Genomic DNA, 57,671 nt, shown 5'->3' with positions numbered 1-57,671 from the left:
CGCGGCCCCGACCATAGGCAAGCCGGGCAAACCGGAGCAGGTACAGGAAAACCGGGTGGAAGTTATTTTCCCCGCCTTCAAACAGCAGCGCATCATGCAGGCCCTGCTGGAGGCGCATCCCTACGAAGAGGTTGCGCACTACCTGACCCTGCTCGAAAACGGCAACCAGGAAGTCGGCATCGGGATGATCGGGGAATTGGAGACACCTATGACAGAGCAGGATTTCCTGACCTACCTGAAGCAGCACATGCAACTGTCGGTAATTCGCTATACTCCCGTGGGAGACAAAAAAATCAAGCGGGTGGCGGTTTGCGGCGGATCGGGCAGCTTCCTGATCAAGGACGCGATCCGGCAGGGAGCAGACGCCTATGTGACGGCCGACGTGAAGTACCACGAGTTCTTCGACGCGGAAGGCAAGCTGCTCATTGCCGACATCGGGCACTATGAAAGTGAGGTATTCACAAAGGAGATTTTTTATGATACAATTTCCAAAAACTTTGCTAATTTTGCAGTCTATTTATCAGAAGTAAACACAAACCCTATCAGATACACCTAATTAACTACATGGAAAGTACGGTAGCCAGCAAATTAGAAGCACTGCTAAAGCTTCAGAGTATCGATTCGCAGCTTGACGAGATCAGACGAGTAAGAGGCGATTTGCCAGAAGAGGTTCAGGACCTCGAAGATGAAATTGAGGGCTATGAGGTAAGGGTTCGTAAGTTTGACGATGAAGTGGCCGCACTCAACGACAGCATTGCACAACGCAAGCAGTCCATCAAAGACGCCGAAGGTCTGATCCGCAAATACGAAGACCAGCAAACGAACGTCCGCAACAACCGCGAGTACGACGCCATCACCAAAGAAATCGAGCTACAGAAACTGGAGATCCAGATCGCAGAGAAAAAAATCAAAGAAGCCCACTACCAGATCGAGCAGAAGATCAATGAGATCGAAGGCACGAAAAACCGCCTGGAAGAGCGCCGCAAAGACCTTGACACCAAGAAGCACGAGCTTGACCAGATCGTAGCCGAGAGCGAAGAAGAGGAAAAGAACCTGGAGAAAGACCGCGAGTCAGCCGCCAGCCAAATCGAGGAGCGCCTTCTGACTGCTTATAACCGTATCCGCAAGAACGTACGCAACGGCCTGGCCGTGGTACTGGTGAAGCGTGATGCCTGCGGTGGTTGCTTTAACACAGTGCCTCCTCAGCGCCAGGCGGACATTGCCGCCCAGAAGAAAGTGATCGTATGCGAGCACTGTGGCCGTGTGATGGCGGGTGTTGAGCAGCGTATCTATTAAATAGTCACGTGTTGAGCGTTATGCGCTTGCATACATACTTGAAAAGGATGGCGTTCGCCCATCCTTTTTTTTTATGTCTATACCTGTTCTCCCCTATACCTGGAGTGGCCGCGTCCGTCTACAATCCCGCCGTGCGCCAGGCCTATGATGCCACGATCAGTTTGCGCATACCCGAAGGTCGCCGCCTGATCCAGCAGGAGCTCCTCATCAACCCTGACAATGCCGCCGCCCTCCTGGTCGCCAACCAGCAGGATTTTCTTACATGGGCGATTCAGCAGAACCCGGAGGTATATACAGGTATAATTGCGCGGCAGGAAAAACGACTGCAACAACTTAGCAGCCTGAAAGAAAATAATGTTTGGGTCAGTTACGCCCTGGCAGAGGTCCGACTGCAGATCGCTTTAAGTAAACTGCTGCAGGGCAATAAACTGAGCGCCGCCTGGGATCTGCGGCAAGCCTACCTACAGTACAGTGCCAATGCCCGTCTATACCCCGACTTTCTGCCGAACCGCAAAACGCTGGGCGCCCTGCAGGTACTCATCGGCTCGGTGCCCGACTCCTATCGCGTGCTGCTCAACATCATCGGGATGCAGGGCAGCATCGAGACAGGTATGGCCAACTTAAAAGCGGCTGCTACCAAAAGCAATCCCTTCCGAGACGAAGCGCAGCTACTGCAGGCGCTGCTGCAACACCTGGTTGATCCGGAGGCAAACGACGAAGCTGCCGAATCTGTCCTGAAGCTGAGCAGGCAGTCACCCGACAACCTCCTGTTCAGCTTTGCTGCGATTCATGTGCTTAAGAAGACCCGACAAAGTGAAGCCGCCTTACAGGTATACCAGCACAGGCCACAGCAGGCCGGCTACCTGGCCTTCCCCTATTTGCACCACATGGCGGCCGACCTATACCTGTACAAAGGGGACTTTGGCAACTCCGTCAAATCAAACCAGTTGTTTCTGGCACAGAACAAAGGTGATAACTACCTCAAAGCAGCCAATTACAAGCTATACCTGGCGCATTGGTTGGGTGGCCAGGCTCAACAGGCAGAGAAGCATCTGGCGCAAATTTCACTACTGGGCAGAACTGAAATGGAAGAGGACGCCTATGCCGCCCGTTTTGCGAAAGAACAGTCGCACCCAAACCGCTACCTGATGCTGGCCCGCTTACAATATGATGGTGGTTATTATGAGGATGCCATGAAAGCTATCTCGCAAATGCCGCTGAAACCGGAAACCAAAACTGCCGAGCGAGCCGAGTACTTTTACCGAAAGGCCCGCATCTACCATGGCATGCACAACCCGCCACAGGCTAAGCGCTATTATGTACAGGCCATTGAGGCAAGCCAGCACACGAACCTGTATTTTGCACCCTACGCAGCCCTGCAGTTAGGCTACATTTACCAGGACGAGCAGAAACCCGACACTGCCAGGCAATGGTATACCAAAGCCCTGGCTTACAAGGGGCATACCTATAAGAACAGCATAGACGGCAAAGCCAAGCTGGCACTCCAGACGCTTAAGAATCAGTAATCCCATGGCCTATACCTTCCACATACCTATACCTGATCTGCAGGATGACTTTCGCCTAAAGGCGCTGGCCTGGGCGCAGCAGTTTCCGCTGGTGGCCAGCTATACTTCTAATGATATACCTTATCCCTATGGCGGCTTTGATGAATTGATCGCCGTGTCGGGTGGGGAGCCTGTTAAATGGGAACAGGAAAATGCGTTTCAGGAAATTCAACACAAACTGGCCACACAACAGCAGCAACCCTGGTGCGGCTACCTGGGCTATGACCTCAAAAACCAAGTCGAGAAACTAAGCAGTCAGAATCGTGACGAAGTAGGATTCCCGGACATTTTCTTTTTTGAACCGGAGCTATACCTACACTTTCAGGAAAGCAGGGTAAGTATCTGCAGCAAAGAGGATAACATTCACAGCGTCCTATCCCAAATCCAGAAGACACCTATACCTGAAAACTTCAGCACACCGCCAATTCAACTTAAGCAAAGGGTAGGAAAAGAGGCTTACATCCGGAATGTGGAGCGGGTGCGGGACTACATCCGTGATGGGGAGGTATACGAACTGAACTACTGCATGGAGTTTTATGCCGAGGAGGTAAAGCTATCCCCTTTACCGCTATACCTGCAGCTCAACGCGCTTTCCCCCACTCCGTTCTCAGGCTTTCTGAAATATGGTGATCTATACCTGCTCTGCGCCTCACCGGAGCGTTTTCTCAAGAAAGAAGACCGAAAACTGATCTCCCAACCCATCAAGGGTACGATCCGACGCGGCGTAACGCCGGAGGAGGACCAACAGCTACGGCACCAACTGCGCCATGACGAGAAAGAGCTGGCCGAGAATATGATGATCGTGGACCTGGTGCGCAACGACCTGCGCCGCTCCTGCGCCACGGGCACCATTCAAGTCGAGGAAATGTTCGGCATTTACGGCTTCCGGCAGGTTTCACAGATGATCTCGACCATCACCGGAGAGCTGCGGCCTGAATGTGGTATAGCCGATGCGCTGAAGGGCGCTTTCCCGATGGGCAGCATGACGGGTGCCCCCAAGATCCGGGCGATGGAACTGATCGAGGAGCTTGAAGTAACCAAAAGAGGGCTTTACTCCGGCGCCTTCGGCTACCTGAAGCCGAACCAGGATTTTGATTTCAATGTTGTGATCCGAAGCCTGCAGTACAATGCGTCCACGGGCTACCTGTCCTTTATGGTGGGCAGCGCCATCACTTATGACTCTATACCTGAGCAGGAATACGAAGAGTGTCTGCTCAAAGCGCAAGGTATACGCAAAGCCCTGGGGCTGGAATAAGGCTTATATTTTGAGAATTCCTCTGCCATTCTGTCACGTTTTACAGCGGATTATAGTATATTTGCACCTCCTAAGAGATTTTTTGAAGCATGGATCCAATCGTTGATTTAGATTTTATAGATAACCGCACCCCTGAGCAGGCAACTGCCACGGCCTCCTGCGATACCAAAGTGACAGCGGAAACCAACACCGGCAAGTCCCGCAAACTCTACATCGAGAGCTACGGCTGCCAGATGAACTTTTCGGACAGCGAAATCGTGTCGTCGATCATGTTCGAGCAGGGCTTTGACACCACGGCGCATATCGAGCAGGCGGACGTGGTATTTCTGAATACCTGCTCTATACGAGAGAAGGCCGAAACTACTGTGCGTAACCGCCTGGGCCAGATCAACTACTTTAAGAAGAAGAAGCCCGAGATGGTGATCGGTATACTCGGCTGCATGGCCGAGCGCCTGAAAAAATCGCTTCTGGAAGAGGAAAAGATCGTGGACCTGGTGGTGGGCCCAGATGCTTACCGCGACCTGCCCAACCTGATCAGCGAAGTGGATGGCGGACAGAAAGCCGTGAACGTGCTGCTTTCCCGCGAGGAAACGTATGCCGACATCAACCCGATCCGCCTTAACAGCAACGGGGTGAGCGCCTTTATCTCGATCATGCGCGGCTGTGACAACATGTGCTCTTTCTGCGTGGTGCCCTTCACGCGCGGCCGTGAGCGTTCGCGCGATGCACACTCCATCGTGCGCGAAGCTGAGGCCCTGGTAGCACAGGGATACAAAGAAGTAACGCTATTGGGTCAGAACGTGGACTCCTACAATTGGGCTTCAGAAGACGGAACTGAAAGCGTGAACTTCGCCCAGCTGCTGGAAATGGTAGCGAAGCTCAGCCCGAACATGCGGGTGCGCTTCTCTACCTCACACCCCAAAGACATTACAGACGAGGTGTTGTACACGATGAAAAAGTACGACAACATCTGCAAATACATTCACCTGCCAGCGCAGAGTGGCAACTCCCGCGTGCTGGAACTGATGAACCGTACCTACGACCGCGCTTGGTACCTCAACCGCGTAGACGCCATCCGCTCCATTCTGGGCGAAGACTGCGGCATTTCTTCCGACATGATCGCAGGCTTCTGCTCCGAGACGGAGGAAGAGCACCAGGATACGCTTTCGCTCATGGACTACGTGCAGTACGACTACTCCTACATGTTCTTCTATTCGGAGCGCCCAGGCACCCTGGCCGCCCGCAAACTAGAGGACGATGTGCCCCTGGAAGTGAAGAAACGTCGTCTGGCCGAGATCATCGAAAAGCAGCGCGAATGCTCGCTTAACCGCAACAAGCGCGACGTGGGCCGCATGCACCGCGTGCTGGTAGAAGGCTTTTCCAAGAAATCGGATCAGCAGCTGAGCGGACGCAACGACCAGAACAAAGTGGTGATTTTCGATAAGAAGCATTACAAGAAAGGCGACTACGTGAACGTATTTGTCAACGACTGCTCCGTCGGCACCCTTTTCGGCGAAGCGGTGGATTAGATTTGGAAATTTGAAGATGTGAAAATCAATTTCGGATCATCTTCAAATCTCCACATTTCCAAATCTTCAAATCTTAAAATATGCGCAATATCGATATACAGAGCATAAAACAGCGCTTTGGCATTATTGGCAACTCACCCTTGCTTAACTACGCCATACAGGTGGCTGCCCAAGTGGCCCCGACCGAAATGACCGTGCTGATTACGGGTGAGAGCGGCAGCGGTAAGGAGTCATTTTCCAAGATCATACACCAACTCAGTCCGCGCAAGCACGGACAGTTCATCGCCATTAACTGCGGCGCTATACCGGAAGGCACTATCGACTCGGAGTTGTTCGGTCACGAAAAGGGTTCCTTTACAGGCGCCACGGACACCCGAAAAGGCTATTTTGAGGTGACGGACGGCGGCACGATCTTTCTTGATGAGATTGGTGAAATGCCACTCGCCACACAGGCCCGCCTGCTTCGCGTACTCGAAAACGGGGAGTTTATCAAAGTCGGCTCTTCCAAAGTGCAGAAGACGGATGTCCGGGTAGTGGCTGCCACCAACGTGAACCTGATCAATGCCGTGGAGAGAGGCCGTTTCCGGGAAGACCTGTATTACCGCCTGAACACGGTGCCGATCACGGTTCCACCTTTGCGTGAACGTGGCGAGGATATTTACCTGCTGTTCAGGAAGTTCGCCTCTGATTTTGCAGAGCGTTACCGCGTGAAGTCCATCACGCTGACGCCGGATGCGGTGGAGGAGCTTTTGAGTTTCCGTTTCCCGGGTAACATCCGTCAGTTGAAAAATATAGTGGAACAGATCTCGGTTCTGGAGTATGATCGTGAGCTCGACGCCAACAGGCTACGACATTACCTCCCGCGTGAGCAGGGTGGCAGTCAGGTGCCGGCACTGCTGGCTCGGGAGCATGGCGCGGACAACTCTTTCTCGGAGCGTGATCTGTTGTACAAAGTGCTCTTTGATATGCGGCGCGATGTTTCGGAGCTCAAAAAGCTGGTATTTGAACTGATGACACGGCAGCCCGGTGACAACGAATTGCTGAAGGAACACAGTCATTTGTTTGAGAACATTGAACAGGTGAATCATGCACGTCCTTATAAGAGTGCGGAGAAGCCGGAGCCTTACTACCTGCCTGTGCAGCAACCACGCGACGAAGAAGAGTATGAGGAGCGTGTAGAGGACATCTCGCATGAAACCGAGGAGGAAGGACTGTCGCTGGAGTCGATGGAGAAGGAGATGATCCTGAAAGCGCTTAAAAAGCACAACAACAAACGGAAATACGCGGCCAATGACCTGGGTATTTCGGAAAGAACGCTGTACCGCAAACTGAAGCAATATGATATCGAGAACTAAAAGCATATTTCCGAGCCTAACTGTGCTGGTAGCCCTGTGCTGCAACGCCTGCGGGGTCTATTCTTTTACAGGCACCTCCATCTCACCTGACATCAAGACCATCTCTATTCAGACGATCGAGAACACTGCTGGCGAAGGACCTTCTAACCTGTCGCAGGTGGTTACCAACAGTTTCAAAAACTATTACCAGCGCAACACCAACCTGACTGTTTTGCAGCGCGACGGCGATTTGCAATTAGAGGGACAGATCATTACTTTTACGCTGACGCCAAACGCGGTACAGCGTGACGGGAATATTGATCAGGCCACGCTTAACCGCCTCACCATGGGTATCCAGATTCGCTTCACGAATGCAAAGGACCCGGAAAAGGACTTTGATCAGCAGTTCACGATCACGGAGGAGTTCCCTCCGACCGTGGACATCACAAGCATTCCACCAGCGGCCATCGACCGCATGACAGATCGACTTGTGGCCGATGTGTTTAACAAGACGGTTGCCGACTGGTAGTCATTACATAGCACCATTACCCTTAACCCTTACATGAACAAATCTGCCTTTCTTAAACTGATCAAGCAGGTGTCCGACATTTCTGACCAGCAGCAAAGTGAGCTGGAGCAGGTGGCGGCGACCTTCCCTTATTGCCAGACGGCCCATCTGCTGCTGGCAAAGTCAGCTTATGACAGAGGCAGCATGCTCTCCACGCAGCGTCTGCGCCGGGCCTCGGCTTACGCCACAGACCGGCAACTGCTAAAACGCATCATTTACGCCGCTCCCGTACTGGAGCCGGTTTATGCCGAGGAACAGGAGGAGCTCATTTCGGAGGAAACAGCGACCACTCTGTTGGAAGCTGTCATCACTGAAGCTGAAACCACAGTGGATACGGAGCAATCCGTTACTAGGGATGCTGAATCAACAGTTGCCGTATCTGATCCGGAAGAGGCTGTCCAGGAGGAAACGTTGGAGCAGGTATACAGCCCTGCCCCTTTCGATCAAAGTGCATACCTAGTCGAAGACACAACAGAATTCGACACAAAAACTCCTGATGCAGAGATAGATTCAGAACTTGCCTTGTTGTTTACCTTTAACAGCATCAGCTCTTCTTCTACTGACTTGCTGAGTCAACGGGAAGATGAAAGCCTGGATGAAGTAGTTGAACAGGCTCACTTCACAGAAGCAGCCGAAGCACTGCACGACCTGGAGCAAGAGCAGCAGCCCCAACTTCATACCTTTGCAGAAGAGCCGCTTGATGAACCAGACGCTGAGGCGCAGGTTATACCTGATCTGCCATCTGAGTCGAATCCGGAAAATGTACTTGCTGATGGAACACCGCTAGCTGAAGCTTCGGAATCCAATGTTGAGCTGTTTGATGAAGATGCTGAAGAACCGGCACAGGCAAATGCGGAGGATGCCGAGATCAACTATTCGTTTGACGAAATTGACCGCCTGTACGCCGAAGATGCCCTGGGATATTGGATGGGCTCCAGCCGCCTGGGCGAAGTACTGCAGCTGAAGGACGATTATACCCGGACACGCCCCCTTGGCTTCCACCCGGAACTGATTTTAGAGTATAGCAAAACCCACGAGCTCGAAAAAGCAATCCAGCCAACGGCGCATGTGCTCAGCAAACAGCTTGATATTATCGACCAGTTTCTTAAGCTCAACCCGAGGCTCAAGACCATGGCCAGCCTGAAGCTAAAGCCTGAGCCACAGGAAGATTTATCGCTCAAAAGCTCTAAAATAAAGAAAGGGATGGCGACGGAAAGCCTGGCCAACATCTTTATAAAACAAGGAAAGCCCAAAAAAGCTGCTAAAATTTATGAACAGCTTATTTTGAAATATCCGGAAAAAAAGTCTTACTTTGCCGAACAGATCGAGAAATTACAAAACATAACATAAAATGTATATCGCCCTAATCAGTATCATTCTTTTCATTTGCGTACTTCTTATATTAGTAGTACTTGCTCAAAACCCTAAAGGCGGCGGACTATCAAGCCAGTTCGGTGGCGGTGGTGCCAGCCAGTTGATGGGTGTAAAGCGCACAGGCGACCTGCTTGAGAAACTGACCTGGGGTTTTGCCATCGCGTTGGTAGTACTGACACTTGGTACGCACATGATGATCGACAGCAGCACGGATACAACTATCCGCAGCGTAAACGAAGAGCGTGCCCGCCAGATGGGTACTCCGGCAGCTCCAGCTCTGCCAGGAGCCGAGTCTGAAGGCGACATGTCGATCCCTGACGCAGCTGAGATCCCTACCATGACAGACACTGCCCAGTAGCATTAAATATACCTGAGAAAGCCGGCCTCTAAAGCCGGCTTTTTTGTTTTGGCCCCTCACCTACTGACACACCCTCCTGCCTGTTCTCGCTTACCTGACACAGCCTGACAAAAATGTCAGTCAACGGGTGGCCGAAAGCTGCTAAAATGGCTCGAATTGGCAGAGAAACGGCCTTGGCACAGGAAATGATAGGGACAGTATGGTTTCAACGTTATATCATTAACCACAAAAACTAAAAACATAACAAACTATGTCAATCAGCATTAAACCATTAGCAGACAGAGTGATTGTAGCTCCTGCTGCAGCAGAAGAAAAAACGAAGTCTGGCATCATCATTCCGGACACTGCTAAAGAGAAGCCACAGCGCGGCGAGATCGTGGCTGTAGGCGAGGGCAAAGTATCTGAGCAAGGTGCTCTGATGAAGCCACAGGTTGCCGTTGGCGACCAGGTGTTGTATGGCAAGTATGCAGGTACTGAGATTTCAATCGACGGCAGCGATTACCTGATCATGCGTGAGTCAGATATCCTGGCTATCCTTTAATCCATTCCATTTAATTAAAAACTAAGCAATATAACTATGGCTAAGAACATCACATTTGATGCTGAAGCGCGCCACAAGATTAAGTCTGGCGTTGACAAACTGGCAAATGCTGTAAAAGTTACCCTCGGTCCGAAAGGCCGCAACGTAATCATCGATAAGAAATTTGGTGCCCCTACCATCACGAAGGACGGTGTTTCAGTAGCGAAAGAAATCGAGCTGAAAGACGCGATCGAGAACATGGGCGCTCAACTGGTAAAAGAAGTTGCCTCTAAAACTGCTGACCAGGCTGGTGACGGTACTACTACTGCCACTGTACTGGCCCAGGCTATCTACACAGCCGGTATCAAAAACGTAGCGGCAGGTGCCAACCCAATGGACCTGAAGCGCGGTATCGACAAGGCGGTTCACGCTGTAGTTGAAAACCTGCGTTCGCAGTCTAAGAAAATAGAAAACTCTTCTGAAATCGCTCAGGTGGGTACTATCTCTGCCAACAACGACTCTGAGATCGGTAAAATGATCGCTGATGCGATGGACAAAGTTGGTAAAGACGGTGTGATCACGGTTGAAGAAGCAAAAGGTACTGAGACTGAGGTGAAGACTGTGGAAGGTATGCAGTTTGACCGCGGTTACCTGTCTCCTTACTTCGTAACCAACCCGGAGAAGATGGAAGCCGAGTTCGACAACCCGTTCATCCTGATCTACGACAAGAAAGTTTCTACCATGAAGGAGCTGCTTCCAGTATTGGAGCAGGTTGTGCAGACTGGTAAAGGCCTTGTTATTGTGGCTGAGGACGTGGACGGTGAGGCGCTTGCTACCCTGGTAGTAAACAAACTGCGTGGTTCCCTGAAGATCGCTGCTGTAAAGGCTCCTGGCTTCGGCGATCGCAGAAAAGCTATGCTTGAAGACATCGCCATCCTGACTGGTGGTACTGTGATCTCTGAAGAGCGCGGCTACAAGTTAGAGAACGCGACACTGGAATACCTGGGTAAGGCTGAGAAAATCATCATCGACAAGGATAACACGACCGTGGTGAACGGTGCTGGTCAGAAAGATGATATCGTAGCCCGTATCAACCAGATCAAGTCTCAGATGGAATCTACTACATCTGACTATGACAAAGAAAAACTGCAGGAGCGTCTTGCGAAGCTTTCTGGTGGCGTTGCCATCCTTTACATCGGTGCTTCTACTGAAGTAGAAATGAAAGAGAAGAAAGACCGTGTGGACGATGCGCTGCATGCGACTAGAGCTGCTGTGGAAGAAGGTATCGTAGCCGGTGGTGGCGTAGCCCTGATCCGTGCGCTGGATGCCCTGAACAACATTGACGTTTACAATGCAGACGAGCAGACAGGTGTAAGCATCATCAAAACTGCCCTTGAGTCTCCACTCCGCACGATCGTAGCCAACGCCGGTGGCGAAGGTTCTGTAGTAGTACAGGCTGTTCGTGAAGGCAAAGCTGACTACGGTTACAATGCCCGTGACGACAGATACGAAAACATGTTTGCGGCCGGTATCATCGACCCAACCAAAGTAACGCGTCTGGCACTTGAGAACGCTGCTTCTATCGCTGGTCTGCTGCTCACTACTGAATGTGTAGTATCAGAAGAGCCAGCTGAGGAAGGTGGCGCTCCAGCCGGTATGCCAGGTGGCATGGGCGGAATGGGCGGCATGATGTAATCGACTCCCATAGTCTGTATATAACAAAGCCCCGGGCCTGCTGGTCCGGGGCTTTGTGTTTTATAATTCCTCAAACTAAACTTATTCTATTGCTAACATTCAATAAACCTAGTAGCATTGTAGGTCTAGGCAGACTCTGTCATATTTTACAAATCCCGAATACGGATCGTGATATCATGTGGTGCTGTTTCATCACCACCAAAATAAGGGTAGAGCATATACCCGCTCCCATATCCGCTGCAATTCCTAGGCAAACTAACTTTCACACCATTAACGCTAAACAAATAGCTCTGACTCAGCAAACTGATTTCGTAAGTGTAAGGTTTGTCGAGATCGACAGATGTAATATATTTATAAGACCATTTTCCACTATTATAGACATAGCCTAGAATCTCCAATCTGTTGTTATACCAGCGCCAACCATAGCGGGCGCTGTTGTTTTGGTGAAGGCTCCCGCAATCAGACATACCATATAATTTATTAATATCAGCCTGATTGGTTACCAGTACAGTAGTATAAATAGCTGATTTATCAAATACAGCCTCAAATCGAAGTAAGTTTGTTTTAATGCTTTTATAGGGACTAGTTGTAGAATGTTGCCCTTTTCGTATAAGGTATGTAGAATATGATGTAGGTTTGCCTTTTTTCGCATTAACTGTTTCTACGGAGATTGACGTATCCGCATTCTGTTTCGGTATAGGATGATCAACGTTATCACAGGAAATGATTATGAAAATAACCAAGTAGGATATAAAGTTTCTTGATAATGCTGTTTTTACAATCATACTCTACCAACCTTAAGTGTAACATGATAATGCTAGTTTATACGCACATTATCTGAATAGAAACATAATTTATTGTTATATTATTATTTAATATACCTAATCCAGATCGTGATATCATGCGGGGCCGTCTCATCTCCGCCGAAGTATGGGTATAGTTGGTAATGGCTGCCCGCCGTGCTACAGTGACGCGGCAATACAACCTTCGTGTCATTTACCTGAAAGGTATACGCCTTCTCTCCCAGCACGAGTTCATATCTGTTTGTCTGGCCAGGCTGCACTGAGGTAATGTAGGCTGTGTTACGTTTCTTGTTACTGTAGGTATAGGCGTGAATTTCCAAACGCCCTTCGTACCAGCGCCAACCAAAGCGCGCGCTGTTGGTATGGTGGTCTGTCTGACAGTCAGAGAGGCCGTACAGCTTGTTGATATCAGCCTGATTGCTCGGCAAAAGAGTCGTGTAAATGGCTGTACTGTCGAAAGTCGCCTCAAAGCGGATGGCAGAAGTTTCGACAAACTTCAATGGGCTCTGAGTCGTGTGTCCACCTTTTTTGATGGTATAAGTAGCGCTCGCCGGCTCTGGTACAGGAGTATCAGTTTTAGTAGTCGTAGTTGTCTCTACCTCGCAGGAGAGAGCTACAAACATAATAGAGGCGGCTACAAAAAAGCGCCAGGTCAATGAATGCATGTAAATAGTAATGTGGCTAAAAGTTGAAATTTTAGATTAACACAACGCCACAAGCTTACAGGCAGTTCAGCATCAATCCAAAATTTTTCGCAATAGCACGAATAGCACTTTAAAAACAAAGAGCCCGCACCTGTTAAAGTGTGGGCTCTTTTTATAAGAGAATATTCAGATTAGTGAATACCGTGCATCCACTTGCGCATGATCGGAGTCAGCAACAGCGCCAGCACGGCAAAGCCGAAGGCTACATAAGCGATCTGCTCAAATACGCCTGTGTAAACCAACAGGGAAGCCATACCTGTAGCAGCCTCGCCTTCGGTACCGCTCACGGCAGTCAGCTTAGCGATAAGGCCAGCAATGTAGTGCGCGAAAGAAGATGACAGGAACCAGATACCCATGATAAAGGCCACGATCTTCTTCGGAGAAAGCTCCGTTACTTTAGAAAGACCCACCGGCGAAACAAACAGTTCACCTGTTGTGATGAACATATAACCAAGGATCAGGAACCAGATAGATACTCTGCCTTCAGCGTCGGCGTAGTTGGCACTCCAGGCAAAGATCAGGAAGCCCAGGCCGAGCTGTGCTATACCCAGCGCAAACTTAACCGGCGTGAATGGGTTGACACGACGCTTGGACAAGAACACCCACATGGCCGAGAATGGCAGGGCAAACAGAATGATGAAGAAAGGGTTGATCGAGTTGGTCTGAGCCGCATTCATGAACGTAAGGTTCACGTTACGCTCAGCAAACAGCGTGAGTGAAGAACCCGCCTGCTCGAAGAATGACCAGAAAACCGTGATGAAAAAGGTAAGTAAAATTACCACAAACAGGCGCTGGCGCTCCATGCTGTCCACTTTCACCAGGTTATAAATCAAAACAAGCGCAATAACCGGAAGCAGGATGTAGTTCATCACGATGTGCATGATAGAACCATCAAAGATCGTTTCGCCAAAACCTGGCAGATCAAGCGTGCCATTAAACAGCAGCAGACCGAAAACCGGGAGTGACAGGAAGCTCAGGATAGAGATCCAGGCCTCTTTAGTGATGCCTGCCACACGCTCCTTGATAACTGCCGGCTCCGGAGGAAGACCGTTGTTACCAAAAACACCGCTACGGCCACCCTGCCAGAACATGATCAGGCCGAGCACCATACCTACGCCGGCAGCGCCGAAGCCGTAATGCCAGCCATAGGTCATGCCTAACCAACCGCAGATGAGCGGTGCCACCATCGCGCCAATGTTGATACCCATGTAGAAGATAGTGAAACCCGCATCGCGACGCGTATCACCCTCTTTGTAAAGCGTACCTACCATTGTTGAAATATTCGGCTTGAAAAAACCGTTACCTACAATCAAAAGGGCAAGAGAACCGTAGAAGAAAACAGGATGCTCAATGGCAAGGGCAAAGTGGCCCAGCGCCATCAGAACGGCACCCAGCATGATGGCTTTGCGGTAACCCAACAACCTATCGGCAATCATGCCGCCAATTACAGGAGTGGCATAAACTAAGGCCCCATAAGCTGCGTAGATACCAATTGCGATCTCGTCGCGGTTGGCAAAAGACTGAAACAGGTTATTTACCATGTATAGCACCAACAGGGCGCGCATGCCGTAGAAGCTAAAACGCTCCCATAGTTCGGCGAAGAAAAGGTAGAAAAGTCCCTTCGGATGCCCGAACATCTCCGGTCCGGTAGGGTCAGCGCCAATCGGTGCGTTTTGCTCACTTACCTGGTCAGTAAGCGTATGATCTTGATAAGACATAGGGTTTGTTAGTTGATTGTTTAGTTAGTTTAGCATACAAAGAAGGTAAATATATCGGTTTAAACACTTACTGACAAATTTTTTTGGTGGAACGCCACTTGCAGACCTCTTTTTTAATTATAGCGACTAATCTTATTTTAATATCTAATATTTTATATTTTTGTAGCACCGTTGTGAAACAAACAGTTCACTTAAAAACCCCTTTATTTTCAAATGAAAGAATCTGGTAATAAATCAGGCAAAGTAGGTCTGGAGAGCCTGGGCATCAAAGAAGCGAAAGAAGTGCTCTGGAACCTCACTCCTGCCGAGCTAGTGGAAGAGGCTCTGAAAAATGGCGAAGGCGTACTCACTGACACTGGCGCCCTGATGTGTGACACAGGCAAATTTACAGGTCGTTCTCCGAAGGACCGCTTTGTGGTGAAGGACGCCAAAACCGAAAACACCGTTTGGTGGGGCGACATCAACATCGCGTTTGATCCTGAGAAGTTCGACAGACTCTACGACAAAATGGTTGATTTCCTCAAGGATCGTCGTCTGTACGTACGCGACGCCTATGCAGGTGCTCACCCCGACTACCGTCTTGATCTGCGCATCGTCAACACACAGGCCTGGCACAACCTCTTCTGCAACAATATGTTCCTGCGTCTAGAGAAAGAAGAGCTTAAAGACCATAACCCTGCTTTCACCATCATCTGCGCCCCTGAGTTTGAAGCTGATCCCGAAGTTGACGGCACGCGTCAGGCTAACTTCGCGATCATCAACTTTACCCGCAACATCATCCTGATCGGTGGCACTGGCTACGCAGGTGAAATGAAGAAAGGGATCTTCGGCGTGTTGAACTACATCCTGCCTGAGGAGAAAAACACCCTGTCTATGCACTGCTCTGCCAACGTAGGCAAAGACGGCGACACGGCTATTTTCTTCGGATTGTCAGGCACGGGCAAGACGACCTTGTCTGCTGACCCAAACCGTGGTCTGATCGGTGACGACGAGCACGGCTGGACCTCTGACAGCGTGTTTAACTTCGAAGGAGGTTGCTACGCCAAAGTAATTGACCTGACACGCGAAAAAGAACCACAAATCTGGGATGCCATCAAGTTTGGCGCCATTGTGGAGAACACGCGCTTTATTGAGGGTACTCGCACCGTTGACTATGAGAATAAGTCTGTAACAGAGAACACGCGCACAGCTTATCCGATCAACCACATCGACAACGCGGTAGAGCCATCCAGAGCTGACATTCCAAAAAACATTTTCTTCCTGACGGCCGATGCGTTTGGTGTACTGCCTCCAATCTCTAAGCTGAACACAAGCCAGGCCATGTACCACTTTATTTCTGGTTATACTGCAAAGGTTGCCGGTACGGAGGTAGGTGTAACAGAGCCACAGACAACGTTCTCTGCTTGTTTCGGAGCTGCTTTCCTGCCATTGCACCCTACCAAGTATGCGGAGATGCTCGGACAGAAGATGAACGAGAACAACGTAAACGTTTGGCTGGTAAACACAGGCTGGACAGGTGGTGCCTACGGTGTAGGCTCTCGAATGAAGCTACCTTATACCCGCGCCATGATTACGGCTGCCCTGAATGGTGAGCTTGACAACGTGGAGTACACGAAGCATCCTGTCTTCGGGGTTGAAATGCCTAACACATGCCCAAATGTTCCGGCAGAAATCCTGAACCCACGCAACACCTGGTCAAACAAGGAAGAGTACGATGCGAAGGCCACTGACCTGGCTGCTAAGTTTGTAAAGAACTTCAGCAAGTATGCAGATGGTGCCAGCGAAGACATCCTGGCAGGTGCGCCACAGGTAGAAGTTTCGATCGACTAACTTAAAGTTATCGACTAAGAAAGCCTTCCTGCATAAGTAGGAAGGCTTTTTTTATGGAAGTCCGTCTGTTTCCTTGTTACAAAAATGACTACATTCGTATACCTGTAGCAGGCTTTATACATCAACCAATCATACCGTGCACTTATTCTATACCCCCGACATCAGTTCTGAAATCTACACCCTGGCCGAAGATGAATCAAAGCACTGTACCCGTGTACTGCGCCTGCAGCAGGGGGACACGGTATACCTGGTGGATGGCCGGGGCACAAGGTATACGGCCATTATTCAGGATGCGCACCAGAAGCGCTGCCAACTGCAGATAATTGACAAGCAGCTGGAATATGGCAAGCTCCCCTACTACGTGCACATCGCCGTAGCCCCAACCAAAAACATGGATCGTATTGAGTGGTTTGTAGAAAAAGCCGTTGAGATTGGCGTCAGTGCGATCACCTTTCTGGATTGTGAGCACTCCGAACGCAAGCACTTGCGCCTCGACCGGATTGAAAAAATTGCGGTGAGCGCCATGAAGCAATCACAGAAGGGCTACCTGCCACAACTGAATGAAATGACGCCTTATGAGCGGTTCATCAAAACCTGTATACCGGAAGATACTTTTATCGCACACCTGGAGGACGATGCCACCAAATCGATCCGGGATTATTATAAACCAAACCGCCAGCATTGCATTCTTATTGGTCCGGAAGGTGACTTTTCTACGGCTGAAATTGCTGCGGCCTACAAGCTAGGTATAAAGCCTGTCACGCTGGGCCAGAGTCGACTGCGTACCGAAACGGCGGCCTTGGTCGCCTGCCACACTTTGCACGTACTACACGATATCTACTCCCCGTTATAAACTTACAATGTCCAGCCTATGAAGCGCTCACTCCTGTTCCTATACCTGATCCTGTTTTGCGGTGTACTGGCTGCACAGCAGAAGTATAGCTTTAAAATAGCCAAGCTAAAGTATAACGGAGGGGGCGACTGGTATGCAAACAAAACTTCGCTGCCTAACCTGATCAAGTTTTGTAACCAGAATCTCAATATGAACATCGCGTCCGAAGAAAGTGTGGTAGAGGTTGGGAGCCCGGAACTCTTTACGTATCCCTTTGTACACATGACGGGGCATGGCAACGTGGTGTTCTCAGACGCGGAAGCGCAGAACCTGCGCAATTACCTCATCAGCGGCGGTTTCCTGCACATCGACGACAACTACGGGATGGACCAGTACATCCGGAAAGAGATGAAAAAGGTGTTCCCGGAGTACGAGTTCGTAGAGCTGCCCTTCGACCACCCGATCTACAGCCAGAAGTATACCTTTAAAAATGGCCTGCCCAAGATACATGAGCATGACAACAAACCGCCTCAGGGTTTTGGGATCATCCACAAAGGCAGACTCATTTGCTTCTACAGCTACGAAACAGATTTAGGAAACGGTTGGGAGGACGCAGAAGTGCACAACGACCCCGAAAACAAAAGACAGGAAGCGCTACAGATGGGTGCTAATATCCTAGCTTTTGCCCTCACGCAGTATTTATAGCATAACTATATCACTTCACCCAGCGCAATCAGCCAGTTGCACTTCACCAGTCAGTAGGAAATTATTTCTTCATTCAGATTTGACTTATCCATTTAGGGAGAGATTATAAGAGGAGCCTTACAACGGTATCAAGGTATAGCTAGTACTGTTTCCTATTAAAAATCTCTGAGAGGATAAACGCCTGACGAACAGACTGCGGATTGTGCAACAGCTCACCGTAAATGTTCGGAACTACTTTTCGTTCTTGTTTCTTAATTTCGTAAAGGGCATCCGCAGCAGCAATGCGCTCTTTCCTTTGCTGGTTATAAAGACGGGCTTGTTCCGGATTTTCCAAGGAAAGGGCCCGGTTAGGTGTCCGCTCTTTGGCGACGGTGACAGGCTGCAAAACAGGTTTCGGCTTCTCTACAGGTGCTCTGTTCTGCTCGTTGGCGCGCTCCATCTTGCTTTGCATCTCACGCAAAATATCCTCAAAAGAAGTTGCCGGGGCTGCAGGTCTTTGCTGACGGGGCTGAGTTGGGGCGGCAGGCATTGGATGGGGTCTGGGGCGGTCCTCCAATGGCCGCTCCTTCGGTGCTGGTGGTCTCCCATCGTCATCCGGCGTCTTGAAGGCTTTGCGCCAGGCGCTGTAGATGAAATAGGCTACGATGGCCAGTATGTACAGGATCAGTTTAAAATCTTCCATGCTCTTGGTCTCCTATCAAATATAGTAGAATTAATGTGTTTCACCCCCATACTTCCTGCATATTTATACTGCGCCCTAGTGATATGGTAAACAAATTAGTCTTATTTTTGAGTTTGGTTTGAATAGATTCCGCTGACGCGAATGCAAGTATCAAGATTAGAGATTAAAGGATTCAAGAGTTTTGGCGACCGTGTTGTCATTAATTTTGATGAAGGTATAACAGGTATAGTAGGCCCTAACGGCTGTGGTAAGTCCAACATCGTGGATGCCATCCGCTGGGTGCTGGGCGAGCAGAAAACCCGCAACCTGCGCTCCGACAAAATGGAGAATGTGATCTTCAACGGCTCCAAAACCCGCAAGCCGGTGCAGATGGCCGAGGTGTCCATCACCTTCGACAACAACAAAGGCATCCTTCCCACTGAGTACTCCCAGGTGACTGTTACCCGCAAGTACTACCGCAACGGCGATAGCGAGTACATGCTCAATGGCGTCACCTGCCGCCTAAAAGATATCAACGAACTGTTCCTTGACACAGGTATAGGCTCTGACAGCTACGCCATCATCGAGTTGAAGATGGTGGACGAGATTCTGAACGATAAGGAAAACTCACGTCGTCTCCTCTTCGAAGAGGCCGCCGGTATCTCTAAATTCCGTGTTCGCAAAAAGCAGACGCTGAAGAAACTCGAAGAAACGGATGCGGACCTCGAGCGTGTGGAAGACGTGCTCTTTGAGATCGGCAAGAATATGAAGACGCTGGAACGTCAGGCAAAACAGGCCATTAAGTACTTCCAGCTAAAGGATGACTACAAAAAATTCAGCCTGGAGTATGCCCGCCGCAACATTAAACAGTACCAGCAAACCCTGGAACGACTGGATCAGGATGTGCAGCGCGAAACTGAGCTGAAAGAGGGCTACGTACTGGCCGTAACAGAAGCTGAAGACGCTATAGCCGACCAGAAAGCGGAGCTGAACCTGACACAGGAGCAGCTGTCGGAAATGCAGAAAACCATGCAGGTGCAGACCGCCAAACTGCGTCAGCTGGAAAACGATATCAAACTAAAATCCGAACGCAGCAATTTCCTGAAAGAGCGAATGACGCAGCTACGGCAGCAGATCAGTCAGGATACCGCTAACCTGGAGCATACCCAGGAGAGCATTGTGGAGTTGCGCGACGAGCTGATGCAGGTACAGGACAGCTTTGCAGGAGCTGAAGAGCAGGTGAATGCTTTGAAAGAGCAGCTGCAGGAGGCCAACGAGCAGAAGCTTAGTCTGCAGGAAGCCTTTCAGGAGTTGTCGCAGGAGCAGCGCAGCAAGCAGAATGCTGTATTCCAACTGAACAAATCGCTTGAGATCAGCCAAGTTCAGATCCACAACCTGACCCAGGACCTGGAGCAGCTTCGAAATCAGCAATTGACAGCCGACGAAGACGCCGTGGTACTGCAGGAGCAACTACAAGAGGCTCAGGCCGAACTCGAGGAAAAAACTTCTACCCTGGTGAGTCTGCAAGCCCGAGAGGAATCCCTGCTGCAGAACATTGAGAAAACAGAAACCGATATTGAAGGGCTGAAAGAGCAGTTGGTAGCGCTGAACAGGAAGCGTGATGCCCGACAGAACCAATACAACCTGACCAAATCGCTGGTGGAGAACATGGAAGGTTTTCCGGAAGCGATCAAGTACCTGGCGCAATCAGACGATTGGAAGAAACCGGCTCCTCTCCTATCAGACATCATCGTATGCGAGCCTGATTATAAATCGCTTATAGAAAGTTACCTCGAGCCCTACATGAACTTCTTCGTGGTGGAGGAACTGCAGGATGCCGTGGAAGCGATTGCCTTGCTGAAGCAACACAACAAAGGTCGCGCTAACTTCATTATCTTGTCAGAGATCGAAGAACTGGAGCCTACCGCTACCTTCAGCGAGGGTAATCTGAAGGCGGCCTTTGAGGTTACAAAAGCCGACAAGAAGTACAGCAGCCTGCTGAAGTATATGCTGCGCAACGTGTATATCAGCGACGAAACCGAGGACGACTTTTCGATAGAAGATTACCGCACGATCATCCTGAAAGACGGCTCTGCCATTAAGAAACCACTAAGCCTTTCCGGAGGCTCGGTAGGCCTGTTTGATGGCAGCCGCCTGGGTCGTAAGCAAAACCTGGAGCAGCTGGCCGAAGAGTTGGAGCAGCTACAGCAGGAAGTGGAACTGATGCAAAGCCGAATCAACGCCCAGCAGCAGATCTTGCTCAACTACCGCAGCGAGTCTCAGAAAGACGCTATAAAGCAACTAGAAAAGGAAGTTGCCAAACTCCAGCAGGACCTGCTCACAGTCCGCATCCGAAATGAGCAGCACCAGCAGAACCGTCAGAATTTTGTTCAGAAGCAGCAGGAACTGCAGCAGCGCCTTGATGATTTGTATGTGCAGAGCCAGCAGGTATCCCCTCAGGCCGAGGAGGACATGCAGGAACTGAAGCAGTTGGAGGAACAGTTAGCTGTGCTCACTTCACAGATCAATCAGCAGCAGGAACAGATCACGGTCATCTCCGGGATGTATAACCAGGAGAACATCCAGTTTCACCAACTCAAAAACCGCTTTGGCTCCCTGCAGCAGGAGATCAGCTACAAACAAAAGACGGTTGAGACGAACCAGGAGCGTATTGCCGGTCTGCGCCAGGAGATGCAGAAATCTGAGGAGGAAACGGTTGAGGCGACGGATTTCATTGAAGAAAATGAGGCGCTGGTACAGGCCATGGTCGAAGCCCGCCGGGAGTTTGGCTATGAGTTGGAGGAAGTAGAGAAGAAATACTTCAGCCTGCGAGGTGAACTCGACGAAAAAGACAAGACCATCCGAGAGTTACAGCGTAAGCGCCAGAATGCCGATGAACTTCTGATGCGCATGCAGCAGACCATCAATGATACGCGCCTTAAGCTTGTGGCTGTACAGGAGCGCCTGGGTGCTGAGTTCAACATCGCGACCGAGGAACTGGAGCAACCTATACCTGAGATGGCGCACGACGGGCTGTTTGAGCTAAGCAATGAGGAGCTGAACAAGAATATTTCTGAGATCAGGGTATCGCTGGACAGAATGGGCCCGGTGAATGCCATGGCCGCCGAGGCGTATACCGAGATTGAAGAGCGAAACAGGTTCATTACCGAGCAGCGTGACGACTTGGTGAATGCCAAGAACGCCCTGATCGATACTATCAACGAGATCGACACGGTGGCCAAAGAGAAGTTCCTGTCTTCCTTTAATGAGATCAAGCAGAACTTTATACGCGTATTCCGCAGCCTGTTTACCGAAGAGGACAACTGCGACCTGGTGCTGACTGATCCGAAGAACCCGCTCGAGTCGCGCATCGAGATCATGGCCCAGCCAAAAGGCAAACGACCCCTGACGATCAACCAACTGTCGGGTGGTGAGAAGACGCTGACGGCCATCTCCCTCCTCTTCGCGATCTACCTGCTTAAGCCGGCACCGTTCTGTATTTTCGACGAGGTGGACGCGCCGTTGGATGATGCCAACATCGACAAGTTCAACAACATCATACGCACCTTCTCAAACGAGTCGCAGTTCATTGTGGTAACGCACAACAAGCGCACGATGGCCTCTACGGACGTGATGTACGGCATCACCATGATCGAGGCAGGTATATCACGGGTTATACCTGTAGATCTGAGGCAGATCGCTTAGTTTATAGCTATACCTTTAACACAAAAGGAGCCGCTCTTAATAAGCGGCTCCTTTTGTGTTTTTAGCCTGGTTCTGAATGAAACAGCTATACCTGCTGTACCTGCTTTGTCTACTACATGTCTGCACACAGGATAAATGGCTATACCTAAACCTAGGCTTCTTCTATCTCCTTTTGCAGCTTCTTTGTGAGTTTGGATTTAATGAGCTCATACGACTGCTTAACATAAGTTTCCCACTCCTTCTCTGTGAGTCTATCCCAGGACTGTACCTGCACCCATTTGTTGCGCGCCATGTACGGAGCCGGGATTATACTTTGTGAAACTGAAAGCTCGTCAAACTCAGAATCGGAAACCTTGAAAGACACACTTGGGTCGCCTTCCAGATTTGTCACGCAGAACATTTTGCCTCCGATCAGGAAGCACAGGTCATGTCCCCACTTCACATCTTCCGTCACCCCTTTCAGGCTCAGGCAGTAGGCTCTTAGGTTTTCTATGTTCATTTGAAGATCGATATCTTAATAGGGAGTACATTAAAGCACCCCATTCTCCGGGAACTTGCCTTTCTTGGTGCGATAGAAAGCCTTTATCTTTTCCAGGTCTGCTTCTACATCGCCAGTAGGGTAAATAGAAGGTCCTATACCTGCTTCCTTCTTTGCATAGTCGACATAGCCAAGCACAATGGGCACGCCGGCACCAATCGCCACATGATAAAAACCCAGTCGCCAGCGCGGCTGATACTTGCGTGTGCCTTCTGGTGTTACGAGCACACACATGTCGCCTGGCGTTTCCTTAATGATCTTGATCATGGCGTCCACCATGCGGGTGTTTTTAGAGCGGTCCACAGGCAGGGCGCCCATTGCTTTGAGAAGTCCGCCAAACGGAAACCGCATGAATTCCTTTTTGATCGTAAACCGAATGGGGGCTTCCATCATATAGAAGGCGGCACGGGCGAATATAAAATCCCAGTTGCTGGTATGCGGTGCGGCCACCATCACACAGCGCCGCTGATCAGGCGCCAGGTTACCATTCAACTTCCAGCCTGCAAGTTTGAAGATAAGTTTGGAGATTGCTTTTGCTAACATAAAAAGGCTATAAAAAAATGCTAATCCACGACTCGATCAGAGCGACTGGATTAGCATTTCAAATATAGTGTATTCTCTGTTAAAACAGAACCCTATAGGGCACGTTTGATGACATGGGATTTCTGACGCAGTAAATAAGCCTGCAAACCGAAGCCAATCATAGGGCCAAATTCGCTGTAGGCTCTTCCGTCTCTGTCAACTTTCCGGAAGTAACGCATGGAGAGAACCGGCTCCAGGGAGAACTGCCTGTTGAGGAAGAACGCATAGCCCAGACCTACGCCACCTTCCAGGGCTTTGTACTTCTGGCCAACATCATTGAAGTTATGAAGTCCGGCCAGCATGGTCAGCTCGCCAAAGACGCCATTGAGCATATAGTAGCGGATGAAAGGGCCAGCCATGACAAACGTCTCCCTTCGCGGCTCGCTCACTCTATCTGACACAGCGGTTAGTTTGTTGCTTTGGTGTAGCACACTCAGGTCGAGTCCTACTGCTAAATCTTCGAGCACGAAATAGCCGTTCTTGCTGCGCAAATTAAAGTCGATGCGGCGCCCATCTACTTTCTGACCCGTGCTGTTTAATTCGCTGTACGTGACCTGGTAACTCCCCTGGAGGTTACCGCCTAACAGCAGAGAGCCATGCTTGATTTTAGCTCTGATGAGAGAACTCTCATTTTCCTGGGCCCTAAGAGAACAGATGCTAATAAAAAATAGGGCTACAATAAGGGTAAAGGTGCGTTGTAGCATAGTGGTTGGGTTGTATATGCAGGTTTTACGATGGATATTAAAATAGGATCAAAATATATCTTCTAATTTTAATAAAACAATATGAGAAAAGGAATTTATTTTTGTCTTTTCCTTTTATCCCTGGTTAATCGCCTGCAATAGCTCCGGTTTGATACTCATGGTGTAATGGTAGCCAATCTCAAAAAGTTCATCTGCCTTACTAAAACTCATGAGTCTGTAATGCTTTAGCTCGGGTGGTTCAATGAAAAAGTCAGCGAGATGACGGCGGAGTTGCACGTTGTTATTGATGGCCAGGTGCGCCGTTCGCTCGATCATGCTTCGTAGGCTAGTGATGCGCGCCTCATGATTGATCGGGTTGCTATGTACGCCAATCTTAACATCACACTTTCCTGACAGCGCTTCAATCGGGAGATTGTCGAGCAGACCACCGTCATTCAACAACATACCCTGATAATGCACGGGCCTGTACAGAATGGGAACGGCAGAAGAAGCGATCAGTGGTTTGATGAGTTCACCGCTCGAAAAGTTGACAGTGGCTCCCGCATGCATATCAGTCGCTCCGATGATGACAGGTATATCCAAGCCTTCGAAAGTGGCCTGCTCGCCCAGATAGCGGTAATACAGTTTCTCTACCGCATCAAGATGCAGAATACCCACCTGCCCGATAGCCAGCCGCATGACGCGGTAGATGCGCAATTCCTTGATGAGGCGCAGGATATCATCCGGCTTATAGCCTGCCGCGTAGAACACAGCCACAATAGCACCGGAACTTACCCCGGAAAGTACGGCCGGCTTTATACCCAGTTCGTTAAAGGCCTTCAGTACCCCCAAATGGGCGATCCCCCTGGCGGCGCCTCCTGACAGAGCCAACCCGATTTTCTTCATTAAAGCTCGCTGAGTGAGAAGGTTGAGCCCAGCCTGATCCCCTTTTCGGTGTGTTGCACGGTGCAGCACTCATTCACGGCATCATGCTCCAAGTATAGCACAAAATCCTCGTCAGCTGCCATCTTCAGAAACCTGGCTTTTTCATCCATTGTCAGGAGAGGCCGCGTGTCGTAGCCCATTACATAGGGCAACGGAATATGTCCCGTGGAAGGCAGCAGGTCAGCCATGAAGGCCACTTTGCGGTCCTTGTAGGAAATGATTGGAACCATCATTTTATCCGTATGCCCGTCAGCGTAAAAGATGTCGAATTGCGGGAAAGGGGATGGCTTAGAGGGATCAACAAAAGCCAGGTGACCGCTCTCCTGCATGGGCAGTATGTTCTCTTTCAGGAATGAAGCTTTTTCACGAGCGTTAGGCTCGGTGGCCCATTTCCAGTGATCGGGATTCGACCAGTAAGTGGCGTTCGGGAAAACCAGCTCCAGGGCACCGTCGCTGTTCTTATACTTCACGCCTCCTCCACAATGGTCGAAATGGAGGTGAGACAGAAAAACATCCGTGACATCCTGGTGCGAGAAGCCTGCTGCGTGCAGGGATTTCTCCAGCGTGGCTTCGCCGTGCAAGTAGTAGTGACTGTAAAACTTGGCATCCTGCTTATCGCCGATACCGTTGTCGATCAGAATGAGACGATCACCGTCTTCGATCAGCAGACAGCGCATGGCCCAGGTACACAAATTATTTTCATCGGCCGGGTTCGTTCGCTGCCAAAGTGATTTGGGAACCACCCCAAACATGGCGCCTCCATCTAGTTTAAAGAACCCTGTATCAATTACGTGCAGTTTCATTTGAGTTAGAAAATTTGAGAGTTAGAAAGGCAGAAAGTTAAGGAAAGTAGTTTACTCGTGCTTGTATACGAACATAACCTCGTCTCCATTTACCTAATTCACTTAAGGACTAAAGGTAGTAAAACGATAAGAGGTGGTCAAGCAAAACGCCTAACCACCTCTTATATGTCTGAAGAAATAAAACTCGAAAAAGTAGTCTGCCAAAGCATTACTACTCTAACTTTATACCTTTCTAACTTTTTAACTTTCTAATTTATTAGCTTTCCTGTACCACGCCCATGGCAGAGAATTTTTCGATGCGCTGCATGATGCGGTCTTCCGGTGCTATACCTTCCAGTTCATCCAGCATTTTACAGATCTCTTTCTTGAGCGTGCGCATCATTTTATCTGGTTCCGTGTGCGCTCCGCCCAGTGGTTCTTTGATAATTCCGTCAATCAACTTATGCTGCAGCATGTCGGTAGCGGTCAGCTTCAAGGCTTCGGCTGCCTGCTCTTTGTAGTTCCAGCTGCGCCATAGGATAGACGAGCATGATTCAGGCGAAATAACCGAGTACCACGTATTTTCGAGCATCATCACACGGTCACCGATCGCTATACCCAGGGCACCGCCAGAGGCCCCCTCTCCTATGATGATGCAGATCACCGGCACTTTCAGCATGAACATCTCCTTCAGGTTGCGGGCAATCGCCTCACCCTGTCCACGCTCTTCTGCCTCCAGACCCGGAAAAGCGCCCGGCGTATCAATGAAGGTCACAATGGGACGACCAAACTTCTCGGCCATTTTCATCAGTCTGAGTGCTTTGCGGTAACCTTCCGGGTTGGCCATGCCGAAGTTGCGCATCTGGCGCTGCTTGGTGTTGCGGCCTTTCTGCTGCCCGATAAACATGATGCTGCGGCCATCCACATCGCCAAAACCACCTACCATTGCCTTGTCATCACTTACGGTACGGTCGCCGTGCAGCTCCACGAACTTCGAAGTGATACCTGCAATGTAGTCTAAGGTATAGGGTCTGTCGGGGTGGCGTGAAAGCTGCACACGCTGCCAGCGGGTCAGGTTGGCGTAAGTCTCTTTCTTAAGCGTCTTTATTTTTTCTTCAAGCGCTTTCACTGCTTCCGAAACGTCGACCTGGCTCTCGCTGGCCAGCTTTTTCATTTCCTGCAGTTTGCCCTCCAGGGCCGCTATAGGTTGTTCAAAATCCAAAAGCATAAATCCTCATTGCTGATTGAATCACAAATTTAACAGTTTCAGAATATGGAATAGCGATTATTCGAAATTTATCGCGCATTGCAAAAAAAGAATATTTGGTTTTGAGCGACTTACGGTTTCAGGCTAAAAATATAGCGCCAAAATATAGCATTGCTCTTGCAGAATCGAAATTTACCGTCTACATTTGTGACACTTTAACGGACAGCGTTAAGGAAACACAGTTTGGTCTGGTAGTTCAGTTGGTTAGAATGCCGCCCTGTCACGGCGGAGGTCGCGGGTTCGAGTCCCGTCCGGACCGCAGCAATAAACTGCGGTTTATTTTTAGAGCAGATGGCTCTTGTTTCAAAGTATTGGTCTGGTAGTTCAGTTGGTTAGAATGCCGCCCTGTCACGGCGGAGGTCGCGGGTTCGAGTCCCGTCCAGACCGCAGCTTAAACCCCTGCGGTAATTAAAAGTAAAGCAAGAGGCTTTACAAATCTCAAAATTTTGGTCCGGTAGTTCAGTTGGTTAGAATGCCGCCCTGTCACGGCGGAGGTCGCGGGTTCGAGTCCCGTCCAGACCGCTTAAAAGCTCTTGCGAAAGCAAGGGCTTTTTGCGTTTATAGACCTCCCCACCTGCGCTATACCTATACCTATACCTATACCTATACCTATACCTATACCTATACCTATACCTTGTTCAGGGGCCCCATTATAACAGACACGAGCGAGGACGCTCGCGCCATTAGTTGTCCCTAAGTTATATCCAGGAAGCCTATATCTGAGCCAGAGCCCCTGCCTCTCTTAACTCTTTATTTCCAAAATTATCAGCCGAGTCATACTTATCAGCGGGTGCCCTATACCTAATATTAACAGAATCCCCACTTTTAATTACCAACCTAGCTTACTCAGATAAAGAAAAAACGGCAGCCCCACCAAGGTGAGGCTGCCGTTTTCTATCTGAACTATACCTTAAATAAGGTATATGCGATTATTCGTGGTAGTTGAGGATGCGGTGACCGCCTTCCATCAGGTAGGTGTCGCGCTTGAAGAGTTCAATGTCGTGCTGCATCATGTCGGTCACAAGCGCCTGCAGGTCGTACTTCGGTACCCAGCCCAGCTTTTCCTTCGACTTGGTCGCGTCGCCGATCAAGAGCTCCACCTCCGTCGGACGGAAGTAGTTCGGATCCACGCACACCACTTCTTTTCCAATTTCCAGTTGGTATTCCGGGTTGTTGCAGGCCACAATATAGCCTTTCTCGTCCACGCCCTCGCCCTTAAACTCCAGCTCGATGCCCACGTGGCCAAAAGCCATGCGGATGAAGTCACGAACCGTCGTCGTCACGCCTGTGGCGATCACGAAGTCCTCCGGCTCGTCCTGCTGCAGGATGCGCCACATGGCCTCCACATAGTCCTTAGCGTGACCCCAGTCGCGCTTGGCGTCCAGGTTACCCAGGTACAGGCCGTCCTGCAGGCCCATGGCGATGCGGGCGGCGGCGCGGGTGATCTTGCGCGTCACGAAGGTCTCGCCTCTGAGCGGTGACTCGTGGTTGAAGAGGATGCCGTTGCAGGCGAACATGCCGTAGGCTTCGCGGTAGTTGACCGTGATCCAGTAGGCGTAGAGTTTCGCTACGGCGTATGGGGAGCGTGGGTAGAACGGCGTCGTTTCAGACTGCGGAACAGCCTGTACCAGGCCATATAGTTCTGAAGTAGAGGCCTGGTATACCTTTGTCTTTTTCGTCAGCCCCAGGATGCGGATGGCCTCCAGGATGCGGAGCGTGCCCAGTCCGTCGGCGTTGGCCGTGTACTCGGGCGTGTCGAAGCTCACCTTCACGTGGCTCATGGCGGCCAGGTTGTAGATCTCGTCGGGCTGCGTTTCCTGGATGATGCGGATCAGGTTCGTGGAATCGGTCAGGTCGCCGTAGTGCAGCTTGAAGTTGATGTTCTTCTCGTGCGGGTCCTGGTAGAGGTGGTCAATGCGCTCGGTGTTGAACATCGAGCTACGACGCTTCACGCCGTGTACTTTATATCCTTTGCTCAGTAAAAGCTCCGCTAAGTATGCGCCGTCCTGTCCGGTTACGCCTGTGATAAGGGCTGTCTTCATGTGATATACTTCTTTAATGTAATTTCCTTTTTATGGTTGTATAGAATGTATGACTATGCAGTCACGTATTTTTCTTTGAAATCGGCATAGGCGAGTGCTATACCTTCACGCAGTTCAATCTTGTGCTTAAAGCCAAGGCTGTGCAGTTTGCTCACGTCCATCAGCTTGCGTGGCGTTCCATCCGGCTTGGTGGTGTCGAACTCCAGTTCACCTTCATAACCAATCACGTCTTTGATGAGCAGGGCCAGTTCTTTGATGGAGACATCCTCCCCCGTGCCGATATTCACCAGTTCACGGCCGTCATATGTTTCCATCAGGTATAAGCAGGCGGCTGCCAGGTCATCCGCGAACAGGAACTCGCGCTTCGGACTGCCCGTACCCCATACGGTAACAGTGGGTGCGCCGTTGTCTTTGGCCTCATGTATTTTTCTGATCAGGGCCGGCAGTACGTGCGAGTTCTGCAGGTCGTAGTTGTCGTTATACCCGTAGAGATTGGTCGGCATTACGCTGATGAAATTGCTGCCGTACTGATCACGGTAAGATTCGCAAAGCTTGATACCGGCAATTTTGGCGATGGCATAAGGCTCGTTTGTCGGCTCCAACGGACCGGTTAGCAAATATTCCTCCTTGAGCGGCTGTGGCGCCATCTTCGGGTAGATGCAGGAAGAACCCAGGAACATCAACTTCTTCACCCCACTCAGGTGGGCGGCGTGGATGATGTTGGCCTCGATCATCAGGTTGTCATACAGGAACTCGGCGCGGAAGGTGTTGTTGGCGTGGATTCCCCCTACTTTGGCGGCGGCCAGGAAAACATAGTCGGGCTTCTCGGCATCGAAGAACTCAAAAACAGCCTGCTGGTTGCGCAGGTCCAGTTCCGAAGAAGTTCTGGTGATGATGTTGGTGTGACCGTTGGCCTCGAGTTGGCGCAGAATGGCAGAGCCTACCATGCCCCGGTGGCCAGCAATGTAAATTTTAGAAGTTTTTTCCATCGATAAAAAAGTACAAATATGCGCCCTGTGAGCGCGCTGGGCTTACCAGTTATTTAATTAAACGTTATTGACCGGGATTGAGCGTTCCGGATTCTGGATAATTACGCAAATGCAGGCCAGGTACGTGTCTGCAACATAATCCTATGACGCAGCTTACGCCAAAGTTGACTCCATTGTTCGGTTCAGTGCAAATTATATTAAAAAAATTTGATATAAATCCATTATCAGGCGGTGCAAATACTGCATTTGTTGTTACGGACAATCGTCCCGGCTAAAAATCCACCTGCAACCCGTTGGTAATGGCATAGATAAAGCGCGTAACGGGAACGATCGGTCTGTCCTCGTATGTGAAGTTAAAATTCGTGCGCATGGACACGCGGCCTATCAATTTCACGGTCAGGCCCAGGTCGCCGCTGATGCGGTTCCGAAACCTGCTGATGTTCCGATCATAACCTGTCTGGAAATAGGCGATGTTATTCGTCTCTACATGCTCCGACAATTTTGAGCGCAGACTGACATAGTTGGAAGACTTCAGCAGATCCGATACACGGGTCACCCCCTCCTGCTCCGGGTCTTTCCAAGTCTCGTGCTCGTGCATCAGGCCAGTTCCCGCAAACCAGGAAGTGTTGTCTGTGCGGTAGAGCAACCAGCGCACGCCGCTTCCCGTCAGGATGCGCCGCTCCAGACCGCGGGCCATGTCGGCCTGGTACTGCGTGAAAAGTTCGTAAGATACCTTGCGTCGGCTCAAGAGATTTACCCGGAAATGGGAATAGCCATTGCTGGCCACCGTGTTGCGCAACTCGCGAGAATCGTAGTTCACCAGCAGGTAGTTATAGTAGTTAAGGAACAGGTAGGTGTGCTGTTTTGAAATGTAAGCCAGGTCGCCGTTAAAAGTCAGCTGCAGAAAATTATTGGGATTGTTTCGCCCTGCATTGCGGTTGAACATCGAAAAGTTAAGCCCGGCCTTGCCTGTCAAAAAATTGGCCGTGTCACGCTCGATCCTGGACCTTTCGATATTGAGTATCTGGGCATCTGCGTTTGGGGCAGCAGCTAAAATTAATAACAACAGAAAAATAATCCGTACAGGTTTGGTACGCATGATCGTGAACTTCACTTCGAGCAGGTATACCTGCAAAGGTATAAAGCTTAGGGGAGGTATGAAAATCAGGCCGCTTTTCATAACATTCGGCGTCTTTGCCGTTTTATAGAAAGAGGAGTTTATACCTCCGCTAATACATTCACCTTTAAGGAGCAAGCATATGGCAAGAAGTTCAGCACAGCTGGTGGCGGCTATACGCCAGACGGCCGACAGACTGGCACAAGGCGCCAACTACCAATGGGGACACATGGGGAGTTGCAACTGCGGCCACCTGGCCCAAACCATTACCCGACTTGACAAAGGGCACATCCACGGGGCGGCCATGTGGCGGCACGGCGACTGGAGCGAGCAATTGCGCGATTACTGTCCCCAAAGCGGGCTGCTGATGGACGAGATCATCGACCAGATGCTTGCCTGGGGCCTTACCCGGGATGACCTGGCACACCTGGAGCGGCTCTCTGATAGAAAAGTAATCGACGCACTCCCACCCAACAGACGCTATTTGAAGCACAACCTGCGGGATGATGTGGTCCTATACCTGCATACCTGGGCCGATCTGCTCGAACTGGAATTAGTCCGGTTGCCATCACTGCAAGGTATAGGTGCTGCACTTGAAACAGGTATAAAGGTATAGACAGAACGTTGCGGCTTAGCGGGATATTTCGCAGTTTTGGAGCTTATACCTGTTACCATGCAGCAACAAGCTATAATTGACGAAACCGCTCGCTATGTCAGAGAGCAACTGGAGGGCGAGGGCTCCGGTCACGACTGGTGGCATATTTTCCGGGTCTGGAAAAACGCTCGCTACATTGCCTCACAGGAGAAGGGCGCGGACCTGTTCACTGTTGAACTGGCGGCGCTGCTGCACGACATTGGGGATCACAAGTTTCATAACGGAGACGAAACCGTGGGACCGCGCATGGTGCGGGAGTGGCTGGGAAAACAACCACTAGATGAAGTGTTCATTGCCACAGTGTGTGACATCGTCAGCGGTCTGTCTTATAAAGGAGCCGGTACCTCCTCTGCCATGCCTACTCTCGAAGGCCGCATTGTGCAGGACGCAGACCGACTGGATGCCATCGGCGCGATCGGCATTGCCCGCACCTTCGCCTACGGCGGCCACAAGGGACGCGAACTGTACAACCCGGCTGTAGCGCCTGTGCTTCACGACAATTTTGAGGATTACAAATCAAGCACCGCGCCCACCATCAACCATTTTTATGAAAAGCTGCTGCTTCTGAAAGACCGGATGCACACCCCCACCGCCCGCGCTATGGCAGAAAAACGCCATCAGTACATGGAGGACTTTCTAAGCCAGTTTTATGCAGAGTGGAATGCGACCGACCATCTTGAAGGTTTCTAAAAACTAAAAAGGTTAGCATCTGGTTTGAAATGCTAAAAAAACATACCTTTACTGTATGGAGATAATGGTAGGTATAGCGGCATTTCTGGCGGGGCTCGTGATAGCCTATCTGGCTATGAAGGGTAAAGTAAGCGCACTGCAGGAGAAATTCAATCAGGCAGTTGTAGCGCAGGGCGTTCTGGAAGGCCAGGCCCGGCACCAGGCGCAGGAAGCCGAAGCTCTGAAAAGCCAACTGCGGGATGCCCAGGCGGAAACCATGGAACTGACCAATGCCCTGACCAAGACCGAATCCGATTACGAGCACCTGCGCGAGCGCATGCACGAGCAGGCGAAGGAACTGGAGCAACTCCGCGAAAAATTCCTGAAGCAATTTCAGCACATCTCCAACCAGGTGCTGATGACGAATGCGGAGCACTTCAACAAAGCCTCCTCTGAAAACCTGGAACGCATCCTGTCTCCCCTCAAAGAACGCATTCGCGAGTTTGAGGCCAAAGTAGACCAGACCTACGAGAAAACACTCAAGGATAGCATTTCACTGAAAGAGCAGATCACGCAGTTATCGGCGCTGAACCAGCAAATGAGCCAGGATGCACTTAACCTGACCAAGGCCCTGAAAGGGGAAAGCAAAACACAGGGCAACTGGGGTGAATACCTGCTGGAGAGCCTGCTCGAAAAGTCAGGTCTGCGGAAGGGCGTGCATTACGAGCGCGAAGAGGTACGCCAGAACGATGAGAAACAGGTATACCGCCCCGATGTGATCATACGCCTGCCAGACTCCAAGCACCTGGTGATCGACTCTAAACTATCACTCGTCGCCTACGAAGCTTATTGCAGCTGTGAAGACGACTCACAGCTGGAGACCTACCTGCGCAGCCACATCACTTCCATCCGGACGCACTACACCGATCTGGGACGCAAGAACTACCACCGTCTGAGCGGCATCAACTCCCCGGACTTTGTCCTGATGTACATTCCCATTGAGCCGGCCTTCAACCTGGCGCTGCAGCATGACCAGAACATCTTTACGGATGCCTTTGACAAGAACATTGTGCTCGTGACCACCTCTACTCTTCTGGCTACATTACGCACAGTGGCCGGTGTGTGGCGACAGGAAGACCAGAAAAGAAACGTACTGCGAATTGCAGAGGAAAGCGGCAAACTCTACGATAAGTTTGTTGGCTTTGTCGAGGACCTCAAAACGGTTGGTCGCCATCTGGAGCAGAGCCAGACGGCCTATAACGGTGCCATGAACAAACTCACTGACGGAAAGGGCAACCTGATACGCAAAGTGGAGATACTGCGTGAACTTGGCGCTAAAACAAGCAAGCAACTGGATGAGCACCTCCTGCAGGAAGCCATCGCTACGCCGGGGGATGATATTGACTGAGAAATAGAAAAGCAGTGGGCAGACCTTTAGAACCTGCCCACTGCTTTATTAATAGAAGTATCGCTTAGTAATTAGCCTCAACGGCCGGAACGTCTACCAGGATGAAGGTGGCATCGGCTGTTGCTTTTATCCCAATAACCTCCTGATCATCGAGCCTGATCTGGTCATGGCGATCGGCTTCCAAATTGTTGACCAGCAAACTGCCCGTCAGCACATAAATCAGCGTTCTACGAAGCTTAAAGGTTCTGAAAGGCACTTCTTCGCCCTGCGTCACGCTTCCATAATATACTGAAGAGTTTGAATTGATGTAAGCCACGTCTTCTAACACCTTCTGCCCTGTCACCAAAGGTATAAGCTCATTTTTAGCTTTCAGGAACCCAACATCCATCATTTCATAAGAAGGTGCCAGTCCCCGCTTGTTTGGCAGAAACCATAGCTGGAGCAAGTGGATTTCCTCGTCCGTTTCGTTCGTTTCGGAGTGGGTTAAGCCCGTACCTGCGGTCATGCGCTGCACCTGGCCTGGCGTAAGGGTTGTTTCGTTCCCGATGTTATCCTTGTGAGTGAGCTCACCTGACAGCACCATGGTCACGATCTCCATTTCAGAGTGCGGGTGCGAGGGAAAGCCGGAGCGTGGGGCGATATAGTCATCGTTGAAGACACGCAAAGGGCCGAATTCCATGTTTTCAGGATCGTAATAATCTGCAAAAGAGAAAAGGTAGTGAGAACGGACCCCTCCTCCTACCTGTGCCTCATATCTTTGGGAATCGGTAATTAATCGTATCATATCGCGCTTTTGTTTTATGCTATGCCTTTACGGATAATGCCGTTTGTAGTTAACGGACCAGTTAAAACAGCACTAAAACAGCGCATCCTGCCCCATTGGAGGCAGGATGCGCTGTTGATCCTATACCTTAAGATGAAAGTTATTCCGCTTTCTTCAGTTTAAGCATCTCTTTCTGAAGATCCAATACAATGGAAGACAGTTTGTCAAGGGAGATGTCGGCGATGGGGAAAGTGGAGCTGATGTAAGACTTGGCCTCCCAGATCTCCACCACATCATCCACTGAAAGTTCGTAAGGCACATAAAGCGGATTATCAGAGTGCAGGCGCAGCGTGGCGGCCTCTTTCACTTTGTTGAAGACGCGCTTAAAGACGACGCCTTCCTTGCCACTCACGATGATGCAGGGGGTTCCGTCTTTCAGGGTACCCCAGTCCTCCACATACCTGCCGACTATGACAGTACCGGAAGCCAGTGGCAGCATAGAGTCCCCACTGATCTCGAACGCGCGGTAAGTGCCCCCACTGCCCAGTGTAGGAAGCCGGAAGCGGGGCAACTCCTCTATAAACTCCGGATCGGCATACCCGTTGAGGTAACCGGCGCTCGCCTTGTATGGCACCAGCTCTATATTCTCCCGATCATCCTGATCAACCGTAATGGCCAACACGCGCAGTTTGCCACCACCCGGCTGCCCAACTTCCGGTTTGTAGTTAGGATCTGACAGATCAGCTGTGATGAGTTCGTCCAGGGAAACCTCGAAAAGGCGGGCCACATTCACCAGGGTACTTAATTTTGGCTCAGCCCTTCCTTCCTCATACGCTCCTACCAGCGAACGCTTGATCTCTAACTTTTCGGCAAGCTGTGCCTGGGTATACCCGGCGTGCTTGCGAAGATGCCTTATATTAGATGTTACCTTTTCCACTATTATTCTTTCTTCGAGTCCTGACAATCAATAGGGCACTCTTGGTGCCGGCATGTAAACTTACTAAATACATACGTATTATACTAATTTTATTAGCAAATATTTGTTGTAATTTTTAGTTATATTTATAAAAACCTATACATAGCCCTATAATGCAATTTTAATGATGCAAAATTATTCTAATTACTTATAAAACACCTCTTGATAATGCAATTAAAATTTAGTTGCACAAAAACTTGCATTCTTACTTTTTATCCAATTATCTTTCGTGAAAAGTAACTGATAACGTATATTATATGATAAAAATCTACTAAAACCTTACATTCTGCCCCTCTCCATACGAGATCTAAATCTTCAAGAATCCACATTTTAAAATGTAGACAGGGCTTTCTTGCTCTGCTAAATCTTAAGCCAGCATAAATTTTTTACAATTTCTGACCTGCCTTAAACTTTTTAAAAACTCGTGTTGTTACGAGGCATTGTGAAAAATTAATTCAATTATTTACCCAATCCAACCAAACTTATATGATGAACAATTCTACACTATTTAAGGCGTTGTCAGGTTTAGCACTGGCTTCCGTATTCACCCTATCCAGCTGTCAGAAAGAAGACTTTATGGAGGAGCAGTTTCAATCGGATTCTGTTCAGATAAACGCACAACACGGACAGGCTATACCTGGCCAGTACATCGTGGTTTTTAAAAACGGTTCCGGCAGTTTGAGCGCAACGGGTGTGAGCGCTATGACCATAGCCGGACGTGCTGCCACAGTGGCGCTCCGTGAGCGAATGATGCTTGCCTCAGGTATAGAGCGTGATGCTATAGAGCAAACTTTTGAAGGCAATGTGAACGGTTTTGCAGCCCGCCTGACCAAAAATCAGCTGGAGCAACTGCGCAGTAACCCGGAGGTGGCTTATGTAGAGCAAGACCGTATCATTATGCTTGCGAAGCCTGGCACCGAGAATACGACAACAAAGGGTAACAGTGGCAAAACGAAAGACGGTAGCACGGATACGACTACAAAGGGCAACGGCAAGAAAAAACCAACTGAACCAGCCCCAACGGAGCCTACGCCTACCGAGCCTACGCCTACTGAGCCTGCGCCTACTGAACCGGCTCCAACCGAACCTACTCCTACAGAACCAACACCGGCTGAGCCTGTGCCAACCGAACCTGCTCCTACTGAGCCAAGCCCGGAGCCGGAACCTGAGCAGCCAACCAACAGCCCCTATGCTAAAATAACGCCCCTTGAAGGCGAAACACTGCCTTGGCACATTGCGATGAACGGCTTTGGTGACGGTACCGGCAAAACGGTATGGGTAATCGACTCTGGTATCGATACAGATCATCCGGACCTGAATGTGGACTTTCAGCGCAGTGCGTCGCTTATTTATGGTGATGCCTCCATTGAGGATGGCTTTGGCCACGGCACGAGTGTGGCTGGTATCATCGCCGCTAAAAACAATGGTACCGGTATGGTGGGTGTAGCTGCCAATGCAACCGTTGTGGCCCTTCGCGTATTCGATAACACAGGCTATGGTACAGTGTCGCGCGCTATCAGCGCCGTTAACTATGTGGTAAACATGGCTAAGCCTGGTGATGTGGTAAACATGAGCCTGGGAGCAGGCATCTCCAGCACGCTGGACAATGCTGTGACGACGGCGGCTAGCAGAGGAATTCTGTTTGCCATCGCAGCTGGTAACAGCGCGACCGACTGCTCGGTAAACTCTCCTGCCCGTGTGAATGCGACCGGTGTGTACACCGTTTCTGCCATGGACCGCTATCAGAATTTCTGGTCAAGCTCCAACTACGGTGCACCAGTTGACTACGCCGCTCCGGGCGTGAGCGTAACTTCCACACGCATAGGTGGTGGTATCGGCAGCGCCGGAAGTGGCACTTCCCTTGCAGCGCCGCACGTTGCCGGTATTCTGCTGCTTCGTGGCGAAGTGTTTTCACAAGGTACCGTGAATGGCGACAAGGACAGCTGGCCAGACCCGATTGCTTCAGTGGAGTAATTCGTATACCTATCATTAAAAAAGAAGAAGGCCGCTCAGTGTAGAGCGGCCTTCTTTTTTTCCAGTCACGTGCAATTGAATCACCAGGCGTATTGCATTTTGTACATGGCGACCGACAGTCGGATCTTAAAGTACTCATAGCGTTCTTCTAAGTGCTCGAACAAATCCTTCAGTTTTGCATCCTTGCCAAGTCTTTCAATAGCTTCTGTAATCGCCTCGTACTCACGCTTCGACACAAAATCGTGTACCGGCACATCGTAGCCCTGCTCCAACAAAGTTGCGAGGTGCGAATAGATCGTCACGGGGTTCAGATTGCGGCGCCTTGCTATCTCCTCCGGACTGAGGCCCTGCTGATACGCCTCCCAAGTAACCAGGTGGGTTGCCCCTTTGATCGCACTGCCTTTCGCCTGCTCCTCGGTTAGAAAAGCAATGATCTCATTGATGAAATCATGTCCGTAGCGCTCGAACTTTTGGGCTCCTACCCCGCTGATCGCCAACATGGCAATGCGATTCGCCGGCTTCTCAGCTGCCATCTCCTGCAGTGTGCTATCGGTGAACACGACATAAGGCGGAACGTTCTGAGCATCGGCCAGGCGCTTGCGCAAAGCCCGGAGACGTTCGAACAAGGCATCCTTGATGATTTCGCGTTTTGGTTTTTCTCGTTGCAGCGTTTCGGTCTGCTGCTTGGCATCCTCAAATTTCACAAGCTCTATCTGACGGCCTTCGAAGAGAACCTGCTTGCTCTGTTCCGTCAACTTTAAGGTATAGTTCTGGTCATAGGCCAGTTCAATCAAGCCTGCGTTCAGCATCTGATGCAGGTAGCGGTGCCAGTCCAGGGTGCCAATATCACGACCAGCCCCATAGGTTTTGATGCGATCGTACCCGCCGGCCATCACCTGGCTGTTGCGTGAGCCGCGCAGCACGTCCACCAGGAGGCTCATGTTGAGTTTTTCCTGTGAGCGTGCGATGGCTGACAGAGCCTTCTGGGCAATCAGGGTACCGTCAAAACGGCTGGGAGGATTGCGGCAAATATCGCAGTTACCGCAGTCCCTGGTCATGCCCTCCCCAAAGTACTGCAGCAAGATGCGCCTTCTGCAGAAGGTGGCCTCGGCGAACTGCTGCATACGCTCCAACTTCACCAGTTGCAGTTCGTTCTGCGCCTTGTCATTATCCGACAGCATCGAGCGCAAATTCATCACGTCGGCAAAGCTGTAGAATAAGAGGGCATCCGATTTGGCTCCGTCGCGGCCGGCCCGGCCGATCTCCTGGTAGTAGCCCTCCACGTTTTTAGGCAGATTGTAGTGGATCACCCAGCGCACATTGGACTTGTCGATGCCCATACCGAAGGCGATGGTAGCGCAAACGATCTGCACATCGTCGCGCAGAAAGGCCTCCTGTGCTTTTGAACGCTGCTGCGCGTTCATGCCGGCATGGTAGAAAGTGGCATTATACCCGTTCTCGCGCAACTTGCCTGAAAGACTCTCCGTCGCTTTGCGACTCAGGCAGTATATGATGCCCGGCTGTCCGGTACGACGTGACAGGAAATCTGTGATCTTGTTGAATCTATTTTGTCCGGGCAGCACCGTGAGGTTGATGTTGGGCCGGTCAAAAGAAGCCACAAACACTTCGGGTTGTCGCAATTGCAGCTGCTCCTGTATATCCTTTTTAGTAAGCTTGTCGGCAGTGGCAGTCAGCGCCACCACAGGTATGGTAGGGAACTGTTGCTTGAGGGCGCGTAGCTGGGTGTACTCCGGCCGGAAGTCGTGGCCCCAGGAAGAGATACAGTGCGCCTCGTCCACCGCGAAAAGGGATACCTGCAATCTTTTCAGGAATGAAAAAAAACCTGCGGAAAGCAGTTTCTCAGGAGAAACATACAGCAATTTGATCTGCCCTGCCAGGCTTTTCTCTTCTATCTTGTATTGCTCATCCGCCGTCTGCGAGCTGTTCAGGAACGCAGCAGGTATACCATTGGCCAGAAGCGCCTCCACCTGGTCCTTCATCAGGGCAATCAACGGCGATACCACCACACACAGACCGGGCATGACCACGGCAGGCACCTGGTAGCAGACAGATTTACCGCCACCCGTCGGCATAAGCACCACCACATCTTTCTGCTGCAGAATGTTGGTGATGATCTCCTCCTGCATCGGCCTGAACTGCTCATAGCCAAAATACAGTTTTAATGCCTCACGCGCTTCTCTTATACCTAAACTCATGCTCTGTAGAAAGTGTAACGATGCGAAATAGATTTGCTTTTCTGAACCCAAAGTTAACCATTCTCAGTGTGAAATTGGTTCCTGTTTTAGGTATAGGTTTCAGATATACCAACAATGGCCCCACACAGCCGTACTTTATGGAAGTATGAAACTTATAAACCAGAAGCTATGAAATCTGAAAGAACCAATGACTTAGAGCACGTGCTCATCAAATGCATTACCGCCTGCGAGACCTGCGCCACCGCTTGTTTGCAGGAAGACGACGTTAAAATGATGGTACGGTGCATTATGCTCGACCGGGATTGCGCCGACATCTGTACCCTTACCGCGCGCTTCGTTGCCCGCGACTCGGCCCATGCCAAGCACGTGATGAAAGAGTGCATCGAAATTTGTCGTCTGTGCGCAGAGGAGTGTGGCAAACATGACCATGATCACTGTCAGAAATGCGCAGAAGCCTGCCGTGAGTGCGCGGACGCCTGCGAAGCCTGGATGGCCCGTTAATACCCAGGTATAGAAAGCAGAAAAGCCCCTGATTTGTATCAGGGGCTTTTCTGCTTTACGTGTAATTCTGATTAGAAAATCATGTCCAGCACCGCTTCTATAAGCGACAGTACCAAGCTGAAGATAAGGGCCCAAAGAAAACCATCCACATCGAAGCCTCCTATCAGATAGTCGGCTAGAAGGATGATGAGCGCGTTGATCACCAGCAAAAACAAACCCAGTGTCAGCACAGTGACAGGTATGGTCAGGATGACCAATATGGGACGAACAACGGCGTTGAGCAAGGCCAGTACAACGGCCAGAATCAATGCCGCTCCGAACCCGTCGATCTGCACACCTGGCAGTAAGTAAGCGGCTAATAGGGCGGCTACACCAGTTAGTAAAATCTTAATAATAATTCCCATTTCGTCTCGATATATAGTGATAGTATATTATTTCTACCACGCTATACGGCAAACTGGGAATAAAGGTAAGCCTACTGCACTTCCAGGCGCTTCTGCGATACAGCCATCCAGTTGCACAGCCTGTAAAGCAGACGCGCCCCCACATTGCCATTCCACTCACTCTCGCCCGGTGCTACCTCGCACAAATCAAAGCCGATGATCTCGCGACCTGACTTTACAAGCGCTTTGATCAGGTATACGGCCTCTTCAAACTCCAGACCACCAGGCACAGGTGTACCGGTGGCAGGACAAAGCTTCGGGTCCAGACCGTCTATGTCAAAGCTGATGTATACCTTCTGAGGAAGCTGGGCAATGATCTTCTTGCACTCTTTTTTCCAGCTGTCTCCAGCATACATGTTCTCTTTCAGCACACTGTCATAGAAAATAGTCACACGTCCGTTCGACTGATTGGCCAGTTCGGCTTCTGCCTGACAGATGTCGCGTATACCCACCTGCACCAGTTTTTTAACTTGCGGCAGTTGCAGCGCATTGAACATGATGGAAGCGTGCGAATACTTAAAGCCCTCATAGGCATCGCGTAAATCGGCGTGCGCATCCACCTGCAGGATACCGTATTCCTCGTGGCGCTCAGCCAGCGCGTGCATCAAGCCAAGCGGCGTGCTGTGGTCGCCGCCTACCACGCCAACCAGCTTGCCCTGGTCCAGGTAGTGGTGCGCCTTTGACTTCAGCCACTGCAGGAGCTCCTCTCCTTTTTCAGTCACTTCGGCTGGCAGGTTCTCAAACTCCGCTCTGTCCGTTTCCGGACTCCCATCTTCCAACCAGTTGATGTAATTCTCGGCGCGCTGGCGCAGGTTATCACTTACAACGGCCCAGTCTTCAGAGATCTCCTCCATCCCTATACCCAGTTTCCAGGCGTCTTTGATGGCGGGTTCAAACAAGTCCAGTTGTGGGGAAGCGTCTTTGATGGCTTGCGGTCCCGCCGCTGTGCCGGCACTGTAGGAAACCGTTACTTCCCAGGGCACAGGTATAAGCACCACCTCTGATTCTTCTATCGTAAAAGGCAAACCGAAAAGGCCGCCATTCACGTCGCCCACCCCGTTCGGGTCAAAGGTTGCGATCTTCTGTTGCTTGCTATTGGTTGATTGGTTCTGCTGAGTACTCATCAGTTACATGTTCAGGTTTAGTGTTTAAAAGCTCCTTCACAAAGTTAGGGAGCGCGAAGGCAGCCGCATGCACTTCTTCATTGTAATATTTGAGGCCCTCTTTTTTGGAGAACGCTGCTGCTGCTTCTGCATCAAATTGCAAAGGCCTGGCATCGCCTTTTGCTGAATACGAGAAACTCCAGGTGCCGGTCGGGTAAGTGGGTATGGCCGCCAGGTAGCAGTATACCTTATCTTGTCCGAATATCTTCTTGTAGGTGTCGTAAATTTCAACAAATACAGCCGAATTGAAGCGAGGCGACTCACTTTGCGTGATCATCACCCCGTCTTTTGCCAGGCAGCGGTATACTTCCTGGTAGAACGCTGCCGTAAACAGGCCCTCACCCGGGCCAACCGGATCAGCAGAGTCTACAATGATCAGGTCGTAGTGCTCATCGTCACACTCTTTAATATACTTGATGCCATCCTCAATCAGCAGGTTCAGACGTGGGTTCTCGAAGGCCACGGCTGTTTCCGGCAGGTGCAGTTTGCAGGCCTCGATTACGAGTTCGTCGATCTCTACCAGCGTTACTTCCTCCAGCTGCTCGTGGCGCAGCAGTTCGCGTACGGTACCGCCGTCACCGCCGCCTATTACCAGGGCGCGTTTGGCAGACCGGTTACTGAGCATCGGTACGTGTGTAATCATCTCATGGTATACGTACTCATCTTTCTGCGTGCACATCACCATGCCATCCAGCGTCAGCATGTTGCCATACGCCAGCGTCTCGTAAATCTCTACCCGCTGGTATTCGGAGTCTTTCTTATAGAGTTGGTTGCCGGTATGCTTCAGCGACAAAGCAATGTTCTCGTCACGCTCGGTGAACCAAACATCCCTTGTAATGGAACCGTCGGCTTCTATGGTTTTGGCAGATGAGTCGCGAAGTGTCTCCAGGTTGAAGTCGTTGCGTTTCAAAAGACTCAACTGGCCGCGTCGTAGCTCCATCGAAGAGCCATGGCCTGACTGGAAGGCCTCCTTCAGATAGGTATACGAAACCCATGGGTCAACAGAATCGCCACAGGTGAACAGGTCTACGGCTGCATAGCCATACTCAGGCCAGGTATGGATGGCCAGGTGGCTTTCCTGAATTACCACCACGCCAGATACACCGTAGGGCGAGAAGTGATGGAAAGTACTGTTGATGACAGTGGCGCCGGCGGTTTCGGCAGCGGCTACCATGCTGTTCTCGATGTGGATCACATCGTTCATCAGTTCAGGAGAGCAATCGTAAAATTCAACTAAAATGTGTCTTCCTAATGCGTTCATTAATTGACTCTGTGGTTTCTTGAATATAAAAATGCAAAAAAACGAAAACTGACGCTATAATCAAACAACACCTTTGAGTTAGACCGGTACGAGGCGCCCCCTTCATGAGCACAGGATGGCCTAAAAAGCGGACGAGCTATACCTGCTGTGGTAAACCAGGCAGGTATAGCTCGTCAGAATTTTTATCTCAAAAAGGTATAAGCAGGTATACGACAGGCTGTTTATACCTTAAACGTTCTGATGATTTCTAGCATCTTAATAAGGGTGCTCGTATCGAAGAACAGCAGCAGGGGAAGTTCTATGTCTTTTGAATTGTGCTGAAACTTGGTGATAACCGTGAACACGAGTGGTTGGAAAAGGGGGTGCTGTACCAGGATATCCTTTAGGGAGTTTGCAATGTGGCTTTTAGGCGCTTTTGGAGGCGAGCCGTAGATGTTGCTCTTCAGAATGTTAGCCAACTGGGTAACAAGGGCGCCTGTTATAATATTGCTGATTTCGAGTAGAAGCGACTCCTGCATCACGTTTAATTCACCCTTCTGCACATTCAGCATGCTGAGGCATACGTTGGAAAGCAGTGTGATGTGCTCATCTGAAAAGAGCATGAGCGTGGCGCCATTAAAATCTCCCTTAATATCGGACTGGATGATAAAGTGCGAGTTTTCATATTTGCCGATGAGCGAAATAAGGTCTTTTACTTCTATCAGCTGCACGTCGGGCACCTTGAGCATGACCTTATCTTTGGCTATGGTGGCAAAAGAATCGGCGGCGCGTGCCAGTCCTATATTCAGGATTTCTTTAATGATGTCCTTTTCCAACTCGGTTACATGCGTATCCATCATGTTCGTCGTGTTATAAGTTTCGTAATCCATCGCCTCAGTTCCTCATCTTTTGTTCACAAAGTACTTAGTAATAGCGGGCACGTCCAGCACGAGACAGACCTTGCCTGTGCCCAGCAGCGTTACACCGCCATATAAATCAATGCTATCCAGCGGTTTGCTGAGTGGCTTTACCACAATGTCCTGCTGCCGGTAGAGCTTGTCCACGATCAGGCCGAGCTTGCGGTTGTTGTACGTCACAATGATAATGTTCTGTACCTGTCCCTTTAACCGGGTTTTATCTCCCAGGCGCATCTGGCTTTCCTCCATGTTCAGGAGCTCGTCCAGGTATACGACCGTTACGGTTTCTCCCTTAATGTCGGCGACGAGCACTTCTCCTACTTCGTGGAGTTCATCTTTATCCAGCGCCACCACGGAATCGGTGTGGATCAGTGGGATGGCATAAAAAATATTGTCAATTTCAAATAAAAGGGCTCCCTTAACGGCAATGGAAGTTGGTAACTGCAGTATAAAAGAGGTCCCTTTTCCTTTCTCAGACTCTATACGTATGCGACCACCAATTGAATCGATCGCATTCTTCACAACATCCAACCCAACGCCCCGTCCGGAGAACTCTGTCACTTCCTTGGCCAGTGAGAAACCAGGCTCAAACAGGAAAGAATACACTTCTGAGTCCGGAAGGCCGTCCGCAACGTCTGCTGGCACGAGATGCCGATCGACAGCGGCTCTTTTCACTTTCCCGACGTCTATACCTCTTCCGTCGTCAGTCAGGGTGATGATCACACTTTCGCGGTCGCTGCGGGCGGAGAGCTGCAGCGAACCGACTTTCGGTTTACCCACCTTCGACCGCTGTACCGGTTTCTCGATGCCGTGCGTGATCGCGTTGCGCACCAGGTGCAGCAGCGAGTCTGTCATAATTTGCAGAATATTGCGGTCAATCTGAATATCCTGACCACTTAGATCCAGATTGACTTCCTTTTTCTCGGCAGTCGAAATATCACGTACGACTCTCGGAAATTTGTTGAACAGCGTGCCGATACTTACCAGACGCGCATCCATCACACTGTACTGCAGGTCCTCTGTAATGCGGTACAAATGTGAACTCACCACCTTCAGCTCATCATTGTCCAGCTCGCGGCTGAGCGAGAGAATGCGGTCCCGGTCAATGATCAGCTCCCCCACCAGATTCATGAGGTGGTCCAGCTTTTTGACCTGAATGTAAATCAGATCGGACAGCGTCAGGTTGCGGGAGGTGCTGAACTTCTGCACCTTGGCCAGCTCAACCGTGCTGTCCGAAAGACTGTCGACCACGATATCCAGGTTTCGGATTAGGACCGGGTCAATTTCCACCTGCCGTTCGCTGTCAATGTTCTTGATCAGCTCACCGAGCAGGTCGATCCCGTCGAACAGAACGCCCACTACTTCATCACTGAAACTCAGCTCTTTGTTGCGGATCAGGCCAAATGCTGTTTCGAGCTTATGCGATACGTCTGAGATCTGAAGGTAACCGATCGCCTTTGCATTCGCCTTCAGGTTATGGAGCATACGGAATATCTCCGCCAGCACCCGATCGTCCTGCGGTTTTTTTTCCAGTTCGCTGATGAGCCTGTTAAGGGCGTCGTAGTATTCCAGCGCTTCTGCTATAAATATCTCTTTATACTCCTGCTCTCTCGATTTCATGAATTCACGTCAGTTGTACTGACTTGCTGCTGTCCTGCTGCCACATACCGGTTCAGGTATTGGCCTATTTCTGACAAAGGCAGCACTTTGTCGGTTTTACCGCTCTCTATGGCTGATTTGGCCATCCCAAAAATGGCCGACGACGCCTCGTCCTGTGCTATGACATGCCCCCCTTCCCGCTGTGATATGGCCATTACGCCTGCTGTGCCGTCTTTGCCCATACCTGTCAGAATCACACCTATCACGCGTCGTACGCCACTCTGCGCCACCGCTATCATCAGCTGATCGACCGACGGCAGATCATGCCCTTCTTCTTCACTAAAGCCAATCTTGAGGTTTGAGGCATTTCCCATCACAGTTTGTACAATCATATTTCTACCCCCGGGGGCTATAATCACTTTACCGGGTTTAGGGATCAAACCTGTACGACCCTCCATCACTGTCAGGTCCGTCATTCCCTTGAGCCTGCGCGAGTACGTGTGCGTGAACTTCGGCGGCAGGTGTATGGCAACCAAAACAGAAGCGTTCAGCGTCGGGTCCAATTGCCTGATAATCTGCTCCACTGCCTGCGTTCCGCCCGTTGACGCGCCCATCACAATGATGGTGTCTGCCGTCGCGTTCCGGGACACGTTCTGCGCCGGTTTGGGCAAGAGCTGTGCTTCTTCTCTCAGCATGCTCAGGCGCTTTTTAGGATCCCAGTATTCCGAGTCCCGCACCGCGGCCACTTTCCTGCAGATCTCCTCTGCCTTGGTCCTGTAGGCTGGTCTTGCCGCAGGGCCAGGCTTCAGGATCACCCCGTAAACACCCAGGCCGATTGCCTCTTGTAGGAGTTCCAGACTAAGTTGGTCCTTCTCCACCAGCATGATGATCGGGGTTGGGCACTCGCTGAAAATCTGCTTGAAGACCAGTAAGTGCTCGTTTTTCCGAAGATCCACAGCAGCAAGTATGACGTCTGCTTTTCTGCGGCGCAAAGTTTCCAGCACCTGTGCTCCGTTAGAAGCAAGCCCTATCACTTCCAGATCAGGTGAACAACTGAGAATGCTTTCAAGAACCAGGCGAGCATGACTAGATCCGTCAGCAACCAGAACTTTCAGCCTGCTATTCTGTCCTTTCAAAGTACGACTCCTTTCCTTCTGCCAACAATGAGTACTCCTACAGTCAGAATATAGCTATTCTTCCAGCGCTTTCTTCACAACCTCCAGTACCCGCTCCTCTGAAAAAGGCTTAACGATATAAGAAAGAGCACCGTACTCGAGTGCCTCGTTTACAATCACTTCCTGCCCTACGGCGCTCACAATCACGATTTTCATGTCAGGCTGCTCGGCTTTGATGCCCTTCAGCACATCAAGTCCCGTATTGTCAGGCAGGATCACATCGAGGGTAATCAGGTCCGGATTAGTTTCCTTTGCCAGTTCCAGCGCCGTCTGCCCGTTTGGAGCCTCCCCAACGATCTCATAACCTGCATCTGTGAGCATGTTTTTGAGCATGGTGCGCATGTAGAAGGAGTCATCTACAATCAGAATTCTTTTCATACTTTAAAGTATAGCTTCAATTTGAATGAATTTCTTTAATTATTTTTCAGCTCCCTTATCTCATCCTGGGTCAGGATTTTGTACATGTCCAGTACGATGATCAGGCGGTTGTTCACCTTGGCAATGCCCTCAATGTAGTTTTCGTGGATATTGATATCCTGCAAAAACGAAGGAGTCTTGTCAATCTTGGTCATCGAGAGGTTCAGGGACTGTGGCACTTCGCGCACAATCACACCTATACTGTATTCCCTCGCTTCGATCACCAGGGTATAGGTTATGTGTGGATTCACGTCACTGGCCAGTGGAACGGAGCGTATGCCAAAACGCTCCTCCAGATTCATAATGGCGATAATGTCACCCCGGATATTGGCCACCCCTTTGATAAAATCAGGCGTTCGCGGCATACGGGTCACATTTGGTGTGACCGTCACCTCTTTTACCTGGTCTATCTTAATACCATACTCTTCAGAGCCAAGCTTAAAGACGATCAGGTGAATCATCTCTTCCTTCACAGCTTCAGGCTTGGGCAAACTCTCTTTAGCGGGAGCCGCGGCAGCCACAGCTGTATTACCCTGTCCGGGTGCAACAGCTTCTGCTGCTGACTGTTCCTCTTTCTTGCTTGTCTTTTCTTTCATCAGTCCGGAACGGTTTATTTGTTGTCCTCGCTGTTTTTATTTCTGGAACTAACAGAGCTCAGACGGGAGTTGCCTGCCAACTGCTTTTGCTTCGGCTTGGTAGGCATAGAAGCCAGACGACGATTATTCGGGCTGTGGTTGAACACCAGGTTACCGTCCACCAGTTTGAAGGCGGAGATACTGATCTGCAGGTCCGCGGCGATGTCATTCAGGTTCTGCGAAGACGAAGTAAGTTCCTGCATCGAAGCGGATAGCTGCTTGGCTGTGCTTGCCACCTGCTGTGTACCGGAGGCCGTTTGCTCGGCAATCGCTACTACTTCTTCCACATACTTCACTACGTCTCCGATCGAAGATTTCTGTACTTCAGTCGCTGTCAGGATGTCCTGTGCCGAACGAAGCGTTTCACCAGAGGAAGCGGCAATGTTCTTGAAGGCGCCGGATGCTTCGAATGTCGCATTCTTTCCTTTCAATACACGTCCTTCCATGGTCGAGATCGCCATTGCGGCAGAGGCGGTATCTTTTTTCACGTCTTCTACCAGCGTATTGATCTCGTTCGCAGATTTGCGTGATCCCTCGGCCAGTTTACGAATCTCTTCGGCTACTACTGCGAATCCGCGTCCTGCCTCACCGGCACGGGCTGCCTCAATGGCTGCGTTCAGGGCAAGCAGGTTTGTCTGCGCGGCAATATCGGTAATCACTCCAAGTGATTTGGAGATCTCCTGCGAACGGGCGCTTAGTACTTCAATTGTTTTAGAGGTAAGCGAAGCTGAACTGGAGATTTCTTCCATGTTCTTCACCACTTCCGCCACTGTTTTCAGACCCAGCTGAGAAGTTTCCTCACCCAGTGTGGCTGATTTGTTCACCACCTCTGCACGAGCTGCCGTGTCCTTCGTGGTTTTCATGATTTCCTCAATCAACTTAAAGGCCTGGTCCGTCTTGAGGGCCTGATTCTGGGCACCTTCCGCCATTTGCTGCATGGCAAGTGCCACATCGAGTGTTACGCGGTTCATTTCAAGACCTTTGTCAGCCATTTCTTCTGAAGAGCTTCCTACTACCAGCGATGAGTCATTGATCTCACCCAACAGGGCATTCAGGTTATCAACCGCCAGGTTCAGGGCATTGGCCATGTCCAGGATGTCACCAGCGGTATGGGCCTCTACTTTCTGGGTCAGATCACCCTCAGAAATGGCACGCACTACGCGGGATACTTCCAGTACCGGCGTCACAATGGACTCCAGCAAGTCGTTTAGCGTATCCACCAGTTCTTTCCAGCTGCCGCCTACACCGGCCAGCGTTGCGCGTTCGGTCAGTTTCCCTTCCACACCCGCTACTCTCGCCACACGGCTAACCTCACCCGCCAAGCGGTTCAAGTCAACCACCATCGTGTTGATCGTGTCAGCCAGCTCAGCCACCTCTCCTCTTGCTTCGAGGGTCAGTTTCTGGGTTAGGTCACCTTTTGATACGGCCGTTACCACGCGTACTATACCTCGTACCTGCGTGGTCAGGTTAGAGGCCATGGTATTTACATTGTCAGTCAGGTCTTTCCAGGTGCCGCCTACGTTTGGCACGTTGGCCTGGCCACCCAGTTTACCTTCGGTACCCACTTCCAGGGCCACACGGGTTACCTCACCGGCGAATACGTTGAGCGAGTCCACCATGCGGTTCATGTTTTCCTTCAGCTCATTCAGCTCACCCTTCACATCCACAGACACTTTCTGCGTCAGGTCGCCTTTCGCTACCGCGGTGGCAACTTTGGCAATGTCGCGTACCTGCAGCGTCAGGTTGGAGGCCATGGTGTTCACGTTGTCGGTCAGCTCCTTCCAGGTGCCACGTACTTTCGGTACGTTGGCCTGGCCACCCAGGCGTCCTTCTGTACCTACCTCGCGGGCCACTCTTGTCACTTCGTCAGCGAAGATGTTGAGCGAGTCCACCATCTGGTTCAGGTTCTCCTTCAGATCCAAAATCTCACCGCGGGCTTCCACCGTGATCTTCTGACTCAGGTCACCTTTCGCTACCGCAGTCGCTACCTTGGCAATATCACGCACCTGAGATGTCAGGTTAGAAGCCATGTAGTTTACGTTGTCCGTCAGGTCCTTCCAGGTTCCCGCTACGTTCGGCACATTGGCCTGTCCGCCCAGTTTACCTTCGGTACCCACTTCACGGGCTACACGCGTTACCTCATCACCAAATACGTTAAGAGAATCCACCATTTGGTTCAGGTTCTCTTTCAGGTCAAGAAGTTCGCCACGCGCTTCCACCGTGATCTTCTGGCTCAGGTCACCCTTCGCCACGGCAGTTGCTACTTTGGCTATACCTCGCACCTGTGTAGTCAGGTTAGAGGCCATGGTATTTACATTATCCGTTAGGTCTTTCCAAACTCCGCCCACATTCGGTACAGTGGCTTGGCCGCCGAGCTTACCTTCGGTACCCACTTCAAGGGCCACACGGGTTACTTCACCGGCAAAGATGTTCAGGGAGTCCACCATGCGGTTGATATTTTCCTTCAACTCGCCCAATTCACCTTTCACATCCACAGACACTTTCTGCGCCAGATCGCCCTTCGCCACCGCAGTCGCTACGTTGGCTATGTCGCGTACCTGCAGGGTCAGGTTGGAGGCCATGGTGTTCACGTTGTCGGTGAGGTCCTTCCATACCCCACCAACATTTGGCACGGAAGCCTGGCCACCCAGGCGTCCTTCCGTACCCACTTCGCGGGCCACTCTCGTCACTTCGTCAGCGAAGATGTTGAGCGAGTCCACCATCTGGTTCAGGTTTTCCTTCAGATCGGCCAATTCGCCTTTCACATTTACCGTGATCTTCTGGCTCAGGTCACCTTTCGCTACGGCGGTTGCCACATTGGCAATGTCACGCACTTGCAGCGTCAGGTTGGAGGCCATGTAGTTCACGTTGTCGGTGAGCTCTTTCCAGATACCCGCCACGTTCGGCACGTCGGCTTGTCCGCCCAGTATACCTTCTGTACCTACCTCACGTGCCACACGCGTTACTTCCGCGCCAAACACATTCAGTCGGTCCACCATTTCATTCAGGATATCCTTCAAATCACCCAACTCCCCTTTCACGTCTACAGACACTTTCTGAGTCAGGTCACCTTTCGCCACCGCAGTCGCTACTTCAGCAATGTCGCGTACCTGAAGGGTCAGGTTGCCGGCCATCAGGTTCACGTTGTCAGTGAGTTCTTTCCAGGTGCCTTCTACATTTGGTACAGCTGCCTGTCCGCCCAGTTTACCCTCGGTACCCACTTCACGGGCAACCCTTGTTACCTCACCGGCAAATATGTTGAGCGAGTCCACCATCTGGTTGATGATGTCTTTCAACTCAGCCATCTCACCACGCACATTCACCGTGATCTTCTGTGTCAGGTCGCCTTTCGCTACCGCCGTGGATACGTTGGCAATGTCGCGCATCTGAGAGGTCAGGTTGCTTGCCATGGTGTTCACGTTGTCAGTGAGATCTTTCCATACACCGCCTACATTCGGCACTTTGGCCTGGCCACCGAGGCGTCCTTCCGTTCCTACCTCACGTGCCACACGCGTCACTTCGTCAGCGAAGATGTTGAGGGAGTCCACCATCTGGTTCATGTTGTCCTTCAGCTGGGCAAACTCACCGCGCACATCCACTGATATTTTCTGGGCCAGGTTACCTTTCGCCACCGCAGTCGCCACATTCGAGATGTCACGCATTTGCGAGGTCAGGTTGCTGGCCATCGTATTTACATTATCGGTAAGGTCTTTCCATACACCGGCCACGTTTGGCACCGATGCCTGGCCACCCAGTTTACCCTCGGTACCCACCTCTAGCGCCACACGTGTTACTTCACCTGCAAACAGGTTCAGGTTGTCGATCGTGCGGTTGATGGTTTCGGCCATGACCTTGAAGTCACCCGATACAGGGATCTGGAATGTTTCGTCCAGGTTACCACGCGAGATGTTCTTCAGTACTTTACCCACTTCAAGTACTGGAACCGCGATGGAGTCCACCAGGCCGTTGATGTTGTTGATCATGTCCTTCCAGAAACCGGAAGCATTCTCGGCCGAGGCACGGGCTTTCAGGTTACCCTCCACACCGGCCACTTTCGAGATACGCGACACCTCACCACCTACACCACCGATCATTTCCACCATCGAGTTGTAGGCTTCGGCAATCTCGGCGAAAATGTCGTCGTTCTGTTTGGTTAGTCGCACCGAGATATCTCCTTTCTTGAAGGCATCGAGGGCATAAAGCACTTTGTTTAGCTGTTCGCTTATGTATTCCGGGCTAGAGGGTAGCACCTGTTTGCGGCTCTGCTTTCCGTTAGGAGCGCTCTTAACTGCAATCGTGCTGGTGCCCGTTTCTTTTCTGGCAGCGGCATCCGGGGCATCAACTCTGCCTGCCGGAGCAGTGGAATTTGCGCTTTCCTGTTTTGCTGGAGGCGTCTCCTGTCTCTCGTCCACAGTCGTAGTGGCAGCTGGCATCTGCTGTTTCGCTTTTGCGCGCGAAGGAGTCGCTTTCTCTGGTTGGCTGGTTTCTACGTCACTGATGAGCTTGTCTTTGCTCAGCTTCAAATTTTTACCTAAGGCCATATGTTTAGGGTTGTATGGGGTTTGTTAACTGCTCGGCCCTTCGTCAGCATCAGTTTTAGCTGACCGGCTGAACAGTACAAAGGGAATGTTACTGCAATTTACTCAAAAAATTGCGATTTTCTGCAATCTCCTGTTATGCTTGACTGAATTCGGCGGCGAGTGCGGCGTAATCTTTCGCCCCGTTAGAGGAGCTGTCGTAATCCAGCACGCTTTTTCCAAAGGAGGGTGCTTCGGCCAGCTTCACATTCAGCCTGATCTGGCTGTCGAAAATCTTCTCTTTCACGTTCTCCTGCAGGTAGGCAAGCACTTCCTGACTCAGCTTGCGACGCACATCAAACATGACCACTACGATTCCCTTAATTTTAAGTTTCGGGTTAAAGGCTTTTTTTACTTTCGCGATCGTTTGCATAATCTGGTCCAGGCCCTGCAGGGTCAGCACCTCCATCTGTAAAGGTATAAGCACCTCCTGCGCTGCCGTCAGCGCATTAAGGGTCAGGACGGAGAGCGAAGGTGGACAGTCAATCAGCACATAATCAAAGCCTTTGACCTGCTGCAGCATGGTTTTCAGGAACTGTTCCCGGTCCGGCTGCGATACAAGCGATATCTCCACATCCACCAGTTCGTTGGAGCCCGGAGCTACCCAAAGGCCGTCTTTTTCGATCAGGATATCTTTTATGTTCTGGGTCCCTAAAAAGGCTTCGGCCAGCGTCTGGTCAGGCGAGGAAACAGCCAGGCTGTACGATAAGTTACTTTGCGGGTCGAGATCAACCAGCAGGACTTTGTGCCCCTGTTTGCTTAAGGCGCTGCCCAGGTTGATGGTGGTGGTCGTTTTGCCTGTGCCGCCTTTTTGGTTAATAACGGCTACTATTTTGGTTTTCATCCAGCTTTATGATGATCAGGTATAGGTGCAAAAAGATAAGAGTGTTTAAAGCTATTAAAAAAAATTGACAAATAATGTCACCAGGGGCAGTTCCGGGATTATGGTTGTGTGAACTCCGCCTCCAGCTTCCCACTAGTTACATGCAACTCCTTCCAGGTGGCAAGTTCCAGCTTAATGGCATAAGCCCCTGACGGCTCCAGGTAACCAACGTGCTCGCCTGTCAGGGTGCGCGACAGACTCGTTATACCCGGGTTGTGCCCCACCACCAGTACCCGTGTGACATTGTCAGGGAGTTTAGCCAGTATGTTGACGAGCACACTTTCACGTGCATTGTAAAAGTCAGGCACGTACTCGATCCGCTCTTCGTCAAAATAAAGTTTCTGAGCTACCAGCCTGGCCGTTAAACCGGCTCTGGGGGCCGGGCTGCTCAAAATAGAGTCAACTTTCTGGAACGTATCACGGAGCCATTTGCCGGTGAGACGTGCCTGGTGTTGCCCATTTTTAGTAAGTTCCCGTTCAAAGTCAGGCTGGAGCGGGAAAGGATCATTTGGCTCAGCGTGCCGGCAAATGACTAACAATCGTTGCATATAAATATAAAAGTGGTCCGTATAGATAGTTTAAGCTACTAAAAACAGCCTTTTCGTGAAGACAATGTTGGCATGTTAAACCTATGTTATCAATTTCAGGTTGTATATGTTTGAAAAAAAATTTGAACTTTGGGCAAAATTCAAACGAATTGCCCCTAATTATAAAGGATGATAAAAAATTTAGTCATAGTCGAGTCACCGGCCAAGGCCAAAACGATTGAAGGATACCTGGGAAAAGATTTTGTGGTGAAATCGAGTTTCGGCCATGTGCGGGACCTGCCTAAAGACAACAACGCCATCGATATCAAAAATAAGTTTAAACCGACTTATGTGATATCGAGCGACAAAAAGGAAATAGTATCACAGTTAAAGAAACTGGCTAAGGAAGCCGAAACCGTGTGGCTCGCATCGGACGATGACCGCGAAGGAGAAGCCATTTCCTGGCACCTGACCGAGGCCCTCGACCTGAATGTAGCCAAAACACGCCGCATTGTTTTCCGGGAGATCACCAAAAATGCCATCCTGAACGCCATCAGCTCTCCGCGTGGGATCGACATGGATTTGGTGAACGCACAGCAAGCCCGCCGGGTGCTCGATCGCCTGGTAGGTTTTGAGCTCTCGCCGGTACTCTGGAAGAAGATCAAAACCGGTCTGTCCGCCGGACGTGTGCAATCCGTAGCGGTGCGTCTGGTGGTGGAGCGCGAGCGAGAGATTGAGAAATTCAACGCTGAGCCGACTTTCCGGATCACAGCCCAGTTCGATGTGCAGGGCAAGACCCTGGAAGCCGAACTGCCGACAAAATTCAAGACGGAAGAAGAGGCGCAGGCTTTTCTGCAGCGCTGCATCGGGGCAAGCTATACCATCGGCAACCTCGAGACCAAGCCGCTCAAGCGTAGCCCCGCTCCTCCTTTTACCACCTCCACCCTGCAGCAGGAGGCCAGCCGCAAGCTGTACTTCTCTGTAGCGCAGACCATGACGGTAGCACAGCGCCTGTACGAGGCCGGTAAGATCTCATACATGCGTACAGACTCCCTCAACCTTTCCGACGAAGCGATACAGGGTGCTTCCAACGCCATCCGCAATTCCTTTGGGGAGAAGTTCGTGAAGACGCGCCGCTTCAAAACCAAATCATCGGGAGCACAGGAAGCGCACGAGGCCATTCGCCCAACCGATTTCTCGCAACTGACTGCCAGCACCGACCGCAACGAACAGCGCCTGTACGAGCTGATCTGGAAGCGGGCGATCGCCTCCCAGATGGCGGACGCCGAAATAGAGAAAACAACCGCGACCATTGATATTTCCACGCAACCGGACAAACTGGTGGCTACTGGCGAGGTGATTAAGTTCGAAGGTTTCCTGAAGGTATACATCGAGTCGAAGGACGATGAAGAAGGCGGTGACGAGGATGTGAAAGGCATGTTGCCGCCCTTGAGCATTGGCCAGACGCTTGGCTTGCGCCAGATGCAGGCGACACAGCGCTACTCCCGCCCTGCCCCAAGGTATACGGAGGCCAGCCTGGTGAAAAAGCTGGAGGAAATGGGGATCGGCAGACCGTCGACCTACGCCCCTACCATCTCAACGATCCAGAAGCGTGGGTACGTGGAGAAAGACAGCCGCGAAGGGAAAGAGCGCAAATTCAACGTGCTGACCCTGAAAAGCGACCAGATCACCTCCCAGACCAAAACAGAGATAACGGGTGCCGAGAAAAATAAACTCTTCCCTACCGATACCGCCATGGTGGTGAATGACTTCCTGGTTGAGCATTTTCCTAACGTAATCGACTACTCTTTCACGGCCCGCGTAGAGGCCGAGTTTGACGAGATCGCTCAAGGGCTACAGGAATGGGAGCAAATGATGGAGAACTTTTATGGAAAATTCCATGAGCGCATCGAAAACAGCGAAAACATCAACCGTGCCGATGTTTCCGGGGCACGGGTGATCGGTATAGACCCTGTATCTGGCCAGCAGATCATCGCAAAGCTGGGTCGTTTTGGCCCTTATGTGCAGCTGGGTGAAGAAAATACAGAAACTGGCGAAAAGCCAGTCTACGCCAGTTTGCGCAAAGGCCAGTTCCTCGAGAGCCTGACACTGGAGGATGCACTGGACCTGTTTAAACTGCCTCGCATAGTGGGTGTGTATGAAGAGAAGGAGATGAAGGCCGCCATCGGTCGCTTCGGTCCTTACATTAGCCATGCCAGCAAGTTTTATTCCCTGCCAAAGACAATGGACCCGATGACGGTGACGGCTGAGGAGGCAATTTCCCTGATCGAAGCCAAACGCAAGGCAGATGCAGAAAAACTGATCAAAGCGTTCCCGGAGAATCCGGAGGTGCAGGTGCTCAACGGCAGGTATGGTCCCTACATTGTGGTGGGCAAAAAGAACGTGAAGATCCCGAAAGGCAAAGAGCCCGCTGAGCTGACCCTGCAGGAATGCCTGGATCTGGCCGAGCAGACACCGGAAAAGAAAGGTCGCGGCGGATTCAAGAAAAAGACGGAAACTGCCACAGCCGAAAAAAAACTGGCTACTAAAAAAGCTCCGGCGAAAAAGCCAGCAGCTAAGAAGCCGGCAGCCAAAAAAGCTTCCGCACCAAAGAAGAAGTAATTTATAGGAAGCCGCTCCAAACCGAGCGGCTTCTTTTTGTTACACCCACAAGTATAGGTATAGGTATCAGCTTCGTTCGTGGCAGCAAGCGGATTAAACCTGATCATATCATAGCCAGTAAAAATGAACAAACCACTTTAAATCCAAATGGCCAAGAAAAAACTCGTGGTGCTCTCGGGAGCAGGTATAAGCGCAGAAAGCGGCATTGCCACCTTCCGCGACGCGAACGGTCTTTGGGAAGGCCACGATGTGATGGAAGTGGCCTCTCCACAGGGATGGCGCAAAAACCCGGAACTCGTGCTGGACTTTTATAACCAGCGCCGCAAGAATGCGCATAGCGTGCAGCCCAATGCCGGTCACAAGATTCTGGCTGAGTTGGAGCAGGACTTTGATGTGAAGATCATCACGCAAAACGTGGACGACCTCCACGAGCGCGCTGGCTCCACCAAAGTCATTCACCTGCACGGAAAACTGTTTGAAAGCCGCAGTACCCTTGATCCGAAATTGATCTACCCGATAGAAGGCTGGCAGTTGAACCTGGGCGACAAATGCGCGCGTGGGTCACAGCTGCGGCCTAACATTGTGTGGTTCGGAGAGCCCGTGCCCCTGATGGAACAGGCGATGGAGGAAACTATGCGTGCCGATATCTTTCTGGTGGTAGGAACCTCACTGGTCGTATACCCCGCCGCCGGACTGGTAGACCTGGTGCCTGACGAAGCCCCTGTTCTGGTGGTGGACCCCAACCTCCCCTATGTGCGCCCACGCCCCAACTTGCACCTCTTCGAAGAAAAGGCCAGTACCGGTATGGAAAAGGTTAAATCACTGCTATTCGAGAAATACCTGTAAGGTCCCGCCCTATACCTATACCTATACCTATACCTATACCTATACCTATACCTATACCTATACCTATA

The 57,671-nt window shown here is 50.8% G+C and carries 50 protein-coding genes and 3 tRNA genes (1 of these 53 running past the window's edge); 26 read left to right on the top strand and 27 right to left on the bottom strand.

Features of this window, described 5'->3' with window-relative positions; genetic code table 11:
- The 11 genes from IEV97_RS18750 to groL form a co-directional block, all read left to right on the top strand.
- Positions 1-556: the 3' portion of a Nif3-like dinuclear metal center hexameric protein gene (locus IEV97_RS18750; protein WP_188503026.1), read on the top strand. 551 nt of this gene lie to the left of the window's left edge; 556 of the gene's 1,107 nt are visible here — the last part of the coding sequence; its start codon lies off the left edge, out of view; the stop codon is at positions 554-556.
- Positions 557-564: 8 nt separating this feature from the next.
- A complete protein-coding gene (locus IEV97_RS18745; protein ID WP_188503025.1) occupies positions 565-1,296 on the top strand; it encodes a zinc ribbon domain-containing protein in 732 nt (243 codons plus the stop codon).
- A gap of 47 nt (positions 1,297-1,343) precedes the next feature.
- Entirely contained in the window at positions 1,344-2,822 is a 1,479-nt protein-coding gene (locus IEV97_RS18740) for a tetratricopeptide repeat protein (protein WP_229734035.1), read from the top strand.
- A gap of 4 nt (positions 2,823-2,826) precedes the next feature.
- Positions 2,827-4,116: an anthranilate synthase component I family protein gene (locus IEV97_RS18735; RefSeq protein ID WP_188503024.1), complete on the top strand. Its 1,290-nt coding sequence runs from the start codon at positions 2,827-2,829 to the stop codon at positions 4,114-4,116.
- Positions 4,117-4,205: 89 nt separating this feature from the next.
- Positions 4,206-5,645 (top strand): tRNA (N6-isopentenyl adenosine(37)-C2)-methylthiotransferase MiaB, encoded by a 1,440-nt coding sequence (gene miaB, locus IEV97_RS18730; RefSeq protein ID WP_188503023.1) that lies wholly within the window; start codon positions 4,206-4,208, stop codon positions 5,643-5,645.
- Positions 5,646-5,725: 80 nt separating this feature from the next.
- Entirely contained in the window at positions 5,726-7,000 is a 1,275-nt protein-coding gene (locus IEV97_RS18725; protein ID WP_188503022.1) for a sigma-54 interaction domain-containing protein, read from the top strand.
- Positions 6,984-7,508, top strand: a complete 525-nt coding sequence (locus IEV97_RS18720) for an LptE family protein (protein ID WP_229734034.1) — start codon at positions 6,984-6,986, stop codon at positions 7,506-7,508. Before IEV97_RS18725 ends, IEV97_RS18720 begins: the two co-directional genes overlap by 17 nt.
- A 33-nt stretch (positions 7,509-7,541) precedes the next feature.
- Complete coding sequence (locus IEV97_RS18715; RefSeq protein WP_188503021.1) at positions 7,542-8,897, top strand: DUF8458 domain-containing protein; 1,356 nt, start codon at positions 7,542-7,544, stop codon at positions 8,895-8,897.
- 1 nt (position 8,898) lies between these two features.
- Positions 8,899-9,279, top strand: coding sequence for a preprotein translocase subunit SecG (gene secG / locus IEV97_RS18710; RefSeq protein WP_188503020.1), 381 nt, complete (start codon positions 8,899-8,901; stop codon positions 9,277-9,279).
- 250 nt (positions 9,280-9,529) lie between these two features.
- Positions 9,530-9,820 carry a co-chaperone GroES gene (gene groES, locus IEV97_RS18705; protein WP_116542610.1) on the top strand — a complete coding sequence of 97 codons (291 nt, stop codon included), beginning with the start codon at positions 9,530-9,532 and terminating at the stop codon, positions 9,818-9,820.
- Positions 9,821-9,856: 36 nt separating this feature from the next.
- The gene (gene groL, locus IEV97_RS18700; RefSeq protein WP_188503019.1) at positions 9,857-11,494 is read left to right on the top strand and encodes a chaperonin GroEL; all 1,638 of its coding nucleotides are present in this window, start codon (positions 9,857-9,859) and stop codon (positions 11,492-11,494) included.
- A gap of 146 nt (positions 11,495-11,640) precedes the next feature.
- Here groL and IEV97_RS18695 read toward each other — a convergent pair whose 3' ends face one another.
- The 3 genes from IEV97_RS18695 to IEV97_RS18685 all read right to left on the bottom strand — a co-directional run bounded on the left by IEV97_RS18695 (position 11,641) and on the right by IEV97_RS18685 (position 14,719).
- A complete protein-coding gene (locus tag IEV97_RS18695; protein WP_188503018.1) occupies positions 11,641-12,279 on the bottom strand; it encodes a hypothetical protein in 639 nt (212 codons plus the stop codon).
- An 83-nt stretch (positions 12,280-12,362) separates the two neighbouring features.
- Complete coding sequence (locus IEV97_RS18690; RefSeq protein ID WP_229734033.1) at positions 12,363-12,962, bottom strand: hypothetical protein; 600 nt, start codon at positions 12,960-12,962, stop codon at positions 12,363-12,365.
- Positions 12,963-13,132: 170 nt separating this feature from the next.
- A complete protein-coding gene (locus IEV97_RS18685; RefSeq protein WP_188503017.1) occupies positions 13,133-14,719 on the bottom strand; it encodes a peptide MFS transporter in 1,587 nt (528 codons plus the stop codon).
- A 213-nt stretch (positions 14,720-14,932) separates the two neighbouring features.
- Here IEV97_RS18685 and pckA point away from each other — a divergent pair, with 213 nt between their 5' ends.
- The 3 genes from pckA (at position 14,933) to IEV97_RS18670 (ending at position 18,086) form a co-directional block, all read left to right on the top strand.
- Complete coding sequence (gene pckA / locus IEV97_RS18680; RefSeq protein ID WP_188503016.1) at positions 14,933-16,549, top strand: phosphoenolpyruvate carboxykinase (ATP); 1,617 nt, start codon at positions 14,933-14,935, stop codon at positions 16,547-16,549.
- A 136-nt stretch (positions 16,550-16,685) separates the two neighbouring features.
- On the top strand, positions 16,686-17,402 hold the full coding sequence (locus tag IEV97_RS18675) for a 16S rRNA (uracil(1498)-N(3))-methyltransferase (protein WP_188503015.1): 717 nt from the start codon (positions 16,686-16,688) through the stop codon (positions 17,400-17,402).
- 18 nt (positions 17,403-17,420) lie between these two features.
- Positions 17,421-18,086, top strand: coding sequence for a DUF4159 domain-containing protein (locus tag IEV97_RS18670; protein WP_188503014.1), 666 nt, complete (start codon positions 17,421-17,423; stop codon positions 18,084-18,086).
- 139 nt (positions 18,087-18,225) lie between these two features.
- Here IEV97_RS18670 and IEV97_RS18665 read toward each other — a convergent pair whose 3' ends face one another.
- Entirely contained in the window at positions 18,226-18,768 is a 543-nt protein-coding gene (locus tag IEV97_RS18665; protein WP_188503013.1) for a hypothetical protein, read from the bottom strand.
- A 141-nt stretch (positions 18,769-18,909) separates the two neighbouring features.
- Here IEV97_RS18665 and smc point away from each other — a divergent pair, with 141 nt between their 5' ends.
- The gene (gene smc / locus IEV97_RS18660; RefSeq protein ID WP_188503012.1) at positions 18,910-22,452 is read left to right on the top strand and encodes a chromosome segregation protein SMC; all 3,543 of its coding nucleotides are present in this window, start codon (positions 18,910-18,912) and stop codon (positions 22,450-22,452) included.
- 151 nt (positions 22,453-22,603) lie between these two features.
- Here the strand turns inward: smc and IEV97_RS18655 are convergent, their stop codons facing one another.
- The 6 genes from IEV97_RS18655 to IEV97_RS18630 all read right to left on the bottom strand — a co-directional run bounded on the left by IEV97_RS18655 (position 22,604) and on the right by IEV97_RS18630 (position 27,210).
- Complete coding sequence (locus IEV97_RS18655; protein WP_188503011.1) at positions 22,604-22,951, bottom strand: MmcQ/YjbR family DNA-binding protein; 348 nt, start codon at positions 22,949-22,951, stop codon at positions 22,604-22,606.
- Between the two features lie 30 nt (positions 22,952-22,981).
- Positions 22,982-23,533, bottom strand: coding sequence for a 1-acyl-sn-glycerol-3-phosphate acyltransferase (locus tag IEV97_RS18650; protein WP_188503010.1), 552 nt, complete (start codon positions 23,531-23,533; stop codon positions 22,982-22,984).
- 92 nt (positions 23,534-23,625) lie between these two features.
- Positions 23,626-24,276 carry a hypothetical protein gene (locus tag IEV97_RS18645; protein ID WP_188503009.1) on the bottom strand — a complete coding sequence of 217 codons (651 nt, stop codon included), beginning with the start codon at positions 24,274-24,276 and terminating at the stop codon, positions 23,626-23,628.
- Positions 24,277-24,390: 114 nt separating this feature from the next.
- Positions 24,391-25,161, bottom strand: coding sequence for a patatin-like phospholipase family protein (locus IEV97_RS18640; protein WP_188503008.1), 771 nt, complete (start codon positions 25,159-25,161; stop codon positions 24,391-24,393).
- A complete protein-coding gene (locus tag IEV97_RS18635; RefSeq protein ID WP_188503007.1) occupies positions 25,161-26,003 on the bottom strand; it encodes an MBL fold metallo-hydrolase in 843 nt (280 codons plus the stop codon). Before IEV97_RS18635 ends, IEV97_RS18640 begins: the two co-directional genes overlap by 1 nt.
- A gap of 256 nt (positions 26,004-26,259) precedes the next feature.
- Positions 26,260-27,210 (bottom strand): acetyl-CoA carboxylase carboxyltransferase subunit alpha, encoded by a 951-nt coding sequence (locus IEV97_RS18630; RefSeq protein ID WP_188503006.1) that lies wholly within the window; start codon positions 27,208-27,210, stop codon positions 26,260-26,262.
- Between the two features lie 224 nt (positions 27,211-27,434).
- On the opposite strand from IEV97_RS18630, the gene IEV97_RS18625 reads away from it, so the two are divergent.
- From IEV97_RS18625 to IEV97_RS20160, 4 genes are all read left to right on the top strand, one after another.
- Positions 27,435-27,508, top strand: a tRNA-Asp gene (locus IEV97_RS18625).
- A 54-nt stretch (positions 27,509-27,562) separates the two neighbouring features.
- Positions 27,563-27,636: transfer RNA gene (locus tag IEV97_RS18620), tRNA-Asp, on the top strand.
- A 61-nt stretch (positions 27,637-27,697) separates the two neighbouring features.
- Positions 27,698-27,771: transfer RNA gene (locus IEV97_RS18615), tRNA-Asp, on the top strand.
- 11 nt (positions 27,772-27,782) lie between these two features.
- A complete protein-coding gene (locus IEV97_RS20160; RefSeq protein WP_262890306.1) occupies positions 27,783-27,905 on the top strand; it encodes a hypothetical protein in 123 nt (40 codons plus the stop codon).
- Between the two features lie 273 nt (positions 27,906-28,178).
- Here IEV97_RS20160 and gmd read toward each other — a convergent pair whose 3' ends face one another.
- The 3 genes from gmd to IEV97_RS18600 all read right to left on the bottom strand — a co-directional run bounded on the left by gmd (position 28,179) and on the right by IEV97_RS18600 (position 31,460).
- Positions 28,179-29,291, bottom strand: a complete 1,113-nt coding sequence (gene gmd / locus IEV97_RS18610; RefSeq protein ID WP_188503005.1) for a GDP-mannose 4,6-dehydratase — start codon at positions 29,289-29,291, stop codon at positions 28,179-28,181.
- A gap of 53 nt (positions 29,292-29,344) precedes the next feature.
- A complete protein-coding gene (gene fcl, locus IEV97_RS18605) occupies positions 29,345-30,298 on the bottom strand; it encodes a GDP-L-fucose synthase (protein ID WP_262890307.1) in 954 nt (317 codons plus the stop codon).
- A 253-nt stretch (positions 30,299-30,551) separates the two neighbouring features.
- Complete coding sequence (locus tag IEV97_RS18600; protein ID WP_188503003.1) at positions 30,552-31,460, bottom strand: DUF481 domain-containing protein; 909 nt, start codon at positions 31,458-31,460, stop codon at positions 30,552-30,554.
- A gap of 79 nt (positions 31,461-31,539) precedes the next feature.
- On the opposite strand from IEV97_RS18600, the gene IEV97_RS18595 reads away from it, so the two are divergent.
- The 3 genes from IEV97_RS18595 to IEV97_RS18585 are packed head-to-tail and all read left to right on the top strand — an operon-like array spanning position 31,540 to position 34,129.
- Complete coding sequence (locus IEV97_RS18595) at positions 31,540-32,013, top strand: hypothetical protein (protein WP_188503002.1); 474 nt, start codon at positions 31,540-31,542, stop codon at positions 32,011-32,013.
- 57 nt (positions 32,014-32,070) lie between these two features.
- A complete protein-coding gene (locus tag IEV97_RS18590) occupies positions 32,071-32,742 on the top strand; it encodes an HD domain-containing protein (RefSeq protein WP_188503001.1) in 672 nt (223 codons plus the stop codon).
- Positions 32,743-32,797: 55 nt separating this feature from the next.
- The gene (locus tag IEV97_RS18585) at positions 32,798-34,129 is read left to right on the top strand and encodes a DNA recombination protein RmuC (protein ID WP_188503000.1); all 1,332 of its coding nucleotides are present in this window, start codon (positions 32,798-32,800) and stop codon (positions 34,127-34,129) included.
- 64 nt (positions 34,130-34,193) lie between these two features.
- On the opposite strand, the gene IEV97_RS18580 is transcribed toward IEV97_RS18585, so the two are convergent.
- Both IEV97_RS18580 and IEV97_RS18575 read right to left on the bottom strand, forming a co-directional pair.
- Positions 34,194-34,913, bottom strand: a complete 720-nt coding sequence (locus IEV97_RS18580; protein WP_188502999.1) for a pirin family protein — start codon at positions 34,911-34,913, stop codon at positions 34,194-34,196.
- 139 nt (positions 34,914-35,052) lie between these two features.
- On the bottom strand, positions 35,053-35,829 hold the full coding sequence (locus IEV97_RS18575) for an XRE family transcriptional regulator (protein WP_188502998.1): 777 nt from the start codon (positions 35,827-35,829) through the stop codon (positions 35,053-35,055).
- A gap of 525 nt (positions 35,830-36,354) precedes the next feature.
- On the opposite strand from IEV97_RS18575, the gene IEV97_RS18570 reads away from it, so the two are divergent.
- Positions 36,355-37,842 (top strand): S8 family serine peptidase, encoded by a 1,488-nt coding sequence (locus IEV97_RS18570; RefSeq protein ID WP_188502997.1) that lies wholly within the window; start codon positions 36,355-36,357, stop codon positions 37,840-37,842.
- 80 nt (positions 37,843-37,922) lie between these two features.
- Here the strand turns inward: IEV97_RS18570 and recQ are convergent, their stop codons facing one another.
- The gene (recQ, locus tag IEV97_RS18565) at positions 37,923-40,058 is read right to left on the bottom strand and encodes a DNA helicase RecQ (RefSeq protein ID WP_188502996.1); all 2,136 of its coding nucleotides are present in this window, start codon (positions 40,056-40,058) and stop codon (positions 37,923-37,925) included.
- 168 nt (positions 40,059-40,226) lie between these two features.
- Here recQ and IEV97_RS18560 point away from each other — a divergent pair, with 168 nt between their 5' ends.
- On the top strand, positions 40,227-40,559 hold the full coding sequence (locus tag IEV97_RS18560; protein WP_188502995.1) for a four-helix bundle copper-binding protein: 333 nt from the start codon (positions 40,227-40,229) through the stop codon (positions 40,557-40,559).
- Positions 40,560-40,630: 71 nt separating this feature from the next.
- Here IEV97_RS18560 and IEV97_RS18555 read toward each other — a convergent pair whose 3' ends face one another.
- The 11 genes from IEV97_RS18555 to IEV97_RS18505 form a co-directional block, all read right to left on the bottom strand.
- Positions 40,631-40,963, bottom strand: a complete 333-nt coding sequence (locus IEV97_RS18555) for a phage holin family protein (protein ID WP_188502994.1) — start codon at positions 40,961-40,963, stop codon at positions 40,631-40,633.
- Positions 40,964-41,034: 71 nt separating this feature from the next.
- Positions 41,035-42,126 (bottom strand): agmatinase family protein, encoded by a 1,092-nt coding sequence (locus IEV97_RS18550; RefSeq protein WP_188502993.1) that lies wholly within the window; start codon positions 42,124-42,126, stop codon positions 41,035-41,037.
- Positions 42,095-43,426: a polyamine aminopropyltransferase gene (gene speE / locus IEV97_RS18545; protein ID WP_188502992.1), complete on the bottom strand. Its 1,332-nt coding sequence runs from the start codon at positions 43,424-43,426 to the stop codon at positions 42,095-42,097. Before speE ends, IEV97_RS18550 begins: the two co-directional genes overlap by 32 nt.
- 221 nt (positions 43,427-43,647) lie before the next feature.
- On the bottom strand, positions 43,648-44,265 hold the full coding sequence (locus IEV97_RS18540) for a chemotaxis protein CheC (RefSeq protein ID WP_188502991.1): 618 nt from the start codon (positions 44,263-44,265) through the stop codon (positions 43,648-43,650).
- Between the two features lie 42 nt (positions 44,266-44,307).
- Positions 44,308-45,942 (bottom strand): chemotaxis protein CheA, encoded by a 1,635-nt coding sequence (locus IEV97_RS18535; RefSeq protein WP_188502990.1) that lies wholly within the window; start codon positions 45,940-45,942, stop codon positions 44,308-44,310.
- Positions 45,939-47,057 carry a chemotaxis protein CheB gene (locus IEV97_RS18530; protein ID WP_188502989.1) on the bottom strand — a complete coding sequence of 373 codons (1,119 nt, stop codon included), beginning with the start codon at positions 47,055-47,057 and terminating at the stop codon, positions 45,939-45,941. The genes IEV97_RS18535 and IEV97_RS18530 overlap by 4 nt, the downstream gene beginning before the upstream one ends.
- A 54-nt stretch (positions 47,058-47,111) precedes the next feature.
- Positions 47,112-47,474: a response regulator gene (locus IEV97_RS18525; RefSeq protein WP_188502988.1), complete on the bottom strand. Its 363-nt coding sequence runs from the start codon at positions 47,472-47,474 to the stop codon at positions 47,112-47,114.
- 35 nt (positions 47,475-47,509) lie between these two features.
- Positions 47,510-48,109, bottom strand: a complete 600-nt coding sequence (locus IEV97_RS18520) for a chemotaxis protein CheW (protein WP_188502987.1) — start codon at positions 48,107-48,109, stop codon at positions 47,510-47,512.
- 14 nt (positions 48,110-48,123) lie between these two features.
- Positions 48,124-52,689, bottom strand: coding sequence for a HAMP domain-containing protein (locus tag IEV97_RS18515; RefSeq protein ID WP_188502986.1), 4,566 nt, complete (start codon positions 52,687-52,689; stop codon positions 48,124-48,126).
- Between the two features lie 133 nt (positions 52,690-52,822).
- Positions 52,823-53,569 (bottom strand): ParA family protein, encoded by a 747-nt coding sequence (locus IEV97_RS18510; protein ID WP_188502985.1) that lies wholly within the window; start codon positions 53,567-53,569, stop codon positions 52,823-52,825.
- 98 nt (positions 53,570-53,667) lie between these two features.
- On the bottom strand, positions 53,668-54,156 hold the full coding sequence (locus IEV97_RS18505; RefSeq protein ID WP_188502984.1) for a SixA phosphatase family protein: 489 nt from the start codon (positions 54,154-54,156) through the stop codon (positions 53,668-53,670).
- 168 nt (positions 54,157-54,324) lie between these two features.
- Between IEV97_RS18505 and topA the strand changes: the two genes are divergently transcribed.
- Together topA and IEV97_RS18495 are read left to right on the top strand one after the other, a co-directional pair.
- Positions 54,325-56,757: a type I DNA topoisomerase gene (topA, locus tag IEV97_RS18500; protein WP_188502983.1), complete on the top strand. Its 2,433-nt coding sequence runs from the start codon at positions 54,325-54,327 to the stop codon at positions 56,755-56,757.
- A 147-nt stretch (positions 56,758-56,904) separates the two neighbouring features.
- Positions 56,905-57,603: an SIR2 family NAD-dependent protein deacylase gene (locus tag IEV97_RS18495; RefSeq protein ID WP_188502982.1), complete on the top strand. Its 699-nt coding sequence runs from the start codon at positions 56,905-56,907 to the stop codon at positions 57,601-57,603.
- Positions 57,604-57,671 lie beyond the last annotated feature (68 nt).

It is taken from the genome of Pontibacter amylolyticus, assembly GCF_014638845.1.
GTDB classification, from domain to species: domain Bacteria; phylum Bacteroidota; class Bacteroidia; order Cytophagales; family Hymenobacteraceae; genus Pontibacter; species Pontibacter amylolyticus.
The sequence above is the reverse complement of the archived record's forward strand: the minus strand, read 5'-3'. Positions and strand labels throughout refer to the sequence as shown.

Excerpts from the sequence above, each read along its gene's own strand:
- gmd (WP_188503005.1), bottom strand. The coding sequence starts at position 29,291 with ATGAAGACAGCCCTTATCACAGGCGTAACCGGACAGGACGGCGCATAC.
- IEV97_RS18535 (WP_188502990.1), bottom strand. The coding sequence starts at position 45,942 with ATGAAATCGAGAGAGCAGGAGTATAAAGAGATATTTATAGCAGAAGCG.
- IEV97_RS18645 (WP_188503009.1), bottom strand. The coding sequence starts at position 24,276 with ATGCTACAACGCACCTTTACCCTTATTGTAGCCCTATTTTTTATTAGC.
- IEV97_RS18685 (WP_188503017.1), bottom strand. The coding sequence starts at position 14,719 with ATGTCTTATCAAGATCATACGCTTACTGACCAGGTAAGTGAGCAAAAC.
- IEV97_RS18515 (WP_188502986.1), bottom strand. The coding sequence starts at position 52,689 with ATGGCCTTAGGTAAAAATTTGAAGCTGAGCAAAGACAAGCTCATCAGT.
- IEV97_RS18520 (WP_188502987.1), bottom strand. The coding sequence starts at position 48,109 with ATGAAAGAAAAGACAAGCAAGAAAGAGGAACAGTCAGCAGCAGAAGCT.
- IEV97_RS18595 (WP_188503002.1), top strand. The coding sequence starts at position 31,540 with ATGGCAAGAAGTTCAGCACAGCTGGTGGCGGCTATACGCCAGACGGCC.
- IEV97_RS18735 (WP_188503024.1), top strand. The coding sequence starts at position 2,827 with ATGGCCTATACCTTCCACATACCTATACCTGATCTGCAGGATGACTTT.
- IEV97_RS18650 (WP_188503010.1), bottom strand. The coding sequence starts at position 23,533 with ATGTTAGCAAAAGCAATCTCCAAACTTATCTTCAAACTTGCAGGCTGG.
- IEV97_RS18585 (WP_188503000.1), top strand. The coding sequence starts at position 32,798 with ATGGAGATAATGGTAGGTATAGCGGCATTTCTGGCGGGGCTCGTGATA.
- IEV97_RS18495 (WP_188502982.1), top strand. The coding sequence starts at position 56,905 with ATGGCCAAGAAAAAACTCGTGGTGCTCTCGGGAGCAGGTATAAGCGCA.
- IEV97_RS18640 (WP_188503008.1), bottom strand. The coding sequence starts at position 25,161 with ATGAAGAAAATCGGGTTGGCTCTGTCAGGAGGCGCCGCCAGGGGGATC.
- secG (WP_188503020.1), top strand. The coding sequence starts at position 8,899 with ATGTATATCGCCCTAATCAGTATCATTCTTTTCATTTGCGTACTTCTT.
- IEV97_RS18655 (WP_188503011.1), bottom strand. The coding sequence starts at position 22,951 with ATGAACATAGAAAACCTAAGAGCCTACTGCCTGAGCCTGAAAGGGGTG.
- IEV97_RS18745 (WP_188503025.1), top strand. The coding sequence starts at position 565 with ATGGAAAGTACGGTAGCCAGCAAATTAGAAGCACTGCTAAAGCTTCAG.
- IEV97_RS18715 (WP_188503021.1), top strand. The coding sequence starts at position 7,542 with ATGAACAAATCTGCCTTTCTTAAACTGATCAAGCAGGTGTCCGACATT.
- pckA (WP_188503016.1), top strand. The coding sequence starts at position 14,933 with ATGAAAGAATCTGGTAATAAATCAGGCAAAGTAGGTCTGGAGAGCCTG.
- IEV97_RS18555 (WP_188502994.1), bottom strand. The coding sequence starts at position 40,963 with ATGGGAATTATTATTAAGATTTTACTAACTGGTGTAGCCGCCCTATTA.
- IEV97_RS18580 (WP_188502999.1), bottom strand. The coding sequence starts at position 34,913 with ATGATACGATTAATTACCGATTCCCAAAGATATGAGGCACAGGTAGGA.
- IEV97_RS18695 (WP_188503018.1), bottom strand. The coding sequence starts at position 12,279 with ATGATTGTAAAAACAGCATTATCAAGAAACTTTATATCCTACTTGGTT.
- groL (WP_188503019.1), top strand. The coding sequence starts at position 9,857 with ATGGCTAAGAACATCACATTTGATGCTGAAGCGCGCCACAAGATTAAG.
- IEV97_RS18560 (WP_188502995.1), top strand. The coding sequence starts at position 40,227 with ATGAAATCTGAAAGAACCAATGACTTAGAGCACGTGCTCATCAAATGC.
- IEV97_RS18665 (WP_188503013.1), bottom strand. The coding sequence starts at position 18,768 with ATGGAAGATTTTAAACTGATCCTGTACATACTGGCCATCGTAGCCTAT.
- recQ (WP_188502996.1), bottom strand. The coding sequence starts at position 40,058 with ATGAGTTTAGGTATAAGAGAAGCGCGTGAGGCATTAAAACTGTATTTT.
- IEV97_RS18630 (WP_188503006.1), bottom strand. The coding sequence starts at position 27,210 with ATGCTTTTGGATTTTGAACAACCTATAGCGGCCCTGGAGGGCAAACTG.
- IEV97_RS18635 (WP_188503007.1), bottom strand. The coding sequence starts at position 26,003 with ATGAAACTGCACGTAATTGATACAGGGTTCTTTAAACTAGATGGAGGC.
- IEV97_RS18550 (WP_188502993.1), bottom strand. The coding sequence starts at position 42,126 with ATGAGTACTCAGCAGAACCAATCAACCAATAGCAAGCAACAGAAGATC.
- topA (WP_188502983.1), top strand. The coding sequence starts at position 54,325 with ATGATAAAAAATTTAGTCATAGTCGAGTCACCGGCCAAGGCCAAAACG.
- IEV97_RS18510 (WP_188502985.1), bottom strand. The coding sequence starts at position 53,569 with ATGAAAACCAAAATAGTAGCCGTTATTAACCAAAAAGGCGGCACAGGC.
- IEV97_RS18600 (WP_188503003.1), bottom strand. The coding sequence starts at position 31,460 with ATGAAAAGCGGCCTGATTTTCATACCTCCCCTAAGCTTTATACCTTTG.
- IEV97_RS18540 (WP_188502991.1), bottom strand. The coding sequence starts at position 44,265 with ATGATGGATACGCATGTAACCGAGTTGGAAAAGGACATCATTAAAGAA.
- IEV97_RS18720 (WP_229734034.1), top strand. The coding sequence starts at position 6,984 with ATGATATCGAGAACTAAAAGCATATTTCCGAGCCTAACTGTGCTGGTA.
- IEV97_RS18570 (WP_188502997.1), top strand. The coding sequence starts at position 36,355 with ATGATGAACAATTCTACACTATTTAAGGCGTTGTCAGGTTTAGCACTG.
- miaB (WP_188503023.1), top strand. The coding sequence starts at position 4,206 with ATGGATCCAATCGTTGATTTAGATTTTATAGATAACCGCACCCCTGAG.
- IEV97_RS18525 (WP_188502988.1), bottom strand. The coding sequence starts at position 47,474 with ATGAAAAGAATTCTGATTGTAGATGACTCCTTCTACATGCGCACCATG.
- IEV97_RS18690 (WP_229734033.1), bottom strand. The coding sequence starts at position 12,962 with ATGCATTCATTGACCTGGCGCTTTTTTGTAGCCGCCTCTATTATGTTT.
- IEV97_RS18670 (WP_188503014.1), top strand. The coding sequence starts at position 17,421 with ATGAAGCGCTCACTCCTGTTCCTATACCTGATCCTGTTTTGCGGTGTA.
- groES (WP_116542610.1), top strand. The coding sequence starts at position 9,530 with ATGTCAATCAGCATTAAACCATTAGCAGACAGAGTGATTGTAGCTCCT.
- IEV97_RS18590 (WP_188503001.1), top strand. The coding sequence starts at position 32,071 with ATGCAGCAACAAGCTATAATTGACGAAACCGCTCGCTATGTCAGAGAG.
- IEV97_RS18740 (WP_229734035.1), top strand. The coding sequence starts at position 1,344 with ATGGCGTTCGCCCATCCTTTTTTTTTATGTCTATACCTGTTCTCCCCT.
- speE (WP_188502992.1), bottom strand. The coding sequence starts at position 43,426 with ATGAACGCATTAGGAAGACACATTTTAGTTGAATTTTACGATTGCTCT.
- smc (WP_188503012.1), top strand. The coding sequence starts at position 18,910 with ATGCAAGTATCAAGATTAGAGATTAAAGGATTCAAGAGTTTTGGCGAC.
- IEV97_RS18725 (WP_188503022.1), top strand. The coding sequence starts at position 5,726 with ATGCGCAATATCGATATACAGAGCATAAAACAGCGCTTTGGCATTATT.
- IEV97_RS18505 (WP_188502984.1), bottom strand. The coding sequence starts at position 54,156 with ATGCAACGATTGTTAGTCATTTGCCGGCACGCTGAGCCAAATGATCCT.